Raw genomic sequence first — 57671 nt, forward strand, 5'->3', positions numbered from 1 at the left:
GAACATTGCTCAGGTATTTCTCCAAGTCGATTTCCTCCATAAATCGGTCAAAAACCAGCACAGGATCGCAGATATTCAGACAATCTGAAATAAACAGTGGCAAAATAGCCTGTTTTGTTTTAAAATAATTGATGGTTGAATTTTTCATTAGTTACGTAAAATTTTACCACAAAATGAGGATCACCGGCTCTTTCGAGCCAGTGATCCTCATTCGTTTTTATAGGGGCGTTATTTCACAGCCCCTTTTTTATTACATTTCGTTGTTTTTCCATAGGGAGACGCTGCTATGAGGTACTTAAAAAATTTGACAATCATAATGTATACCACAATGTAAAATTGTATTATTATTTCAATGATACAATATGATATTTTCATCCAGAGCAGCTGAGGGACTGGCCCCATGACGCTGCGGCAACCTACATCAAGAAAGGTGCCAATTCCAGCGGATATATCCGGCAGATGAAACCCATAGAACAAGTTTTATGGCGCCATCTGTGATGGCGTCTTTTTTATACTAATCAAACCTGCTAAGGAGGCAACATTCATGAGATTTGAAACAACATGTATTCACGGGGGTTATCAGCCGGATGCAACAGGCAGTGTAACCGTGCCGATTTATGTATCCACCGCGTTTGCGCATCCCGAGGTGGGCCAAAGCACCGGTTATGACTACAGCCGGTCTCAAAATCCAACGAGAGAACAATTGGAAAAGACATTGGCGGCGCTGGAAGAAGGCTGTGATGCATTAGCTTTTACCTCTGGAATGGCCGCTATCGCATGTGTGCTGGAATTATTCAAGCCCGGCGACCACATCATTTATTCTGCCGATTTATACGGAGGATCCATTCGCCTATTTAATGAAATTTCTCAAAAGAATGGTATTTCCTTCTCCGCTCTTGATACAGGAGATTTGCATGCCGTAAAAGCAGCTATACAAACGCAAACCAAGGCTATTTATATTGAAACTCCTTCCAATCCAACCATGCAAATCACTGACATAAAATCACTTTGTGAATTGGCTCATAAATATCACCTGCTGGTCATTGTCGATAACACGTTTCTGACACCTTATTTCCAAAAGCCCCTCACGTTAGGAGCTGACATTGTGATCCACAGCGGCACCAAATATCTTGCGGGACACAATGATGTGCTGGCAGGTTTTATTATTACGGCTCATAAAGAACAAGCAGATCGTCTCCACTTCCTGCACAAAACAATCGGAGCTTGTTTGTCTCCTTTTGATTGCTGGATTGTCAGTCGCGGCTTGAAAACATTACCTCTGCGAATGGACCGGCATGCCGCCTCGGCACTCCGTATCGCAAAATGGCTAAGCAAACAGCCCAAAATACGAAAAGTATATTACCCCGGCCTGGTATCATCTCCACGGCAAGAAATCAACAGCAAACAAACCACCGGCTTTGGCGGCATGATTTCATTTGAAGTTGATTCTGAAGATACCGCCATCCAGCTTCTGAAACAACTCAAGCTGATCCTATTTGCAGAAAGCTTAGGCGGAACTGAATCCTTAATTACCTATCCATTACTGCAAACACACTGTGATATCCCAAAAGAAGAATGTGCTGCCAAGGGAATTAATGAGCGATTATTACGTCTTTCTGTTGGCTTAGAAAATGTAAATGATTTAATTGCAGATTTAAAACAAGGGTTACGCTAAACATAGAAAAGAGTTGATATATATATGAATTTTGACACAATAACAGACCGTCACGGAACAGATTGCCTGAAATATGATTCTGCGCTTCGCCGCCATCGGCCTGCCACCGTCCAGCCTTTTTGGGTAGCCGATATGGACTTTCCCACCGCTCCTGCTATTTTAAAAGCACTTCATGCACGCATTGATCACGGTATATTTGGTTACAGTGAAGCTGATCCAGACCGTTTTTATGCTATTCTGTATAACTGGTTTCAGGAACGTCACCATTGGCGTATTCAAAAAGACTGGCTTATTCAAACACCGGGAATCGTATTTGCATTGGCCATGGCCGTGCGTGCCTATACCAGTCCAGGAGACAGTATATTAATTCAGCAGCCAGTTTACTACCCATTCAGTGAGGTGATTCAGGACAACAAGCGAAATTTAATTAATGCCCCTCTCGTTCTAAAAGACGGGCACTACACCATTGATTTTAAAATTTTCGAAAAAAAGATTATGGATCATAAAGTAAAGCTTCTCTTACTCTGCAGTCCCCATAATCCAGGCGGTCGTGTATGGACAAAAGAAGAATTAATTCAACTGGGTGATATTTGCTTATCGCATCATGTACTGATCGTCGCCGATGAAATTCATGAGGATTTTGTTTGGCCCGGTTACGTACACACGGTCTTTGCATCACTCGGTGAAAAATATGAGCAAAATTCTATTATCTGTACCTCACCAAGCAAAACATTTAACATTGCGGGCCTGCAATTATCCAATATCTTTATTCCTAACAAAAATCTACGCCGAAAATTTAAAAAAGAAATTGCCAAAGCCGGGTATAGCCAATTAAATACATTAGGTCTTATCGCCGGCGAAATCGCATATCGTGAAGGGGCACCCTGGTTGGATGAATTGAAATTATATCTATATGAGAACATCAATTATACACAAATATTTCTGCAAAAACACCTCCCTCAAATCAAATTCATCCGTCCTGAAGGTACCTATCTGGTTTGGCTTGATTTCCGTCCATTAGGATTGACAGAAGCCCAGCGTGAGGATGTATTGTTAAATCAGGCCGGTCTTTGGCTTGACAGCGGTGCCATGTTCGGTCCTGACGGTACAGGATTTGAAAGGTTGAATATCGCATGCCCACGTATTATTTTAAAAACAGCCTTAGAAAAACTAAGTACAGTCATATAATACCACGCTACAATCAACAGGTTTACTCTATTATAAATGCGGTAACATATATCTTTTCTAGATTACAAAAACAAAGTAAAACCGTACATACTTATTTAAAAAGGAGACAATTATTATGAAAACATTAACACAAAGAACATCTTCCCCCTTTCGCTACGATATCGTTGGCAGTTTTTTACGTCCAGACGCATTAAAAAAAGGGCGCGCCGATTTTGCCAAGAACAAACTTACACACCAAGAGCTGACAGAATTAGAAAATTTCTGGATCCGTGATTTGGTTGAAAAAGAAATAGCCATTGGTCTGCATGCGGTAACAGATGGTGAATTTCGGCGCAGTTATTGGCACCTGGATTTTATGTGGGGATTCTCTGGAATCGAGCATAACGTGTTAACGCAAGGCTACCTTTTCCATGGAGAAGAAACCAGAGCAGATTCCGCAAGGGTAATCAACAAAATTCGCTTTGTGGATCATCCATTTTTAAAACACTTTCGTTTCTTAAAAGAGATTGTTGGAACACGCGCCCAAACGCGACAAACCATCCCAGGACCCGCTCAGTTTTTTTCTGAATTAGTACGCGGGGAAAACGAAAAATCGTTAGATGCAGTATATCCCAATAGAGAAGATGCCTATCATGACTTAATCCAAGCGTATCATGACTTTATTCTTGCGTTATATGCCGAAGGCTGCCGTAATCTTCAATTAGACGACTGCACCTGGGGTATGCTTTGCGATATGAACTACTGGAAAAATCAATCTGGCGGAGAATCCAATATCCAGGCCTTGCAGGAAGTATATCTTCAATTAAATAACGACGCTATTGCAGATCTTCCTGATAACTTGGTTATCAATACACATGTATGCCGTGGTAATTATCATTCTACTTGGGCTACAAGCGGAGGATATGCTCCTGTAAGCAAAGTTCTATTTGGGAAAGAAAATGTAACGGGATATTATTTAGAATTCGATGATGATCGTTCCGGAGATTTTACACCATTACAAGATATTACAGATAACAAAATTGTCGTACTGGGGCTTATCACCTCTAAGCGACCCAAATTAGAGAATAAGTCAGCTATTATTTCCAGGATTAAGGAGGCTTCGCAAATCATCCCGCTGGACAGGCTATGCCTCAGTCCACAATGCGGATTTTCTTCAACAGAAGAAGGGAATATTCTAACGGAAGAAGACCAATGGAAAAAAATTGCGTTAGTCAAAACTATTGCTGAAGAAGTATGGGGATAACTAAAAAGATGACCATTGAATTTTTATTTTTTCAATGGTCATCTTTTTAGTTATCCGGAATACTCCGTATCGTCATAGCAAAGGTACTATCAGATTATCTCACAAATCATCGTGTTTCAACTGATGACAAGCAGTAGTATCATAGTACCGTTTCAGGAGTACGGATCAGCTCACAAATAACCGCCATAACGGCTCGGTCAGCCTTAGACAGATATCTTCCGGTTTTATAAGCCAAGACCACATCCCAATCATCAAGATACGCTCGCAGGGAAAAATAATGCGGCTGTACGGGAGGTTTATACGAAGCTGCCAATCCGCCAGGGACAATAGCGGCACCGACCCCTATACCAGCTAAAGTCTGCGCGGTAATCATATCCGTCGTTTCCAGAGAAATAGAGGGCGAAATAGCCAACGCCTTCGTCAAAGCAAAAAAAGAATGACGCAGTTCCTGCCCTTCTTTCATAACCACAAAAGGACGTTTCGCTAGCTGCTGATAATTAAATACTGGGTAATCAGAGTGGAGTTCTTTTTGAAAAACGGCATCGTTACCATTATCCCATTGCGGAGACAACGCTAACAGCAATTCTTCTCGAAACAGCTCAACATACGTTAAGGATGTGGCAAAAGAAGGCCTGACCACGATGGAAAAATCAGTTTTTCCTTGTAACGCAAAGGCTTCTAACTCCCATGTAGTTCCTTCTTCCAAACAAATATCAATGTGTGGATAGCGTGCGCGGATCACCGGTATTGCCTGGGCTAAGATCGTCATACTACGATAATTAGAGCTGCCGATCCGCACTATCCCGCAGATAGTCTGATCCAAATCCCGAATCCGCTGTTCCCGTATTTTACAGAGTTCTCGTATCTGTCCTTCAATTTCTAAATAAAGGCATCCTGCCTCGGTAAGCCGGATCGGCTGATGTGTCCGATCAAATAATTCGGCTCCCAAATGGCGTTCAATGCGGCGAATAAACTGACTGAGCGAAGGTTGGGTGATATACAGTTTCTCCGCGGCAGCCATAAAACTCCCTGTTTCCATAATTTTATGGATATATTCATATTCTCTTCTATCTGAATCCATAATCCATAGAACCCCTAATACTGTAAAAAATAACAGAAAACCATTACCTTATATGTAAACATTATAACACAATGTAAAGATTATAACACATGCACTATACCATGTATATTACAAAACCACTTTGACGGCAGGCCTATTCGATTATATGCTTAGAATAGAAACCAAGGAGGCTTTATCATGATTACCTATAAAAATATTCTCGTCCCCGTCGATGGGGAAGATTCTTCCAATCAAGCATTGGACCATGCCATTTCTATTTCAGAAATATCCGGTGCATCCATTACGCTGCTGAGCGTCGCTAATATGGCATATATTCTCAATGAATTCAGTCATATGGAAAACTGCAGTGAACTAGCGATGGATGCAATTACCGCGTCTGCTCAGTCCCGCAGTATGGACATTTTAAAACAAGCGGCCGCACGTATCCCGTCTTCCATTCCAGTAAAGTCCATTTTTAAGCTCGGTGCACCGGAAACATCCATTCTAGAAGAACAACAAGCTTTGCCGGCAGATCTCATTTGCATGGGCCGCGGCAGTAATCAACCCCTCCAGAATTTTCTTCTCGGCAGTGTTAGCACGTACGTTGTAACCCACGCTTCATGCCCAATTCTTTTGGCCCGCGATAAAAAGAAGGGTTCATACCATAATATCCTCGTCCCAATTGATGGTTCTGAATCATCTTTGCAAGCTTTAAAGCAAGCTGAACTTCTTGCCAAAGGGAATAATGCTTCACTCACTGTACTGTACGTCGCCAGCGTTCAGAATGGCCTAAAAAACACAAAAATACCTGACATGATACACTCTCATGAACTCCAGGCATTGTCCGCTCATATGAAAACAAAAGGTGATAACGCCTTTTTGCGCTGTAAAGAACAGCTCTCTTTAAATGTCCCTGTACAATGTCTCTATAAAATTGGTTCACCGGGATCAATCATTTTGCAAACTGCCGATACCACTCATGCTGATCTTATTATTATGGGCAGCCGTGGGCTGAGTCGCATTAAGAGTGTCCTCCTGGGCAGTGTCGGTCGCTATGTTGCATCCCATTCTGGACTGCCGGTTCTTATCATCCGTTAAGAAATAAAAAGCGTAGGTATTACTACTTATAACAGGAGATGTTCCCATTGAATAAATTTATGCATGAAGCACAAAAGGAGTCGATTGTTCTTTTAGTCAATCGCATTATTAATGAAAAAAATTCTAAAGACCGTAAAAAAACATTAAAACGGTTATCATATGTTATGGAGACTTTCTTTGGTGATTTATTTCAAAAAAAATCTTTCAGCGACGCCCGCAAACTCATCGATGAAGGTGGAAAATGGTTTCAATTTCTCAATCGCGCTTTAGACACGCTTAATCCTAATATTGTACGAACTGCCATTATGGATTTGGGATTTGAATCTGGTTTCTATGGATTGAGAAACCGCAACTTATCCATGACTAAATATCATTGTAATATTCCTTGGGCTATCCTTTTTGATCCTACCAGTGCCTGCAATTTACACTGTATTGGCTGTTGGGCCGCTGAATATGGTCATACGATGAATCTTTCTTACGATATCATGGATAAAATCGTCAACGAAGGCACTGCCGTAGGCTGTCACTTTTATCTTCTCACAGGCGGGGAACCTCTCGTTCGCAAAATGGATATCTTGAAACTTTGTAAGAGTCACGCAGACTGTGAATTTCATGCCTTCACGAATGGCACCCTTATCGACGATGTTTTTTGCCAAGAAGTAACAAAAGTCGGTAATTTAAGCTTTTCTATCAGCGTAGAAGGCTTCCGTGAAGTTAATGATAGCCGCCGTGGTACGGGTGTCTTTGACAGTGTTATGCACGCCATGGATCTTTTACGTCACTACGGCATCGTTTTCGGAACATCAATTTGTTATACTCGCAACAATATTCAAACCGTCACATCCGATACATTTCTTGATCTTCTCATCAGTAAGGGAGCTTGGTTTACTTGGTATTTTCACTACATGCCGGTCGGCAATAACGCATCCGTTGATTTATTGCCCACAAAGGAACAGCGAGCTTATATGATACGCCGCATCCGTGAAATTCGCGGGGTCAAGGGAGGCAAACCAATTTTTGCTATTGATTTTCAAAATGATGGTCAATTCATTGACGGCTGTGTCGCTGGTGGCCGCAACTACTGCCACATCAATCCTAATGGCGACGTCGAACCCTGTGTCTTTATTCATTATTCCAGTGCCAATATCAAGGAACAAAGCCTGATTTCCTGTCTGCAACAACCGTTATTCCAAGAATACGCTAAAGGGCAACCTTTTAATCATAATCATCTTCGCCCATGTCCCATGTTGGAAAATCCGCAATATCTGGCAGAAATGGTAAAGCGCAGCGGCGCTAAATCAACGGATATGCAATCCCCTGAATCAGTCGATCATCTTTGTGAAAAGTGTAAAGAATATGCTGAGCATTGGCTGCCTGTGGCAGATAAACTCTGGACAGAAATCCAAACCGAAGAAAACGAAAAAATTTCGGAACAAAAAATTTTATAATAATTTATCTCAATGGATTCAGATTTTTCTGAATCCATTTTGCAGTATAAAAAGTTGAATCCGGAAGCATTTCCCGTACCAAAAAACACGTTCTGAATATGAAATTCCCCCAGACCGCAACGATATCGAAAGCTCAGAAATGACGTTTTTTCTTGTGCATTTTCCGGCCCACTTCGCACGCCTTATAATCCACCGCCGATCGTGCCGGCCAGCGTGCCCTTCCTCCCGCACCAGCAGCTGCCGGCAGCATGAAGCATAGAGACTGTACTATCACTACCATAAGCAAAACTACCCGGCGTCCTGCCTGAAGCTCTTTTCACAATCGCAAAAACACATTTTACAATTTATCGCACTTCCGTAATATTCTTCCGTTCAATGTGCCCATCTTATCCTCCAATTTGATTCATTGTTTTCCATGTATTCGCAGAACACTGCACTTAACAGACGATACCAAACTGTACTATCTTCTATAATTAACACAGTCAAAGACTCTATTTTGAACAGTATTCGCTCATTTCCCCCAGTATCATAAAATAAAACCCGTTTTAGATGGTTCAAGCAGGAAAAGAGAAGCGCTTTCCTAAACAGCTAACTTGATCAACTCCGCATTTCTCACTGCGATCCATTACCCTAAAGGAGGAATTGCTCCTTATTCTATTACTTCGTTGTGTTCAAAATACGTAAAAGCAAATTTTGTATTTCTACAGGGACCTGCAATGAAGTTTGAAATTCCACATAGCCCTCATGAGGCACTGCGCCCTCAATCTGTAATGCATCCGCAAGATTATAACCCGCAATAGCGGTTTGGGCCAATGCCGATTTTTTTAGAGCCTGACTATAATCAACTTTTATAGTATTTCCCTGGATTTTTGTCGTTACATCATCGTTAAACGAAATAGGACCTACAAGCTTTGCCAACATCGCTACAGAAAGATGGGAAAATATCCAGCCCTTGATACCTCCATGTCCGGCTAAGTCTTTTTCTTTTACAGTATAGATCATATACGACAGATCTCCGTCATGAATAAAAGAATCAATCGTACCGGAAATATCGATACCGCCATACGCAGCTGTCTCCGCATGAATATCCAGCCGTCCATTGGCATGGGATATAACGTGTATTTCCTTCACCGTATCACTATCACTGATTTCCTGAGAAAGTATTGTGTTGATCACATCATCGGGTACATCAAATTTTCCTTGTATAATATGTTCCAGGGACTGGCTATCCCATGTGTTTTTTACGACACTCACATACGGTTCATACGGTGCCACAACCGTACCGACATCCTGCTGCAGCTCATCCCAATACGCCGCTGAGGCTGGTACAGTAAAGCTTAAAACCATAATGGCCATCATACCTGCCATTATTCTTTTCATCATATATCATCTCTTTCTAACACCCTGTAACACAGGTATTCTTTCTAAAAAGGAAACTCCTGCGATTTCCTGCAAGCAGTGTTTCGCCGCCTAAACAAATAAAATTACAGATCGATTGTACCGCTTTTACCACAACATTGCTACCTAATTACAATAAAAAATATGATCTAACCTAATGTATTGCTTCTTGTTTCAAGCGCAAGGACGGATCTCAGTACTATCTCTCCTTTTAAATTCCGATATGTATTGTGCCAGGAATATGATAATATATTATTGCATTTCCATCATACTGCCAGTCCGTACTGCCCGCATCGCATTCAATACTGCTAATACAGTTACCCCTACATCGCCAAATACGGCCTCCCACATGGTGGCCATACCAACTGCGGCAAAGATTAACAATACTATTTTTATCACCACAGCAAAAATAATATTTTGCCACACAATTGCCTGCGTCCTTTTTGCAATGCGAATCGCAGATACAATTTTAAATGGCTCATCAGTCATAAGCACGATATCTGCAGCCTCAATTGCGGCATCTGATCCCATGGCGCCCATGGCAATGCCAATATCTGCCCGCGCAAGAACCGGCGCATCATTTACTCCATCTCCAACAAATACAATTTTTCCATTTCCCTGCCTTTCTTTTTCCAACACTTCAAATATTTCAACCTTTTGCTGTGGAAGTAATTCGGTATATACAGCATCCATACCAATCTCCTTCGCAATAGCTTCTCCGGAAGCTTTTGTATCTCCTGTAAGCATTACCGTTTTTCTTACACCTAACGTCTTTAAACCCTGGATCGTTTTTCTGCTGTCAGGTTTTATTTCATCCTTGATCAAAATCGATCCTGCAAATTTTTTATCCACAGCAAGATAAATGGTAATTCCGGTCACATCATATACCGGGCGATAAGGTATCGCATACATTTTCATCAATTTGCTGTTACCTAAATAGACTGTTTTTCCATCAATCGAGGCCTTCACCCCATATCCCGCAATGTCCTCATGGGCGACAATCTGTGCCGTATCAATAGTTTTCCCAAATGCCCTTATAATCGATTCGGCAATAGGATGATTTGAATATTTTTCAGCACAAGAAGCATAATACAAAATGTCCTGTTCACTGAATCCATTCTGCGCAATAATGGAATGTACACTAAAAACACCTTTGGTTACGGTCCCCGTTTTATCCATAATGATCGTATCAATATGATTAAGACCCTCCAAATAGTTACTTCCTTTAACCAAAACTCCATTTCTGGAAGCCCCTCCAATTCCTCCAAAAAAAGTCAACGGAACGGAGATGACGAGTGCACACGGGCAAGAAACGACAAGAAAAGCCAATGCTCTGTACAGCCAGATGTTAAAAGACTCTCCTGCCCATATGAGTGGCGGAATGATTGCCAGAACAACTGCCGCAACTGTTACCACAGGAGTATAATATCTTGCAAAAGTTGTAATAAAATTTTCTGTTGGAGCCTTTTTACTGCTGGCATTTTCTACAAGGCTGAGTATCTTAGAAACGGTAGATTCGCCAAATTCTTTTGAAACCTCAACAGTAAGAAGCCCGCTTTTGTTAATTGCCCCAGACATCACTTCATCGCCGCTCTTTACATCACGCGGTAAAGATTCCCCAGTCAAAGCCGATAGGTCCAGAGACGATATTCCATTCGTAATTCTGCCATCCATAGGGATTCTCTCCCCCGGCTTCACTAAAATACTATCGCCTACCGCCACTTCTTCAGGAGATACCTTTTGGATACTATTATTTATTTTTAAATTCACAAAGTCAGGACGCAAATTCATAAGCGATGCAATATTTTTTTTAGACCGGCTGACAGCTAACCGCTGAAAGCCTTCTCCGATTTGGTAAAACAGCATAACAGCAACCCCTTCAGGGTATTCACCAATAGCAAAAGCCCCTATGGTAGCAATGGCCATAAGAAAATTTTCATCAAAAATATGCCCTTTTGAAATATTGCGTAAAGCTCTCAGAATAACCTCTCCACCTATAAGTAAGTAACTGATCAAAAAGACAGAAAAACTAACAGCTTGCGTAAACTGCAAACTCATGTTAATCACATAAAGAATCGTGCCTGCAGCCAAAAAGCTTTTCTTAAGAAATACTTTTTGACAACATTTTTTATTATCATTTTTCAAAGGATCTGTCGTATAAGAAATTTGAATATCAGGCTCCACTTCTTGGATAATCTCAGAGGCTTGACGCAAAATTCCCGGTAACTGATGCTCGTTATCCGTCTCAATCGTCATTTTTTGAGAAATAGTATCGACGCTGACATACTTTACGCCATTTAGCTTTTTTATTCTTGATTCAATTTTTCCCGCACAAACAGTACAGCACAAACCTTGCAGATATATTTCTTTTTTCCCTTCTGCCAATTGCATTTTCTCTCTTATAACAACATTTGCATCATTACACTTGATAATCTCCCTAATTTGTCCCATGATACTCGTTGTATCCGCATCTATCTTGAAGGATATACAAAGTGTTTGCGTAATAAAGTCGAGATCGGCTGATACAATTCCATGGAGCGCCTTTATGCTTTTTTCAATTTTTGCAGCACAATTTCCGCAGCATATCCCTTCCAAAATATATTCTTTATGAATTACCTTTTCCATAAAATCCACTTCCTTCATACTATTTCTCATTTTTATGTTTGCTTTCCCATTTCTTAATACAGTTTACAGCGTGTGATGCAGATATATTGTTGCGCAATTGTTCAACAATAAAATCAATATGTCACGGAAAACTGACAGGCCTCACTCCTTCTCATACACATGCGCCAGACCTTGATCAAAAATAGCCTTAACATGCCTATCTGCCAGTGAATAATAGATAACGCGCCCGTCTCGGCGATATTTTACCATTTTTGCTTGTTTTAAGATTCTCAATTGATGTGAAATAGAAGACTTTGTCATTCCAAGAAGCACGGATATATCACACACGCACATTTCCGCATGTAATAATGCCCCAATAATCTTAACACGGGTAGAATCACAAAATATTTTGAAAATATCGGCAATATCTATATATGTATCATCGTCAAGCATTTGCTTCCGTACTTTTATAACAACCTCCTCATGAATTGTATTACAGTCACATCTGTAAATATCAGTTCCATCCTTTTCCATGTCACCATCCTCCTATCCTGCTAGATATTATATTTCATTTTTTATTTTCCTGTCAATAACATATTGTTTTATCACAAATTTAAAGAAACAGCTGCGGAAGTAGTCACATTATTTATATAATAAAAACCTTCGCGTGATGCAATATTATTTTACACCACCCGAAGGCTTACGCAAAGCAAAGGACACTCCTTCCAACAAATATCTTACTGTTGTTTAAATCTTCTTTTGGATACTCCTTGGACTCAACAAACAACAGCCTCTTTCTATGTCACCTAAGAAGTAAAATGGTATTAAACCATCAGGGGATCAGCAGCTGTATTATATTACAGATCCAGTGATTTTTGCAATCTCACATAACTTTCATACCGCTCCCTCGCATCGTGTTCCGTATCGGCAAAAAGTGCTTCCGCTATTTCCGGAAAGGTTTTTTTCAAGGACGAATATCTCACTTCACCCATAAGAAACTCCCTAAAGTTTGCTGTCGGTTTAGCGGAATCCAATTTAAAAGGATTCTGTCCTTTTTTTCTCAGTTCCGGATTATATCTATATAAATTCCAGTACCCGCATTCTACCGCACGTTTTTCTTCCAGCTGGCTTTGTCCCTGACCTGCCTTGAGACCGTGAGAAATGCAAGGTGAGTAGCCGATAATCAGTGACGGACCCGGATATGCTTCCGCTTCCGTAATCGCTTTCAAAAGTTGATTTTTATCAGCACCCATAGCCACCTGCGCCACATACACGTAGCCATACGTCATCGCCATCATGCCTAAATCTTTTTTCTTATTCCTTTTGCCGGCTGCCGCAAATTGTGCCACTGCTGCCGTCGGCGTAGCTTTAGAAGCCTGACCGCCGGTATTAGAATACACCTCTGTATCACATACAAAAACATTAATATCTTGATTTTGAGACAATACATGATCCAATCCGCCATAGCCGATATCATAAGACCATCCATCGCCTCCGAAAATCCAATGGGAACGTTTTACCAGATACTGTCTTTGTCTATATACCTCTTCTAAAATCGAAATGCCCTTTTTTTCTTTTTCAAGCAATGCCACCACTGCGTCTGCCCTTTCCCGCGTGCCTTCACTTACCATCATATGATCCTGCCAATCCTGCAATACGCTTTGGAGTGCAGGACTGGCCGCTGCCATGGCCTCTGCCACATATCCTTTAAGAAGCTCGCGTCCACTGCGTACGCCTAAGAACATTCCATAGCCATATTCGGCAGCATCTTCAAACAAAGAATCTGCCCAGGAGGGTCCATGCCCTTTTTCGTTGACAGCATATCCTATTCCCGGTGCACTGGCAGCCCAAACATGTGAGCATCCATGTGAATTGGCAATCATCATCCGATCACCATATAACTGCGTCAATAATTTAGCATAAGGTGTTTCTCCGCACCCCGCACAAGCACCTGTAAATTCACATAATGGCTGCTCAAACTGACTGCCTTTGACTGTTGTCTTTTTCATCGGATTGGACTTCTTCGGCAAATGAATACTATAATCCCAGACCTGTGCCTTATATTCTTCATCATCAAACGGTTGCATCGTAAGCGCTTGCTTGGGACAAACATACGTACAGCTGCCACACCCCAGACAATCCATTACGGACGTAACTATACTATATTTCATACCTGCAATGCCGGCCGCATCCGTCACCGCAATTCCAGCGGGAGCCTGTTCAGCTTCAGTCGGCGTCATCAAAAAAGGCCGAATAGCGGCATGCGGGCAAACAAAGGCGCATTGATTACACTGAATACAAGCATTGGGATTCCAACTGGGCACAAAAATAGCCACTCCCCGCTTTTCTTCCTTAGCCGTCCCCGTAGGATAGGTCCCATCTTCCCGGCCATCAAACGCACTAACCGGCAGCGTATCTCCCAGCATGCGATTCATAGGATCCGCAAATTTCTTGTAATATTCAGAATGTGCCGCACCTGATACCGGCACATCTTGCGCTATTTTCCACTCTTTCGGAACATCAATTTTGACAATAGCTTGTATGCCCTGATCAATCGCCGCATTGTTCATGTCGACAATTTTCTGTCCTTTTTTGCCATAGGCAGTCATGACAGATTCTTTTAGTTTTGTAATTGCCAAATCTAAGGGAATAATATTGGCTAATTTGAAGAACGCCGCCTGCATAATCATATTAATGCGACTTCCCAAACCAATTTTCCGGCCAATTTCCACGCCATTTATGATATAAAATTGCACCTTATTTTCAGCTATGACCCGTTTCAACGAAGCCGGTAATTTTTCCTCTAACTCGTCGGGCGTCCATGTACAATTTAAAAGGAATATGCCGCCAGGCTTTATTCCCTGCAGCAGTTCAAATTGATGCACATAGGATTGGCGATGGCAGGCAATAAAATCCGCTGTATGAATAAGATACGGCATTTTGATCGGCGAAGATCCAAACCGCAAGTGCGATATGGTAACACCACCTGATTTTTTAGAATCATAGGCAAAATAAGCCTGTGCATACATATCCGTATTATCACCAATAATTTTGATGGCGCTTTTATTGGCTCCCACCGTACCATCTGACCCAAATCCCCAGAATTTGCAAGACTTTAAATTTTTACCGCCAACATATATTGTGCTGGTTCGAGGTAAAGACGAAAGGCATACGTCGTCAGTAATACATAACGTAAAATTTTTTTTCGGTTTTTCTGCCTGTAAATTATCAAAGCAAGCAACAATATCTGCCGGCAGAATGTCCTTGGATCCCAGTCCATAGCGGCCGCCATAAACTTCCGGCGCATCTTTGATAGTGGCAAACGTTGCCGTAACGCTTTGATATAAAGGTTCTCCATTCGAACCCGGTTCCTTTGTCCGTTCAAGAACCCCGATACGTTTAACCGTTTCAGGCAGCATCGCCAAAAAATGTTTTTCCGACCAGGGACGAAACAAATGCACGTTAATACAGCCTACTTTTTGTCCTTGTGCTGCTAAATATTTAACAACTTCTTCTGTTGTTTCAGCACCAGATCCCAACGCCACAACAACAAATTCAGCATCAGGCGCGCCTGTATAATTAAACAAGTGATATTCGCGACCTGTTATTGCTGTTATTTTTCTCATGTAACCTTCTACAATATCCGGTACTTTTTCATAGAATTTATTAATCGACTCACGATGCTGCATATAGATTTCTGCCGAATCAACGGCACCTCTCAGCACCGGCTTATCCGGATTCAACGAACGATCCCGAAATGCCTGCACCGCATCTGGATCCAAAAACTGTTTTAAATCTTCTTCTTCTAATACTTCTATTTTTTGTATTTCATGGGAAGTACGGAAGCCATCAAAAAAATTAATAAACGGAATACGGCTGGAAATAGCAGCACCATGAGCTACAGCAGACAAATCCATAATTTCCTGTACACTGGATTCTGCCAACATTGCCACCCCGCTTGTACGAGTAGTCATTACATCATTATTTTCTCCCATAATGCTCAGTGCATTCGATGCGACAGTACGGGAGGCCACGTGAAATACACCGGGCAATAACTCGCCGGCAATCTTAAATAATTCGGGCAGCATTAACATCAATCCCTGCGAAGCCGTAAAGGTCGTGGTTAAAGCGCCGGCTGCCAACGCCCCATGCATAGCCCCGGCAGCACCTCCTTCAGACTGCATTTCTGAAACCTTGACCGTATGCCCAAACAGATTTTTACGTCCATGAGCCGCCCATTCATCAACCTGTTCTGCCATGGGAGAAGACGGCGTAATCGGATAAATCGTAGCAACTTCGGTAAATGCATATGCTACATGCGCAGCCGCGGTGTTACCGTCCATCGTTTTAAATCTTTTTTTGTATTTACTCATAAAAATCCCTCCTTACATACAAAAATCCTTAAGTGTATAATAGTATCATAATATGATACATTGTATTATATTATGATACTATTATACCGTTTGTTTTTGTATATTACAACCAAAAGAAAAATTTGACGGTCATATGTGCTTGTATTGTATATTACTTTACTTCTGCATATGTATTAAAAAACCGAAAATCATTTTAACAAGCCCGATCAGGCTTATTGAAATGATTTTCGGTTGTATCGCATTTAAGAATCCTGGAAACACTATTTCCAGGTATTTTATCGTTTATATCCTATTTTATCTGAAATTTCCTGTGTGACAGTGACCAGCGCGCTGCCCATTTCCGCTCTGACAGACGCATTCATTCTTGAAGTAGGACCCGATATACTAATAGCTGCATATGCCTTCCCTTTAAAATTGAATATCGGCGCCGCTACACAAATAAGACCCGGCTCTAATTCTTCAATATCCTCCGCATATCCTTGTTCTTTTGCCTGCTTTATATACTGAACTAAATCCGTTTCATTACTGATTGTATTATTTGTATATCCAGCAAACGACACTCCACGCAAAATGGCTGACACCTCCTCAGCGGAAAGACCGGAAAGAATTGCCTTTCCTACTGCGGTAGCATAAAGAGGAAGCCGCGTCCCCGCTCCCGTGCTGATACGCATCGAATGCGGACTTTCCACTTTATCCATATAAACAACATCCGCACCATCTCTTAGAACAAAATTGACAGTCTCTTTAAACGCAGACACCAATTCATCCAAATACGGAAACACAATTTTTCTTAAATCCACATGGACGGTCATTCCAATTCTGTACAATTCCATTCCCAGTCTATATTTAAGAGTATCCGCATCCTGTTCCAAAAAGCCGTGCAGCTGCAGCGTCGTAACCATATTAAACGTCGTGCTTTTATTTAATACGGTTTTACGGCTTATTTCAGTAATGCCTAATTCTTTTTCATTTTCAAAACACTTTAGTATTGCAATGGCTTTAACTACTGATTGTATAATAGTTTTGCTCATATATTAATTCCTCCACACACATTTTATGTATCAACACCACCATATGCCAAATACGCTGCTCAATATAACAAGTATCTTCTCCTGCACTTTTTCCGGCCCTTTCCTCCTCGCCTCGCGCAGCCCCGCACTCCCTTTTCGATATCTCTGATTATTATAATCTATTTTTTTCAACCAAGATACCCGTAAAACAAACTCTGAAAATCTTATAGCAGTACAAAAGACAGCCCATCTGAGCCGATGCGCTGTCTTTTCTTAGTACGTATTCAAATTTTTTTATGTACATTATAAATGCTGTGGAATGCCGGGGCCAACAGGCCATCCCATGCAGTACCAAAAAATAAACAAGAGATACCACATAACCAAAAATCCCATCGCATATGGCATCATAAGAGCTAAATATGTGCCAATGCCGCTATCCTTTTTATAGCGGCGAATAATTTCCAAAAATAATGGCAAAAACGGATTGACGAGAGCTACCGTATTCAACGCGCCATCACCGGCACGAAACGCGACTTGAATAAATGCAGGATGATATCCAAGGAGCATAAACATAGGCACAAAGACGGTAGACAGCAGTGCCCATACCGCCGATCCACTGGACGTGAAAACACCAAGAAGTTGTCCAAAAATCATAAAGCACAACAAGGCCGGAAGACCGGTCATCCCAATATTTTGCAGGAAATATGCCCCCTTCATAGCAATCATAACGGCCATATTAGTCCAAGCAAATGCCGCAATAAACTGGGCAATAAAGAAAGCCATCACTAAAAACCCAGCCAGGCTTTTAACAGCTTCCGTCATACAATGCACCATATCATCTGCATTCTTAATTTTTTTCACAGAAATCCCATACGTTAAGCCTACCGTCAGTAAAAAGCCGCATAACAAAGGGACTACGCCGCGCAGCAAAGGTGAACCAAGAAGCGAATGCGTCTGCGGATTGCGCAGCAATCCGTTATCAGGAAATATCATTGCAATAACAACAAAAACATATATACCCGCAGCAATCAGCGCGTGATGCAGCGCATTTTTTTCTTCTGACGAAATATCTTCTAATACAAGATTGCCATGGGCATGCGCAGGATCATATATTCCCATGCGAGGTTCAACAAACTTTTCGGTAATGAAGGTCGTTACCGCCGCCAAATAAAAAACAGCAAAAGACATAAAATACCAATTATCAACAGGTGTAACGGTCATTGTGGGATCCACAATATGTGCCGCCTGCGTTGTAATTCCGGACAAAAGCACATCGGTCGTAACAATAAGGATGTTTGCCGTAAAGCCCGAATAAATCGCTGCTAAGGAACAGGCAAATCCCACTAAAGGATGACGGCCCAAGGAATAAAACAGCAACGCCGCCAGCGGCGGCATGATGACGATAGCCGCGTCTGACGCAATATGACTCATCAAACTGATGAATACGACAGCAAAGGTTACATAACGGCCAGGAATATTATGCATAGAATGCCGTATCAGCGTCTGTAAAAAACCTGTTTCTGATGCAACTCCCAATCCAAACGTAAGAACAATGATCATTCCCAGAGGCGGAAAGGAAATATAATTTTTAATCATATTGGTCAATATCCAGTCAAGCCCTTCTGCACTTATCAGGCTCTTGATTTGAATAATTTCACTAGTCTTAGGATTCATAGCCGACACACCGGCAATATGACAAATATACGAAAGAACCGCCAATACAAGGAAAAAAATAAGAAACAAAATTGCCGGATTAGGCAGTTTATTGCCCATCCGTTCCAATCCCTTCAAAAACGCGCCACGCGTGTCGTCAGTTGAAATCACTGTATCTGTAAAATGATTCATATAGCTCCACTTCCTTATAAAAAATATTAATTTTTTAAGACAACTCCTTCGAGGATAAAGGCAATCTTTTAATATGTCAAGAATATTTTATAAATTTTCTATAATATAAAAGTATTATTTATGCAAATAACTGTATGCGTATATAATAATGTATGTTTTGCAAACACATCTTCTTTCACTATGCAGCTTTTTCTTCCTGATCAGGCAGCATGTTCAGCAGCGAATACTGCCGCTGTCATTTTCACACAAAAAAAGCAGCGGCTCTGCATGTCAGTATTACCTCACTGACCTTGCAGAACCGCTGTTAATTATTCATATGGTTTACTGTCTTATCTGACTTCGTCTTTTCCTGCTGTATTATCATGCGGAAGAATCAGTTCTACATCTGCATGCGGACGTGGAATGACATGCACAGAAACAAGTTCGCCCACGCGCTGTGCGGCGGCAGCTCCGGCATCTGTAGCAGCCTTGACAGCGCCCACATCACCGCGAACCATGACGGTCACCAGACCGCCGCCAACTAAAATTTTGCCGATCAAATACACGTTTGCCGCCTTTACCATAGCATCGGCTGCTTCAATAGACCCTACTAATCCTTTTGTTTCGATCAATCCCAAAGCTTCTGTTGTACTCATGTTTGTGTCCTCCTAAAATATAATTTTTATTTACCAATTGTGATTTTAGAGCTATTATCTAAATTCATGGCATTGGCTTCTTCTGTATCAATATGACATTCCAGCGCAGAGGTCAGTGTCACTCGTATGACAACATTTCCCAGCCAGCCACCGCGCGGTCCACCTGCCTGAACAGATACAACTTGTCCGTCAACCACGCCAAATTGCTGCGCATCCTCCGGCAGCATATGAATATGTCGTTTGGCAATAATAACACCCCGCGGTAAATATATGCTTCTTTCAGGCCCTACCAGCGTAATGCCCGGAGTGCCGTCTAGATCACCTGACATCTTCAATGGCGCTTTGATTCCCAGTTTAAAGCAATCTGCCCGTAATATTTCAACCTGTGATTCTTTGCGAACCGGCCCCAAGACACGTACTTTTTCTATCGCTCCATGCGGCCCCGCCAGCGTTACCGTCTCTTTACATGCAAATTGTCCTGGCTGAGATATATCTTTCGTTTTTGTCAGCATATACCCTGTGCCAAACAGCGCAAACAAATCATACTCTGACAAATGTACATGCCTATTGGATACCCCTACGGGAATAGCTCCAGACTGCAGGCGCATATTGTGTTCTTTTACAGCGTCCATTAATAAAGTAACCATAGTATCATATTTCCCCATTAAAACTCACCCTTTTGCTTCAGCAGCTGCAGCACTTCGTTGACTACAGCCATTAGCTGCTCGTCTCCGGTATCTCCTGACGGTACACCTCCGACCACTCCTGCCGGTGCCGGTACTGCACAAGGGCCGGCCGGTCTGACCTCATGAATTCCATATGCAACGCGTTTGATATTCATCAAATGAAGCGGAGTCACATTATCTGCGGTCGCACTGCCGCCCCAAGTGCCGCATCCCAGCGTAAATGATGGTGCCAAACCAGTACTGATACCTACACCGCCATGTGTTGCCGGCGTATTGACAATAATACGAAATACCGGTTTTTCATAGAAACGCCGGACTATCTCCGGATCATCTGTATGAATTGACATCGTATGTCCCATGCCGCAATTTTTCAACAGGCGAATACACAATTCACAAGCTTCATGCCAATCCTTCACTGTATAAAATCCCAGGACAGTCGTCAGTTTTTCATAAGAGAGAGGATACCCTTCACCAACTCCGTCCTGTTCGCCGATCAGTACCTTGGTATTAGCTGGAATAACAATACCCGCTGCATCAGCAATAACTTGAGGTGCCCGTCCCACGAACTGCGCATTCATATTGTGTCCATTTTTAAATAAAAGGCTGCAAACTTTGCCGGTTTCTTCTTTATTCATAAAATACCCGCCAAGACGTCTGAATTCTTCAATAACCTGTGCTCGATTGCCTTCCTCAACAATGACAGATTGTTCAGAAGCGCAAATCGTGCCATAGTCAAAGGTTTTGCTGATCATAATATCTTCAACAGATTTTTTAACATCGGCGGTGTGCTCAATATAGGATGGTCCATTGCCGGGCCCCACCCCTAATGCCGGTTTACCGCAGCTGTATGCGGCCTTCACCATGGCCGAGCCCCCCGTAGCAATAATCATTTTTACTTCCTCACTATGCATCAGCTCATTTGTCGCTGCCATAGACGGATGCGTAATGCACTCAATAGTATGCGCCGGAGCACCAGCAGTTTCTGCTGCTTCCGCCATAAGTCGTGCCGCCTCAGAAGTACATTTCAATGCCGCCGGATGCGGTGAAAAAACGATAGTATTCCGCGATTTCAGTGCTATCATAGCATTATAAATAACCGTCGATGTAGGGTTTGTAGAAGGAATAATTCCCAAAACAACGCCTACCGGTTCACCTATTTCTGTAATGCGATTCGCCTTGTCTTCCCGGATAACTCCAATCGTTTTCATATCTTTGATGTACTCATAGACATTTTCAGAAGCAACCTGATTTTTTACTGTTTTGTCTTCCACCTTGCCAAAGCCAGTTTCTTCAACGGCCATTCTCGCCAGCGTCGCTGCATTTTCCTCCGCTACCCGTACCATGTTCTGCAAAATTTTATCCACCTGCTCATTGGTAAACCTGCAAAACTGTTCTTCGGCCTCATTGGCTTGCCGCACCACATTTCTGGCTTCTTGCATAGTTTGTAAATCATAATCAAAATTTCCCAAGAATATCTTCCCCTTTCATGCTATGTATTTATAAAGCACATCTCTATTCCTCAGCCACATCATCTCTACGGTAATATGCTATGATAAGCTGAATAAGCGTTCCTTTACTTACCCTGTATAACTCTCTGCCGGTAAGGCCAAGTCCCGAATATTCCCGTATCAGATGCCGCAAAACAGATACTGTCATCTTTTTCAACAGATTCGACACTATGTCGATACCATATTGGATAACCAATTCATCTATATTAATTTTTTGAAGCGACATGATCTGGTTTTTATCAAAGGAAGGAATATGGAAACGCTCTGATTTCGTGCTGTCTGCCATCGCTGTTTCCGGATAGTGTATCCGCTGGCTTTTCTCTTCTATACCGCTTTCTGCTGCATTGCGGCTGCAAAGACTTTTTATGTCTTCGGACAAAATAATCATCTCAATATCTGCATGCGGTCTTGGAATAATATGCTGCGAAACAAGCGTTTTCCGCCCAAATATCCCTACTGCCGCCGCGCCAGCTTCAACAGCTGCCTGTACTGCTCCCACGTCTCCGGTTATACAGATAGTCACCAGTCCACCGCCAGTTAATGTTTGACTGAGCAACGTAGTCCGTGCCGCTTTAAGCATGACATCCGCGCATTCAATAGCAGGAACCAAGCCGTTCGTCTCAATCATGCCAAGCGCATCCATTCTCTATCACGTCCTTTCTATGTTATTTCCCGCCAGTAATATAGCGGTTATAAAATAATTTTGCATATCCTGCTGTACTCCAAAGAACATCTGCATTTTCGGGAATGAAAATAACGTCTCCCTGACGAGCGGTATATGTGCTGCCATTGATTGCAATCGTAAGTTGTCCCTCCATAACGATATCTGTTTCTTCATATCCTATCAGCGTTCGTTTAAAGTCGGAATGATCTACTATCAAAAATCCCGAACGTATCCGCGACTTTTGCGGATGAATGACTTCCTGACAGGTAACATTGACATTACGCTGCGTTGCATCAAAAGCATGATACCTAACAGAATCACCCCGTACTACCTTTAACCCGCTTTTCCCTTCTACGGCCGCGTCATAGGGTGTTTCCGTAAGCAGCCCCTGAGATTGCAATACCTGCCTGACAAGTTGCAGAATCAATTCTTTATTATTTTCTTGTTGGGGTTCTATCTGAACAAAAGCAGCTGCATCTGAACTACTGTTTTGTAAGTTGCTTTCGTCTTTTACAACAAAGTGAAGACCTTTTTCTTTAGCTAAATCCTGTGCTGCCGCGGTGATCAAGGTTCCCGGTTTGATATATATTTTTACAGTTCCTGACAAAATAGCGGCTTTTACTTGACCCACACATATCAAATCCTTCACGCTATCACCTCCCGTTCTGCCGGACACCACAACCTACATCAATGCGTCCCATAATTTTTCTGCCGGTGAGGGAATTACCTCCAAATCAACAAGCAGTCCTTTTTTCTGTATATAATTCTTTCCCGCTTCTGCCGCTGCATCTACGGCAGCAACATCGCCGGTAAAAGTAAAAAATGCTTTTCCACCTAATCCGCTGCCTAATCGCAGTTCCATTCCCTGAATATTTGCCGCCTTTAGCGCTACATCAGCTGAAATAATCATAGATGCTAAAGAAAATGATTCTATAATACCCAATGCTGCCCGTTCTTCTGGAATTGTTGTAGAAGAAATTGCGGGGAAAATACCTGGATGAACATTAGGAATAACAAAGCTGTCAATTAGATATTCTCCTGCAGCTTCAACGCCTGCATTGACAGAACTTTCTACAGCAGAAACATTTCCTTGTATCAATACAATGTACTTACCCGGACATACTGCCGTAGTGCAAATTGCTTCTACAGCAGCAGTCTTGATCATCAGATCGGCTGCGTAGATTCCTCTGGCTATACTGTTGAGTTCAATCATACCAATTGCATTATACATACGCTCCCACCTTTATTTTGATAATCTGTTCTGTAATATTGGCAACAGTTCCATTCATACTGGCATGAACAGCCGCACCCAGACTGCCTTCCTTGATTTCTCCGATAAGCTGCCCTTCTGTTACCACGTCTCCTACCTTTACAACCGGCTGCGCAGGTGCTCCCACATGCTGCTGCAGGGAAATGCCAATTTCCTGCGGATCAAAATGTATCTCAGTCAAAGGAGCCGCTCCATCAAAAGGCGTAAGCCCCAATCTGGCAATAAGTCTTTTGCTAGGCACCAATCGGTAGGAACGGGATTCCCGCGGTGTGTAGGTTTCTTTAAAGGGTGTATATTTCACGCCCTTTTCTCTTAATTTCCCTTTACACCAAACATTCACGGCGCGGGGACTGAGCTGCGCCTGACAGGAAAACATTTCACACAAATTACATTGACTGCATAACTGAGCTATTTTCATACTTTCCGCATCATTGGGTGTATATTTGATGACCCGCATCATTTTATGAGGTTGCATATTATGTCCCAATAAATAACGGGGACACATGTCTGTACACATCCGGCATTGTTCACAGGAAGTCCGCCCCACAATCCGTGCCTGATCAAAGGTCATCATCTTTTTACGGATCAGGTAATGTTCCTTTTTTAAAATAATAAAACCTTTATTTTTTTTCGTCACATATCCGTCATACGCATCCATTACGCTTCCCATCATAGGTCCGCCATTAATGACCCCGTACTCATCCAAATTTTTAATACCACTCAGCAAAAGCACGTCCTTTACCGGAACTCCTACCGGAACTTTTACAGTAATCGGCCGGGGAATGTCTCCATTCAAAGTAATGTAGGTTTCCGTCACACTTTTCCCCACTGCCGCATGGGCTACATTCAAGGCCGTTTCCGCATTAATAACAACACACCCTACAGCCAACGGAATAGCGCATTCCGGAACAACACGTCCCGTTAGTTCATAGACCAATACTTGTTCATCTCCGGCCGGATAAATATCCGGTAATATACCAACCTTCACATAATCTTCAAGGTGTAACAACCGAATATGATCCTTTAAAATGCGGATCACATCCTCATGCTTGCCTTTAATACCGATAATCGCTTTACCTGCCTGCACCTGCCGGCCTGCTGCGGCAAGACCCTGAATAATGTCATCCGGATATAACGCCATCAGTTGTTGGTCCACTCGCAGAAGCGGCTCACATTCGGCACCATTAAGCAATATATAATCAGCACTTGCATCCAGCTTGACATGTGTCGGAAAACCGGCTCCGCCGGCACCAATAACCCCGGCAGCGCGAACCTGATTTAGTAAATCCAAAAGTATTCACCTCTCCATAAATTAAAATGTACATTCTGCATCAATAATTCCGATAATAACGGCATCAATTGGTACATTATCCTGATCAAATATCTGCCGGGCGGCACTCCCTTGACTGACAATAACCCGTTCTCCAATGCCGGCATTGATCAAATCAGCCGCAATAAGCAGTCTGCCTGCATCTGTCCCGCCCAACACCTCCACAAGCATAAATTTAATACCAACGAGACGGTCCACCTTTCGCGTCGACCAAATACTATCGATTACCTTTGCTGCTATCATACTGTCACCTACTTTTATAATCTGTACCGTGTTGTCGAATCACATTTAATGATAACCGCATCAATTGGCATCTTATCATGCGCAAACGCCTGCCAGTCTGAATTTTCCTGGCGGATAATAACGCGTTCTCCAACATGGACCCGCCCCATATCGGCGGCAATAACCAATCGGCCCGCATCTGTCCCGCCAAGAATTTTCGCAAGCACAAACTGAATCCCCGTAAGACAGTTCAGCCTTTTTGCCACCTCAATACTAGCAATTACTTTTGCTGCTATCATGCTGATCTACCTACTTTTTTCAAGCTGTATATATTTTAAATTCGATTTATACTGAACCTGCTTATTCTCCCTGTTTGCAGCTCAATGCAATGCCAAGCGGAGTCACAAACATCGGATTTTGAGGTTTCATCGTGGGAAGCCGGGTCTGTTTGGCTATAATTTTTTCCATTCCCTGCAAGCAGCAGGTGCCGCCAACCAAATAGATTTCTTTAACATCATAGGCACGAATATGCCGCAAGATAATAGATGCAACTTTTTCAATGACAGGCTGTAAGACAGGCAATATCTCTTTATGATTTTCAGGATTTCGTTTATATATTTCCGCTTCATCAAATGGCATCTTATACGCCCCGGAAATAACCAGCGAAAAATGAGTGCCTCCCGTAGGTTCATCAGCAACATATACTACGTTACCATCCTTGAGAACCGCAATTCCTGTCGTCCCGCCGCCTACATCGACAATGGCTCCATCCCTGATTTTTAAAACGGCATTGGCTGCCGTCGGTTCATCCAGCACATTCGTAACCTCAAATCCCGCTCCCTCCACTACATTTTTAATGGCTCCTGAATCCAGTTCAAAGGTTCCCGGCGGCAAGGCTGCTGCCGCATAAACCAGCTCTGTTCCTAATTGCTTTTCTATTTTCTGTTTCATTTTACGTACAATATGAATTGCCCCGATATAATCAACCACCATACCGTCTTTTACAACATTGGCAAACTCATATGCGCCGGCAACAGGACGAAAATGTTCATCCAATACTGCCATAACAATATATGCCGTTCCCAGATCGACACCTGTATAATATACTGCCGATGGCGCAGTGATTGGTTTTTGGGTAACGGTCTCAAAATTTTCAATCAGCGTATTACAATAGGAAAATTCTGAATTTGCAAGTTTCATATCAGACCTCTCAAACATTTTTCCATCATGATACAAAGGATATCATCCAAACTTTGAAATAATTCAGATACCTCATCGCACCACGTTTTAACACTATGTTCATGATATTTCACCTCCAACAGCAGCGGTTCGGCATTTCTAATGGCGGTCTGCACATGGTAAAGCCAAAGAATATTTTTTCTTTCTTTTTCATCTTTCGGCATGCTTTCCCAACACCATTCACAAGCAGTCCCGGCAGCACGTGCATGAAGTTCTGCTGCGGTACATCCCCAAAAAGTGACATGAGGCGCGCTTTTTTTTTGCTGACACAACTTGCAAGCTTGATGGATCCATTTGCTTAATGCTACAAGTTCTTCAGAAAAAGTAAATTCTGTATTACCATAAAATTGGGATGCCGCTAACAAAACCAGTGATTCTGTATGTTCCATATAACGAAGCAGTTTCAACAGAAGCCAATCTGTGGGAGGATTGATTTCCGTCGCTTTCTCAGCGGTATCCGCTGTACATCTCCTGTCTGAAGCAGATCCTTTTTTCTTGCCTGCCCGGCATGCTTCAAAAGAAATACGCCGATCAATCAAAAACTGTCTGGCACCGGGCGTAAGCCTTGTATCTGCCTGCGGGGAATACATGGTAAATTCGTTCTTTTTATAGAGTTTCCGCAGATCCATCTCGGTTATAAATCTCAAGCTATCACCTCCTTTAAAACGTTTTTATTCACTTCCTTTCGCATGGGATTTTAAGTATGTTTCTAATGAAGTCAGTCCCGTTCCCGTTTTCATAGAAATGCGGAAAACAGGCGCCGTTACACCACTGCGTTGTAACTGCTGTACACATTTTAAACAATTCTCCTGATGTGTATCGCATTTTGTGATAACTCCGATGACAGGACAATGAAAAATTCTCACAAATCCCGGTGAATAAACCTCTTCCGGGCGCGATTGATCCACCAGCACCAGGACATGGGATGCTGCTTGTGCCGTGGCAATAAGATATTTATACATTCTCGCATTTTCCAAATAAGCTCCCGGCGTATCAATAGTCCGGCATCCATAAATCACATCCTGCGTATTTTTTATTGCCGCATCAGTCCGATTCAACCAATTCGCCAATGTGGATTTTCCTGACTGGCGTGCGCCTACAAGCATGATTCTTTTTTTCATGTTTTTGTTATTTTTGCCGGCGTAAAGCCAAGTAAATGCTCCAGTGTCGTATTGATTTCTTTCATCGCGGTTTCCACGCTGGCAATATCTCCTGAAATAACCAACGACCCGGTGAACCGGTCTAAAAAACCAATTTCCACATCAGCTGCCTTTGTTGCAATATCGGCAGCTATAATTGCTGTTTCACATGGGGTCAGCGTAACGACGCCAATAGCTCCTCGACCGTCAATTCCCAGTCGATCATATATATCTGGAAGTGGTGAAGCAATGACATGTGTCAATGTAACTTGCTTTCCCGGCACGGATTCTTGAATGATACGGGTCTTGTTCTCTAATTGTTCTGTATCTCTCATGGTGTCACCCCGTATCGTGGATTGTCAATTCTGCACCTTCGTAACAACCCTATATACATCTATTTAAATAGCACTTCGATACATGGCAATAATATCTTCTTTAGTTGGAGTCCTTGGATTCGTCGGCGTACACCTGTCCAGCAACGCCTGTTCCGCCATTTTATCAACGGCATTAATAAAGGCTGATTCTTCAACACCGGCCGCACAAATACCGCTGGGAATTTCAAGATGATTTTTCAATGTGCGTATGGCCTGTAAAAAATTAACGTAGCCTTCTCGCACCGTTCTGGAAGGAAGGCCAATAACCTTAGCCAAATTTGCATATTTTCCTACAGCATAAATATCCGACTTTCCTTTAATATCCGCATTGTATTCAATGACGGTATCCATAAGCAGCGCGTTAGAACGCCCATGAGAAAGGTGGAAGGTTCCCCCGAAAGCATGCGCCATACTATGCGTAATACCTAAATTAGCATTTGTAAAAGCCATACCCGCCATGCAGGATGCGGACTGGACACGTTCCCGTGCCGTTGTATCTTCCGCATTTTTAAAAAAGTCATATAAGTTGGAAAAAATAATTTGCACCGCTTTTTCAGCCAGCGCATCTGTGTAATCCGTTGCGGCCTTGGAAACATATGCTTCAATAGCATGTACCAGCGCATCCAGTCCTGTGTCAGCAATAATATGGGGCGGCAGCTTTTTTGTGCACGCCGAATCCAGTATAGCTACATCGGGCAGCATCATCTGATCAATTAATGCTGTCTTTTTACCATTAATAGCAATAACTGAAAAATTTGTTACCTCTGATCCTGTACCGCTCGTCGATGGAATGGCAATAAATAACGGCTGCTGATATTCTTTACCAGCAACAACAGCGGCTTGATGAAGAAAATACATCATCGCCTTCACTGTATCCATTGCCGACCCTCCGCCAAAGGCAATAATAATAGGCGCCGAATGTTCTGCATATTTTTTCAAAACATTCATGACTGATGCAATATCTGGTTCCGGCTTGACCGCTGTAAAGGTATCACAGGGTATGCCGCCAGCCTCCAGATATGTCACGGCATCTTTTAAATATCCCAACGAATCAATAACCGGATCTGCAAGAATAAATGCGCGAGACCCGTGAATTTCTTTCAAAAATGCCATAGATCCTTCACTAAAATAAATTTTAGGCTTAATTCCAAATGTTTTCATGCTTTACATCACCTCAGTATGTTGACCCAATATTTCCGTTTCTACATTTCTTTACCCTCACTACGGGTGCCGGCAGCAATACATTATGTAAAAACATCGCCCCTCTCATTTATCTTTGACTTTCTTACCGGAAGTCAAAGCTGCCTGCCAGTAATTTCCCTGCACCGTACTTTTCGTTCTAAACATTAGCTATTCTTTTATAGAATAGTTAAGATGCCTTTTTGATGATGCCTAAATTGTAACATGTTCAAATTTTTTTTTATTGAAAAAACGATATATATCCTTAGTACTTTTTGAACTAATGACAATTTACATAAAATGTTACTTTTTAGCACAAAAATGACATTTTTCTATTATTAATATTACTTTTTTGAAATAAAATATTTTTTTTGAAATTTCTCAAATACTTAGTATAATAAAATCATAAGATTACCAATATTCAAAATTAAAATCACTATTTTCTATAGCTATGGCCCACCATATTTTGAAGAAGGAGGAACTTTAATGACTAGTCAACATCTGTTGAGAGATATTCGGTTAAAAAAAATTAATAACAGCATAAAGGATCTTAATAGTTTACTTTCTCTTTCAAAAATACCACTGCATCTCGTATCTTCTGATGGCGTCATATTAACGGAATTAAGTCCCCCTCCCGATTTTTGCAAATGCATCTGCCAAAAATCTGAGGGCGTATTATGCGAAGACTATACCTGCTATTCCGGAACCCAAAATGACATTCGATTCAATTGCCGTTTTGGGTTGCAGAATTTCATCTTTCCTATCAAGATCGAACAAGACTTTCAGCTTTATCTCGTCGGAGGACAAGTTTATAACCGCCAAGCGATATATAAAAAATATATGATCAATGTAGACTCGCTGGCCCGTGAAAAGAATCAATCCCGCGAACTTATCGCCAAACTAGTTGGCAGCATAAAAAATATGGAGGAGGATCAAATCTCTTTTTGCGAACAAATAGTAAAATATATTACTCTAAATATTTCTGAATCACTCAAAAGCACAAACATCAAAATTGCACAGCTTTCTTTTGAAAAAAATATGCTGGAACAAAAAGTCAAAGACCTTCAAATGAAGAACAGCTTTCTAGTCGTAAACCCCCACTTTGTATTCAATACATTGAATACAATTGCTAGAATAGCCTATTTTGAAAAATCATATAAAACGGAAGAATTAATTTATTGCTTATCCGACTTACTTCGATATAATCTAAAACAAAATGATAAGTTGCACACGCTTCAAAAGGAAATTGAAAATATAAAAAAATATTTATACATTCAAAAAATCCGTTTTAAAAATCGTTTGAATTATGAAATTAACATTCCACCAAAATTAGAAACATATCGCATCCCCAATATGATTCTGCAGCCAATTATCGAAAATGCTTTGATTCATGGCATAATGCCCAAACATGAAGGAGGAAGTATCCGAATCACGGCAAAGGAGGGAATCGACTACGTCACAATTAAAGTAATTGACAACGGTCAGGGATTTCCTGCCGAAACGTTATCTCTTCTGACCCACTCAGACCAGCTCAGCGAACCCTCCCTTTCCTGCAGTAAAAACATTGGACTATGCAGTACAGATAGGCGAATTAAACACTTTTTTGGAGAAACATATGGCATTTATATTGAAAAGTCAGACTCCAGCGGCAGCATCGTTGGAATCACCCTTCCTAACAGCACCTGATGCGAGGCGATCGTGATGCACACAATTCTAATTGTAGAAGATGAATTACTAGAACAGCAATTTTTAAAGGAAATTATCACCGAAGAACTGCAGAACACAGATAAAATTATAACGTGTACCACCGGTACAGAATCAATTCAATGTACAAAAACGTATTATCCTGATATCATCTTTATGGACATACTGCTTCCTGAATTAGATGGTCTGGACGCGCTGAATCAAATACGAAAAATACATTCTGATGTATCAGTCGTCATTTTGTCAGGATATTCTGATTTTTCATACGCTCAAAAAGCCATTCATCTTCATGTCCAAGAATACCTACTGAAACCGATCCGGCCCATCGAAATACGTCAAACAATCCGTCGCCTTCTCTCGCAACACACGAGCATGGAGATTTCCAGGGTACCCATCGCGCAAGAATCACAATCTGTCAGTTTAACACATTCGAAATATACCAATAGTATCGAAAAGGTATTGCAATATATCCATGAAAATTTCAAAAAAAAATTGTCACTGAAAGATGTGTCCGCGCATGTATACATGAATCCGCAATATTTAAGCCGCCTTTTTAAAAAGGAAGTGGGAGTAAGCTGCGTGGATTATATCAACCACCTTAAAATCATGTATGCCTGTGATTTATTAAGCGGCACAGATGAGCCTATCTGCCATGTTTCCTGTATATGTGGTTTTTCTGATCAATCCTATTTTAATCGTGTATTTATTAACCAAAAGCACATTACGCCAAAGGAATTTCGCAGAAATTGCAAAGTCGAACAAGCCGAAATCTTATAAAACAGCATTATACATACATTTTTTTGTAAAAAACGTCCCTTGCGTAGATAACGCAAGGGACGCTCCATTTTCATTCTAATATGTTATTCTTTCGTCAGAAACGGATAGACTATGCTGCAGTCCCCGGTTTACCACGGGACGCCAAGACCTTAGACTATCTTTTTTCTCTCCGCCGATATTTTTTGAATCCCCAAGTAGGCAATCACTACAGTACCCACCATATACGCTGCTGTAATATAAAAAGTCAAATGATACGAATGAATCAACAATTCCCGTGGCGCATCTATAACCGCATAGCCCCAGGAAATAAGAAATAATGCAAACAAAGAACTCATAACCGCAGCCCCTGTAATTTGCCCCAGCGTCCGGCCCAGCGCCAATAAGGCCGAAATAACACCGCGTTGATTTGACTGGGCATTTCCCATAACCATGATATTATTAGGCGTTTGAAAAAATGTCAATCCCGTATTAATTAACGCCAGACGCCAGCAAAAATCAAAAATCGTCTGCGACGCGCCTAACGTTGTCATCGCAATATTTCCGGCTACCATGAGCAGAATACCGGCAATCATAATTTTCCTCGCTGCTATATATTTTGTCAGCGCACCGGCCACATACCCTAATGTTCCCGTAAAAACCGGCCCTACAGACAACGCCATTCCTATTTGCAGTTCTGAAAACCCGTTGACGCCGGCAAGAAAAAAGGCCGCCAGCAATTGCACACACATCATATTCGCATATACAAGAACACTGGTCAACAGGCTGGAGGATAAAAGACGGTCTTGAAAGACATGTAATTGAATAAGCGGGTATCCAATCCGGCGTTCGCGCCGAATAAAGAAGAAAAGCGCCAGAAACGTCCCGACGCACAATGCATATACAGGGCGGGAAAAAAAGCCGTACGTTTCACTTTCTGTCATTGCGCAAATATAACAAATCAGGGTAATTGCCAGCAAAATAGTACCATAGACATCAAATTCCACCTTTTTTGCTGGCTTTGTTTCTGGCAGATAGAGCCAAATACCCAAAATAGATACTATTCCCAGCGGGACATTAATATAAAAAATAGAGGCCCAGCCAAAATGTTCAATAAAAACACCGCCCAGCGTAGGTCCTACGGCAAAACCAAAAGATATCATTGATGTTAAAACCGTCATAACTGCTGTAATATGGAATACCGGCACAGCATCCTGCGCAATAGCAAAGCTTAATGCCATAAGAACCGCAGCTCCCAGTCCCTGCATGATGCGAAATACAATCAGGACATGAACATTCCAGGCAAGGCCGCATAACGCAGACGATATAATAAACACGAACAGGCCGCCCATATAAATTTGTTTTTTTCCAAATAAATCCCCTAATCGTCCTACACCAACAATAGCCGATGCTAAAGACAGCAAGTAACCTAAAATAACCCACTGCGAAGCGGCAAACGTCGTATCAAAAACATGGACCAGCAATGGCAGGGCAACGTTGACGATACTGGTATCCAACGTCGACATAAAAATAGCAACAGCTAAACTGGCAGTAATACAAATAAGTGGTTTCATGGTTATCTCTCCTAATTAGCCGCATGAGCAATAAAATATAGACGATCATACTATTTACCGTCATCTGCAGTTAAATATGCAGCCATTTACACAGCCTCTATTTTCCTTGCAGACTTATACATACAGAACAGGCTCCGCATATCCGTGCACATCGCAACATAAAAACACGCCGGAAATAAAATATTTCTGACGTGCTCTTTTTACAAGCTATGTCATTACCAGAAAATTAGACTCTGCCGACTACAGCAGACCGCACAGCATTTACGCCGCCTGCCGGCCCGAATGACACTGCCAGCATATGCGGCCTATTATACTACATGCGGCTGGCCTGTTGAAGCGCTGGTGCCTCCATCAACAGGAAGTACGACGCCTGTAATATACGCCGCATCAGGCGAAGCCAAAAACAATACTGCCGGAGCAATATCTGACGGCTTTCCCGGCCGTCCCAAAGGAATACGATTGACAAATTGAGAAAGCAATTCCGGTTTATCAGCCACCCCTGCCGTCATATCCGTCACCGTAAAGGCAGGCGCGACCGCATTCACGCGAATTCCTTTTTCTCCCCAATCCAACGCCAGCGACCGGATAAATCCGGTAACAGCATGCTTCGTCGCATTATAAGCCGCCTGTTTCCAGTCTCCATTCAGTCCGGACACGGATGAAACAGCAATTAAGGTGCCTCCTGATGCCGCCAAGGCAGGAAAAGCCGCCTTAGCAAGATAGAATAATGCGTCAATATTGACTGACCGCATCCGTTCCCACCCCGGCTGATCCAGTGCCGTCACATCGCCGCCTTCAAAAATACCAGCGTTGCTAACGACCACATCCAAGCGGCCAAAATGTGCCAGAACCGCTTTTACAATTTGTGCCGGGGCCTCCGGTTCAGAAATATCCTTGGAGATCGTTAAGGAACGTTCCCCCGAATATGCCGCTACCGTCTCCCGCAAAGCCTCCATACGCCGTCCGACAACAGCGACGGACGCATGATTATCCAAAAAGGCCTGCGCAATAGCCCTCCCCATACCGCTGCCCCCTCCGGTCACCAGGACAATTTTATCATTATATGAATATAAATTTTGAGTCATATGCGTCTTACCCCTCCTTTACTATAGACCATTTCTCCTGAACCATTTCCAGTACCTGCCCGGCTCCTTCTTTCAGAACCGCGGACATAAAATCACCTTTTTTGAAATCTACCGGACAATATATGCACTCACAATTTCCCCATAATAGGCCGTATGAAAATCCCTGTTTGACCCGGAAAACGTACTTTCCACATCCTGTGGATAAAAGGCTTTCTTATTTTCCTCCGTAATAGCCCCTGCATCCTGTTTTTGTGTATACATGACGCGGCATTCGAGAGTCAATGGCAGTTCCTTAATAGCCGGAACAGAAATAATCTCAGGAGACTCTAAGGTCAACTGCAATTCTTTAATTTTATCTACATCACGTCCTGATTTCGTACCGCAGAAGCCGACTATCTTTTTATTAAAAGGCCCTTGCGGGATATTCACTGTAAATTCAGGATTCGCTTCCAGCTGATGCCGGGTAAATCGATTTTCTCTGATGAAAGTAATAAATGTCGGTTTCTGCCACACAATTCCCAGCATCCCCCAACCGATAGTCATGGAATTTACATGATCATTTACCTTCGTAGTCAGCAAAACTCCCGTCCCAAGAGCTTTCATAATAGTATTAGCATAATCAAATACTTCAATTTTTTCCTTCATCTGTTATTCCTCCTTATAAAATCCATTTATTATCACAATACAGCCATTGGCAGCAGGATACCGCTAGACAACCACTGCCGCGCCCTGCACCCTTGACCGGTTTGATACATATAGACAAAGAAAACAAATAGTGATATATTTCTATATTATATGATAAACGTTGCTAGATATTTTTCCTAATTGTTTTTATATATACCAGTTATAGCTGCAGTGCATACCCTTGGGAAGTGATAGTATGATCAGTCTTGAACAAATACGATATTTTTTGGAGATTGTCCGCTGCGGAAGTTTAAATAAAGCGGCTGACCATCTTTATATTTCACAGCCCTCTCTCTCAAAACAGCTGCAGCACCTGGAAAAGGAGTTATCCTGCACGCTGCTTATCAGAAGACATAACGGCATAGCACCCACCTCACAAGGAACGCTTTTATATGAACAAATGAGCGGCGTTTTGGATGAATTCGACCGGACCATCGATGGTGTCAGACATTTTAAAGAAACACACACCCTGCATATTGGCGGATTGGGAAATCTTATAACGTATTTTCTTCCCCGATATATGGAGAATTTAAAAGCAGGCGGACATAATAATGTGACTATTGATACCTGCTTCTCCAACAGAGAACTTGTGACCGGAATTGAAAACGGCAAATTGGATGTGGCACTCCTTTCCAATGCCGAACCTCAACCTAATATTGCCATAATTCCCCTCATGACAGAACCACTTTACGCCGTATTTCCTATATCGCATCCTCTATATCAGAAAAGCAATATAAATTTTCTGGATATTGTTATGCAGGAAAGGTTAGTCCTGTATAAAGACCCCTGCACAATCCGGGATTCCATACGCAAGCAATGCCACCGCATGAAAGTTACGCCCAATATTATCATGGAGCTGGACTTGACAGAATCCCTTCTGAGCTATGTGAGCCGCGGAGACGGCATAACGCTTCTGCCTGCCATTGTGGCAACAGCCATTCAGATGCCTTCCATTGCCGTACGAAAAATCAACCGCATCCCAATTTATCGGGAAATTTCAGTTGCTATGAAAAAAGAAAATATCACTGCATATCTGCCGATGTTTTCGGAATCGCTGTGAAAACTTTAATTTTTCACCATTTTTTGATGCTTTCTTTACAAAGATGCTCCTCATATAAATTTTAAACCGCACTCTCTTCCTATGCCGTAACGATCTATAGACATAAAAAGGACATACCCCAATCACCAGCAAAATTGCCGGCACAAGGTATGTCCTTATCTATTTTATTTACCTTTAATCAACTGTTGATGCTTTTTAAGCAGATCCACAGTCAGCGGTTCTTTATATTGTTTCGGATACGCCGGTTCCTGCGCTTTATCGACGGTTTCGCCTTCATATAACGCCATAGGATAATTCTTCAAGACTTCGGGACGAGCTTTTTTAATAATGCATGCCGCTATTTTCATAGCCAATTCTTTCTTTTTGCTATCCTGCTTGTCAATCACAGCCACACCTTCCGTCAGGAAAAAATTCCCTTCCACTGGATCGACAATCTGAATAGGAAGACCCTTTTTCTGTTCCAGCAAAGCCTGATGGCGCAGCCCGAACCCAATAGCAACTTCACCGGCTTTTACTTTTTTGAGCGGACCGGAGCCGGATTTTTCCATATGAGGTCCGGCATTGTCGTCTAATGCCTCCATAATTTTGCTGCCCTCTTCTTCTCCGTAGGCATCAAATACAGCTTGCGCCAGCAGCCAGGCCGTAGACGATCCCATAATATCCCGCAAGGCGATTTTATCCTTATAAATAGGTTTCGCCAGATCCTTAATCGAAGCCGGTATGGGCAGATTTTCTTTTTGCAGTACTTCCGTATTGACAAAAATCGAACCAAACTGCCCCGTATTCGGGCGATAATACGGGAGTATTCTTTGATCGTTTGGGCATCAAAAGTTAGATCTGCAAACATGTGATTTTTTGCTGTGCCGAGTCAATATAGTACATGCTCATTGTAACTACATCCACTTCAATATTTTTCCCCTCTGCAACCAGTTTGCCGCCTAATTCAGAGGTTCCGAAGGACTGCAGCAGATATTTTTCTTCGTAGCCGTTATTATCCAGTGCATGCTTGATCGCATCTTGTACCTCCGGATCGGCATAAGCATCAAAACCAAAGATTGCGCCGGCCGTGCCGGAAAGCTCACGCCCGCCGCAATCCATGGCAAACGGCCACACCAACCCATTGATGGCATACAAGAAAAAGCCTCCGATACATAAAAATATACTAAGTCCGGTCACCGTTTCCGATACCATGAACCCGATGATAGACAGTCCGCCCATGACGGAACAGACCAGTACCGCCAGCAAACGGTGATGGCGGCAATAGGTATCACTGACTGCCGGAATGATCAAGCTGCCTAAGCTCATGGCAACAGACAACATCAAATTCTGTATAATCCCATCTTGCAGATCCAGGCCCATCACATCCGTAAAATATACGGGAATCCAATTTAAAAGGCCATACCGGCCGACACTGCTCCGCGCAATAACCACCAACCATATATCGAACTGCCATTGACGGCCCAAATACAAATACGGGTACAGCCGGCTCCGCCCATGCAACGCTTTGGCAATTTGAGACTCTGACCGGACGTTAACGGCATCATCATCCTGATACGGCGGCAGGCCTACCGATTGCGGACTAACTTTGACAGTCAGCCAGTACACCCCCGCTACAAGCAGCGGTAAAATAACAGGATATCGAAAAGCAGCACGCCATCCTTCAGCCGGAGCCAGCGAAAAAGACAAAATTACAATCTCCATACATATCGCCTGCCCAAAAGCGGCAAACCCGTTAGACAGACCAGCAGCAAAGCCCCGATGCCTGCTGGGCCACCATTTGGCCAGCATCGACATTCCCGACGGCCATGCCATCGCTTGAAAATACCCGTTCAATCCCCAAAGCACCAGGATCACCATAAATGAATCCTGAAAACTGATCAGCAAATTTGCCGCAACAGAACAAATAACGGCGCCGATAATAAACCGGTTGGGCCCCATCAGCTCACCCAGCCTGCCATTGATGAGATGCCCGATCCCATAGGTCCAGAAAAATACAGAGGATAAAATACCCAGCTAAGATGCGCTCCAGTTCTAAGCCGTAATCATGAGAAAAATAGCCGAACGCAAATTCAGCCGCCCGCAGTACAAAAAACAATACAAAATAGAAAAAAAAACAATAGCCCGCCATGCATAGTTGCGAAAGATGAGGTATTGTGCCTCCGTATACCCCAATATTTTTTGTTCCATGTAGCTCCTCTCTTCTGCATTTTGTAATGATACTTTTCATAAAATCAAAAAATCTCTAAAAATATAGGGGCAACTTCCTTGTCGCCGCTGTTCTTTTTAGAGATTTCTTGCACGCAATATTTTACCTTATCATGACACGCACTCTATGTTTATTCGATAGCTAATTGCATATAACAGCAAAATATTTCATTTATTTTATAGAAAAAATATAGCACTGCCCTACAGCAATATCAACAAAAGGTTAGGTAATTTTACACTTTATTTTAAACAAAGAAATAAAAAATCACTGTTTCTTTTTTTTGCAATTATTTTGCATATATTTCAAAAAAAAACTGCCAGCACATTTACTGCAGGCAGTTTTTTTTCATATATATTTCCTCATTTATTTGACGGCGCGGTCTCATACCGCAAAAGGCATCATTTCTAATCCAGCTTACGGTCATACAAATGACTCTTTGTCAAAAATTCTTCCACTGTGGAAAAACCTAACTCCTTAAGCATGCCGATGACATACGGATTTTCCATAGGCGTTTCAAACTCAGATGTATCACTATAGGCCTGCACATGCTTCTTTCCGTCTTCTTTCTTGATAATGGCCCGCGGGCCGCCTACGCAGCCGCCAACACAACCCATGCCCTCAAAAAAGTTGCCATCTCGCTTACCAGCCAAGATATCATTGATCATGGCCTTGCACCCGGGAACGCCATCAGCCTTGCGTGTCTGAACCGTTATTTTGCGATGCGGATCCAGTTTTTCCACAGTACGGGTAACAGCTGCCGCCACGCCGCCGGCAAAAGCATAGCGTATACCCGCAGTAGACGCGTGAGGAACATTATCTTCTTCCATCTTGTTTAAGTCAATATTGGTTACCGAAAACAGATCCCGCAATTCCTGATACGTAATCGCATAATCAATAGCTCCCACCAGATCCGGTTCCTTGCGTTCTGCTTTTTTCGCCAGACAGGGCCCGATAAAAACTGTCTTGGCATTGGGATGAAGCGCTTTGACCGTACGTCCACCGGCTATCATGGGAGATACAGATCCGGGCACATTCGGAAGCAGCTGATGATACAGCTTTTTAATCATAGCGATCCACATGGGACAACAACAGCTGGTCAGCTGAAAATCCGTTTCACTATTGATATTTTTATCAAATTCCAAAGCTTCCTTCAGCGTCAGTATATCGGCAAATACAGCGACTTCAATCATGCCCGTAAAGCCCAATTTTTTCAAAGCCGTCCGCAGCTTTCCAACCGTCACATCATCACCAAACTGTCCGGAAAAAGCCGGTGCAATCAAGGCATATATAGGTCCATCGTAATCGTGCAGCTCCTGCACAACAGGAATAATATCCTTTTTAGTTTTCAGCGCATCCAGCTTGCAGGCATCAACACAAGCCTGACAGCCTACACATTTAGCATCATCAATAATCATGCCCTTTTCCGGATCCATTTGAATCGCATCCCAGTCACATGCCGCAGCGGCAGCGCAGGGTTCTTTGCTGTCAGTCGTACACACACACGGTTTAACCCGCCAGATAAGCGGCGCATCATCTGGCTGCGCCAGACAGGCAATCATGCGCGGATCCACTTTTTCCGGTACAATTTTCTCTTTATTTGCTACTGCCTGCCGCAGCAGCTGATAATACAACTCATCCAACGAAGCCATAAAAAGAACCTCCTTCATCGACAAAAAACAATGATAACCCAAATTACTGACTTAAATATAAACGTTTTCTAATTTTCTGTCAATGAATTGGTTCTTCCAGTATAATAAAACGATTTATTTTTCCGGGGTTTTTATTTATTCTTTTAATCCCGCATATGCAATGAATACATCCCGTTATTACGCGCCTTGCATTACGATAACGGGATGTACTATTTTTACAGCGAATTGGCAATGGAACTATCAATATAATCTTTTATATTGATATCTTTTTTAATAATGCCGATGGTCTTCATAAATTGGGCCGTTGCTTCCAAGCCTGCAATATCTTCTTCCGTAATTTTTACAGGATATTCATATTCATCAAGAATTTTCACCATTTGCTCCGGCGTGCAATGATAATGAGCCGCCAGGCCCGGTGCTACTTCCTCCTGATGCGTCTTGATGTATTTTGCCGCTTTGGCATATTCTTGAAGGAAAATCTTCACAACCTCCTGATTATCAGTTACATATTTTTCCGTTACAAAAATCGGTCCGCCGCCATTGGGGCAGCCCGTCTGATCCACTAAAAATTTTCCTGCCTTCTTATCCAATAAAAAAGTAACGTTAGGTTCCCAAAACGCGACAGCATCTACCTGTTTTTGAAGCAGCGCAGTTTCGGCATCACCGGCTGTCAGGTTTACGATCTGCACATCGTTCAAGGACATCCCATTCTTTTCCAGAATGGAGTACAGCATGTGATGCGCACTCGATCCGACAGTAATGCCTATTTTTTTACTTTTCAATTGCTTGGGATCCGTAATACCGGAATCATTGCCAACAATAATCGCCTGTATTTTATCCCCCTTGCCGCCCTGCGCGATAATTTTATTTTTTTGTCCGGCTGCCAGCGGCGTAATAGTAGGTACATCACCGCCGATTCCGATATCCTGCTGCCCCGCCGCAAAGGATTCATTCAAAGACGGACCGGCATCAAATTCTGTCCATTGCACCTTGATCCCCTTGCTCTCCAACGCTTTTTCCAGACTCCCCTTGTCCTTCATATACCACAACGGCGCCCATGTCGCCGACGGCTGGATGGCGACTCGAAGTACTTTATCCGCGCTGGTCTGATCACTCGTTCCACAGCCTGCTACCAAAGCCATAAGGCAAGTGCCGAGTACCATTCCGCTTATTATTTTTTTCCACATATTGGATTTCCCCCTCGCATCAATTCAACGTATTACTGAAAAAATTATCAAAAAGTATTTTTTTAACTCTACAAATTCTTTGGAGTTTCTATCCCGCGGCCGCGGTAGATCAACCCGAATAATTTTTTCTCCCGTCGGGAATTTAGGTGACAGCATAATAATTTTATCCGCTAAATATACCGCTTCTTCGATATCATGTGTCACCATAAGCATGGTCGATTTTTTACCTTCCTTGATTCGGTACATCTCTTTCTGCAGAGCAATCTTCGTAAAAGCATCCAGCGCACTGAACGGTTCATCCAGCAATAACAGCTTGGGATTGTTGACAAGCGCTCTGGCAATATTAGCTCTTTGGGCCATCCCTCCGGATAATTGCTTTGGGTATGATCTTTCAAAGCCGCTCAAGCCCACTAAATCAATATATGATTGGACAATTTCATATTTTTCTTTTTTACCTGTATGCTGCAGGGAATAGCCGATATTTTCTGCCACTGTCAGCCAGGGGAACAAGCGATGCTTCTGAAAAATCACGCCCCGTTCCCGGCTTGTTCCGCAAACAGTTTTTCCATCTACAAATATTTCGCCTTCATATTCTTCGTCCAAGCCGGAAATAAGCCGCAGTATCGTGCTTTTTCCACAGCCGCTGCCGCCGATAAGGCAAACAAATTCGCCCTCTTCAATCGTAAAATTGATGTTCTTTAAAACCTGCAGCTTACGATCCCCTTGCCCAAAGGATTTGCAAAGATGATTGACCTGTACATAGCTATTCATACTAAATCCCCCCTATGCGGACACCCCTATCCCTCATATCTTGTAATTTTACGCTCTACCTGCTTCAATGCCACATCCATGCATTTACCGATGACGCCAATAGAAAGCATCCCGACAATCACAACATCACTCATCGAAAATTGCCGGGCATTCATGATCATATACCCGATCCCGCTCGAAGACGCTACCAATTCCGCCGCGACCACACAAGCCCAGCAGGCCGCCAGGGCCACTCGCATACCGGTAAATATATTAGGTAATGCAGCTGGAATAATCAACGTCGCAATCATGCGAAAGCGAGGTATTTCCAAAACCTTGGCAACCTCAATCAGCTTGTAATCTACTTGTCGTATACCGTCAATAACATTGATTAGTACAACAAAGAAGCCTCCCAAAAAAATGATGAAAACCTTGGAGATTTCTCCAATGCCAAACCATAAAATGGCCAGCGGAATCCATCCTATCGGCGGAATCGGCCGGAGGATTTGAATAACCAGATCCAGCATTTTATTCATTTTTTTCGAAAGGCCTATCACTATTCCCAGTATGATTCCCAGCCCGCAGGCCAAAAAATATCCCTCCAGCACCCGAATAATACTGATCAGCAGCTGTTGCTGCAGCGACCCGTCCTTCAGCATCGAAACAGTAGTCGCCGCAATGGTTGCCGGTGCCGGCAGCGTAATGGGATTGATATAGCCCATCGTCTCCAAGCCGGACCACAACAGCACAATACTCACTGTGAAAATAATATATTCCATACAGGATACTATTTTTCGACCTATTAGCATAGCAGCCCTCTTTATCATTTCAAAATACGTTGCGCTAAGTTTTTTATCGTCAACACACACGGTGCTGCTCCTTTCGTTCATCATGGTATTTTCCCCCTTTATCACATACCTCTACAAATGTTCCCGCTGATACAAAGAGCAACCCTCCTTTATGGTTTCCATTACTTGTATATCTTGTATAGCAATGGGTTGTACCTTCAATGGATTCTGATCTAAAATAACCAAGTCAGCCAATTTCCCTTCTTCCAGCGTTCCTTTATTCTTTTCCTCTCCATACGCATATGCGGCATGGCAGGTAATTCCTTTTAAAGCATCATACACGCCAATACGCCATTCCGGCCCGATAGAAACACCGTTCTTCGTGATGCGGTTGACTGCCGCCCATACACTGTGCAGCATATCCGCGGATACGACCGGCGTATCCCGATGGAAATTATAAATGAGCCCCCGTTCCAGTGCTTCCCTGACCGGACTGATCCGGCTGCCGCGAGCCACTCCCAGATTTTTTAAATGTACATCTCCCCAGTAATACGTGTGCCCCACAAAAAATGATGGAATCATATGCAGCGGAACCATTGCCTCCAGCTGATCCTTCCGTACAGTCTGGCAATGTACCATTACCGGCCGCAAGCGCATCTTATCCGGATGTCGCGACAGAGCCAGCGCTTTTTGGTAGCATCGTATATATTGGTCAGCGGCGGCATCCCCATTGCAATGAGACAATACCTGACGGCCATGATCAATCGCTGTAAGCAGATATTCCGTAAGCTGTTTATCGCTCATAGCCGCATAGCCACAATATGATGTTTCTCCTTCATACGGCTGTGACAGCCACGCCGTCTTTCCCTGCGGCGAGCCATCCAGAAAATTTTTGCAGCCGCCGATTTTCAAGCGGTGCCGGTATCCTTTTGCATATGATGGATTTTTTTCTATCATATCTTCGGGATTTTCATCAGACCTGATATAGCAAACAATATCAATATCGAACTTCCCTTGTTCGGCCAGCCTTTTCAGAATCTCAAAGCTCTGCCGATTCGTTGCTCCATCCTGCGCCGTAGTAATGCCGTATGATAAATAATACTGCTGAGCCTCAGCAAGCAATATCTCCCAATCCGCGGCCGTCCGGGAATCAATGACGGTATAGCAATACGCCATGGCATTGAGTTCCTCCGTATACCCGTTGGGTTCTCCCGCCGCCGTCACTCTGCCAAATTTTGCTCCCTCCGGATCGGGAGTATTATCATGAATCCCTGCCAGCTCCATCATCCGGGAATTCCCTACGCCCATGTGGCTGGACGCATGCCGTATATATATGGGAATCTGCCGGGATACAGCATCCAGCACATATTTATCCGGATGCCTCCCTTCCCGCAGGGCATTGTGATCATATCCAACTCCGACAACAACTCCGTCTTCCCCTATATGCCGCGTCTTCATATGCTCCTGTAAGACCTGCACGATATCCTGAAATGACTGGCAGCCGCTTAAATCAGCATATTGAAAAAACTCGGCTTTCTCCATAATATGACTGTGCGGGTCAATAAACGCCGGCATCAGGGTCTTGCCGTTCAAATCGACGTATCGGGTATCTGCCTGCGCACGCATTTCAGCTTCGGACAGCGAACCTATGTAAGAGATAATGCGTCCCTCCGTGACCAGCGCTTCCGGGTTCGTTTCCATGCCGGTCATCGTAATCAAATCTCCGTTAAAATAAATGGTTTGTACCATATAACCCTCCTCCATATACACAAAAAAACAGACACGCTTGGCTATTGCCGACATCATTGTCTGTTTATGTTCACATATTTTATTGAATGCTTCCTGTCAGAGATTGATACAACTCATGCAGTATATCATCTGTCACTGTTACGGGATTATTTCCCATATTAGGATGATGGCTCAGAACAACCAGTTCATCCATCTGCTCCGATGTCAAATGAAAATCTTTTAAATCACGCCGCAGCCGCACTTTTTGTTTAAGCTCTCCAATACCGTCGGCCAACGCCGCGGCATCTTTAAACCCCAATCTACGAGCCAGCTCCTTTATTCTTCCATCCTCGGCGGCACCATTGATCCTGACAAAATAATCCAGCGTCAGGCCACAGGCTTCGCCGTGAGGAATCCCATATAAATTAGTCAAGGGAAAACTGCAGGCATGAGAAGAGGTCGTCTTCGGCAAGGTAAAGGCCAGCCCGGCAATAACCGAGGCTTCGCACATTTTCTCCCGGGCCTCTGCATCCTCAGGATCTTCCCAAGCCCGCAGCAGATAGCGGAACACCAGGTCAGCGGCATAGACAGCACAGGCATCACAAACGGGCTGGTGGTGAATACTCCAATATCCCTCTATGGCATGAGATAATACATCAATGCCGCAGCATGCCGTAAGATACGGCGGCATATCATAGGTCAGACAGGGATCAATGACGGCATAGTCCGGAAAAAAATTATCCGACACGATAGGCACCTTTTTCTTCAATTCGTGATCTGACAGGACTGCTACAGAAGTCACTTCACTGCCGGTTCCGGCAGTTGTCGGTACGGCAATGAACGGCAGATGGCGATGCGGCAGCGCTTTTCCCGTGCCATGATAGGAACGGATGGATTCATCTGTCATACAAACGGATGCCGCAGCCTTGGCCAGATCCATCGCACTGCCACCGCCGATGGCAATGACAAATCCATTGCCGCCGCGGCGAATTTCATCGGCACAGGCATCAACATCGGCTACATCCGGATTGGGAGATATATGAGAAAACACCTCCGTAATACGTCCCTCACTCTGGGACATAATGCGTTCCGTCAGCCCATTTTTTACAACGTGCGGCGTTGCAATAATGATGCCCCGCTGCCAGCCTTCCTGCCGCGCCAGCGGAACAATACGGTCAACCGCCTTATTTCCGAATTCTACAGTAACAGGCTGTTCATACTTCCACATACCAGTTTCCCCCTATTTACAATACGTTTCGTCCACCCATGTCAATACGTCGTCCAAAACAGGCAGGTATTCCTTCAGTTCCTCTTTCGTAATGGTCAGAGGCGGGCAGATATTGATATTGTTTTCCCGTCCAAAGGTAGAAAAACCTCGGTTTTTCAATTCTGACATAATAGACGGCATGATCGGATTTTTGACACCGTACGAGACCATGGGAATTCGTTTTTCCTTATCCTTTACGATTTCCAGAGCTGAAAATAATCCGATGCATCGCGCTTCGCCTACGCAAACGTGTTTTTCAACCATGCGGTTCAGGAAATCACGCAAAATAGCTTCCATTTTTTTGACATGATCACAAATATGGTGCTCCGTATAATAGGTTACAGCTGCCACCCCGGCTGCACAGGCCAGCGTATGCCCGCTGTAGGTCAGGCCGCACTGCAGTACATGGTCCTTGAAATAGTCCGCCACCTTGGCGTTGACGATGACGCCGCCCAGCGGCAGATATCCACAGGTCACCCCCTTGGCAAAGGTGATCATATCCGGTTTCATATCAAAATTCTGCCAGCCAAACATCTTGCCAGTCCGGCAAAATCCTGCCATGACTTCATCGCAGATCATGAGGATACCGTATGTATCGCACAGTGCACGAACCCCTTCCATATAGCCCTTCGGCGGCAGGATGACACCATTGGCCCCGACAATACTTTCCATGATGAGGGCCGCAATATGGTCGGTCCCTTCAAAATGCATCTGCTTTTCCAGTGCTTTCAGGAAATAGGCCGTGCAAGCTTCGTCATCGACGCCTCTCGTGTAGCCGTCCTGATACATATGCGGATTCATGAAATGAACAAACCCGTTGGCACCGCCTATTTCCGAAGCAAAACGCCGCCAGTCGCCGGAGGCATTGCCGGCCCCTAAGGTAGCGCCATGATAACTCAAATACGCACTGAAAACCTTCGTGCGCCCAGTGACCATACGAGCCATTTTGATAGCATTTTCATTGGAATCGGCACCGCCGTTGCAGAAAAACACGCGCCGGTACACGTCTGCCCCGGCGGCCTCCACCAGCAGCTTGGCCAGCGTCGATTTGGCCTCTGTCGCATAAGCCGGGGCCATAAAGCACATAGACTTCATTTGCCTGCTAATGGCCTCTAAAATATCCGGGTTGCTGTGTCCTAAATTAGTACATACCAACAGGGAAGACATATCGGCATATTTTTTTCCGTCATAATCCCAAAAATAAATGCCCTCTGCCTTCTGTACCGGCAAAGAAGGCCTTCCCTGCATGGCCCACGGCTGCATGACATATTCTTCATGTAATTTTTCTGTTTCTGCACCAGTCAACATTCCCATAAATAACTCCTCCTCATATATAAGCAAACGCCGTCAAAACATATTCTGTTTTGGCGGCGCTGCCAATTCATTAAAATTATTTCCATGAATGTATTATACGTTTTATTCTTTAACGTATATATGGGCTGATGCATAATATTTTTATATTCAGGCACATACTACAATATTTCTTTAATCAGCAGCGCTAATTGTATGGAAAATCGCGTGGAAAACAATGATAAGTCGCAATTCAGAATTTCTTCTGCCTTATGAAGCTTGTAATTGACCGTATTGCGGTGAATATACAGCAATTCAGCCGTTTTATTGATACTGCCGTTGGACTCCAGATACGTTTTCAACACATCCGTCAGCTGTCCCTTGTGAAGCTGATCATAATCATCCAATTTGCCCAGGATCTCCTGATAATAGGCTTTCAAAACCGTACTGTGATGCTGATTCAGCAATATTTTATACGGCCCCAGCTCATCGTACGATTCCACCATTTCCTTGCGGCGCATTTGCAGCCGGCGTATCTTGTTCGTTTGTCCGTAGCATTCATGTATTTTTTCCAGACCGCCCACATTCCCACTGATACTGATATAAAGGCGGCAGCTAGGCGGCACATGCACCGCCCAGGCACTGCTGGCAAACGCCACGGAGGACTTCATGTACGCATCCGGCCAATCACATAGCAGCAACAGCAGCGTCCCCTCCAGCACAAACGGAAAATAGCTGTGCCGGTCATTAAGAGACACATGGGTCTGCAGCTTGATTTTGTTTATGGCTTTTATAGCATCTTCGTCAGAAATACGAGGGCTTTTCTGCAAATAAATGGAAATCAGCCGGTAATGACTTTGCCTCGAAAACCCATGCTGTTCCAATACGGGGCAATACAATTCCGTCGACTGCGGTGTATACACCGCAAACTTCAAGGCGCTTTCCAGCTCCATCGTACTGCGCTCTGCCTCTGTAATTTTTTTACCGAAAATATGCATGATCCGCGCCATATATACACTCCATGGCACTTCAAACAAGGGCATGTCCTTTTCGTTGCAAAAGGAAATAACGTCCTCTCCGATCCGTTCTATATAAGGGCCGATATTGACGACTACCGCCGAGCCGCCATTTTTATATATTTCCCGTACCAAATCCAGCAAGGTTTCAGACGTCGAATTTTTCAATCCGATTCCCGTAATAAACGAAATTTCTTCCCCCTCTAAAAAAGATGATATTTCCAGGCTTTCCACCATATGCATCCAGCGGATATTCCGGTTCATTCCCGCTTGACCGGCAATCAGCTTCATTTCCGTGTGATTGACATACCCGTATAATTCCCGCAGCAGTACCGCCATGGATACCCCTCCTTCCCTCGATTATATAAAGAGCAATACGCCTGATAGCACCAGCAATATATACGACAGCTTCATAAACAGGCCCTGGTTGATCCTGTCATGAATGACCGCCCCCATATAAGTCGCCGCAAGTAAGGGAATTACACTGGCCAGCGTAAGAAAAATGACCTGCTGGTCATACAAGCCATTCATATAGTCCTTACCCATGAGGACTATATTTAAAATAAACCAGACAGACGCGATGGTCGCGCGAAACACATTTTTATCCTTAAAGGTTGCGGCTGCATACATCACCAGCAGGGCGCCGCCGGAAACAAACATCCCGTGTACGACTCCCGCTCCTATCAGGATAGCATACGAACGGCCCTTAGAGAAAGAAGCAATCGGCTTAAAACATAAATTTTTCACTCCGATCAGAACGATAAAGCCGCCATATACCGGCAGCAGAAAATTCAGCGGGCATAGGGTATACAGATATATGCCCCCTACCATTCCCACCAGCATTCCCAGAATAATTTTCATCAATTCGCGTGTATTGACATAGCGGAATGAATACAATACGATCATGCAGCTGGACAATACTGCCAGGATATTCAATATAGCCTTGGCCTTATCGGGACCGATCAGCAACATAGACGGCGGCATGGCCAATAAGGTGCCGGCAAAGCCCGTAATCCCCTGAATGACATTGGCACCAAAAAGAACAAGCATAAAAATGATTTCACGCGTATAGGTCATGACATTGCTCCCCTTTCCTCCGCCGCTATAAAAAACAGCAATGAAACCAGTATGGATCTTCATTGCTGCGGCAAACACGTGCGCCGACACATATACGGCATCGAATATATTGACAAACTAATTTATATTATATAAACATTATTATTACTTCGCAATACGCTGCAGCACAATATTATATGTGCTGCAATATAGCCCTGTCCCACAATATCTCAAAGTAAAACGAACGGCCAATCTTGCACTATATCATTGCTTACGCATCTCTTACAAAAAATCAAATATGTTCTTACATTCCTCATGTAAACTACCGATGATACTATAATAAAATTATATTGATATGCTTGATTTTAAGATTATATATGTTCTGTCGTCATCGTTGAAATGGATTCATAAGAGGCGGCGCCGTAAAAAATTTTATACACAGCGATTTTAGCGGCATCTATCCGGAAAACATGATGCCGGAAGCCGGAGAAGCTGGTGCCAATGCCATTGAACTGGCTGTGCAGCTAACAAAAGATGGTGACTCGTCATCTTTCACAATGAACGAACAGACTGCACGCTAATGGCTCCGGCAATGTCCGTGAGTATACACTGGCCGATCCTGCGTACCTTAGACGCATCTTACCCTCATACCGTCAAATGTCAACCCAATTCTGATATTTGACGGGTACCACATCCCGTGGGGTTACCAAATCATTATCCCTGCCCATTGGACTTTCTGCCGCTATGACGGGATCCATCAGCCACAGTGCGACAGCCCAGGGCAGGCCGGTATACCCGGCACGGTGAGGCATTCTTGCTGCTGTATAGTTCATAAGACTTCTCCACTTCCACATAGTATCGCTATTCGTTACCAGTAATCATTTTCTGTTATATTAAATGCAGCCAAATCCTTCTATTCCATTCGGACATAAAAATGATCCGTTTGGACATTTTTTCAAAATAGCACAGAGAGAATATACTATTTATGCTGTTTTTTATTTGTTTTGAGAAGATGATTTTTTGTGATTACTGTGCTTTTAGTGCATGCATGAGAACGGGCGCTATTCATTCCCTCTGCGGCTGCCAGGATGAATGGTTCATTTATGGCAAGGTATCTACTTTCTCCCTTCTATATCTGCAATATAAAAAAGATGCTTGGCCTCAACGCCAAAAAACGTGTTGGCAAAGCATCTTTTGCTGGAAAATCAACCTATGGAACTGACTCTTCCCATCAGGCGATCGTATTTTTTTCTGTGGCAAATTTCTTTCCGTCCTTCATGACAAAGACGCAGGAAGATAGCGCATAGGGATCGGTCAGCACATCTTTATCCCAAGCGGAAATATCAGCCCGCTTTCCTGGTTCCAGCGTACCTATCTGATCCTCCAATTGTAATATCCCGGCATTTGTTTTCGTAGCTGCCTGCAAGGTCCGGTACGGATCCATGCCGCTTCTCAGCCATGCGGCATATTCCGTCCAGCTTTCATAATTATGATATACCGCCACCAAATCCGTGCCATACCCCAATTTGATATTGCTTTCCCGGATCACCTTACGCCCGTCAGTCAGCGCTTCCCGATAAAACTCAAGCTTCTTTCTGAATTCAGGCTGCTTCTGCGCCATTTTTTCCGGATTATAGTTGACGACTTCATCATAAGGTGAAAACGTAGGCACGAGATATGTGTCGCTTTTTTCAAATAAGCGCGCCGTTTTTTCATCCATGAAGGATCCATGCTCCATTCCTGTAATGCCAAAGGAAAGAAGCTTCTGCATCAATGCCGCCGTATACACGTGCGCGGTAACCGTCGTTTTCAATTCCTTTGCCGTATCGATGATAGCCTTCATTTCCGCATCATTGAGCTGCTGCTCTACCGGCGTATCATTGGGGGTAAAGAACCCGCCCGTTGCCATGATTTTGATGAAATCCACGCCGAACTTATGCTGATTGCGCACGGCATTGATAAAATATTCCGCACCGCTGCCAATGCCCCCTTTCTGCACCTGCAGCATTTCTGCCAGCCGGGGATTTCCTGCAAAGGACTGCGTGAAATCGGCATGACTTCCCGGCGTCCCCAGCGGTTCTCCCGTGGCAGCGATCCGGCTGCCGCTCATATATCCCATATTAATTGCTTTTTTTACGGCCTGCACGGGATAGCCGCTGCTAGTAATATTCCCTAAATGCCGAACTGTCGTAAAACCTCTGGCCAACGTCTTCTGCGCGCACCGCAGCACAGCCAGGGCCGCCATTTCGTCCGAATAGGAAAATACTTCTTCACGAATGGTTTTCCAATCAAAAAAATCCATATGCATGTGGGCATCAATCATTCCCGGCGTAACAGTATATGCCGGCAGATCAATGACCTCTGCATCCCGGGGATATACTGCAGATCTTCCTATGTCTTCAATCACTTGATCTTTTACTACGATTTTATAGTTGGCCTTCAATTCATCATGAATGCCATCATACAGTTTACCGCAAACAATAACTTTCACAGAACTCATGCCATAACCTCCCATTTCCATTGACCGAAACCATCTGTATTATTCCATTTTCAAGGTTGTTACTCCCTGGATATCGAAGGAATCACCCGACATTTTTGTAAAGTCACCATGAAACCATGTATTGCTCAATTTAGACAAGGTCCCATCGTCCTGCATTTCCTTGATCGTCTTATTGACCTTTTCAATAATTTCCTTATTTTCTGGTTTTTTCAGGAAAGGAAAGGCAATAGGAATCGTTCTATGGGGATCATAAACGTTGATATCCATGTTCAAATGATTTTTGGAAACAACACCGGTAATGACATCCACCATAGCCGCGTCATAGGAGCCGTTGACTACGGCAAGAATCAGTGTGCTCAAGCCGTCCAGACAGACAATTTCCATATTCAGATTATATTTATCGTTAAGATCCTGCAATACCTTCATGTAATTGGACCCGGCCTCCACACATACCTTTTTATTGCGGAACCACTCGATACTGTCGAATTTATCCGCTCCCTTCGTCACCAGCACATAACCTGCCCAGGCATAGGGGTCGGCAAAATCATACTTTTCCGCCCGTTCCTTTGTTTTGGCGCAATAGGCATTTGTCGTGATCTGCCCGTTATCCATCAGTCCCCACAAGGCAGAAAATTCAGCAACCTTAAATTCCAGTTCCCAATTATTTCGTTTGGCAATTTCATTCCAGACATCAATATCAAAGCCCTGCAGACCGGCATTTTTTTCACTGCCCGAGTCCGCGATTTCATCCCAGCCGGGATACGCGCCGGTAACGCCTACGACAATTTTCGTTTTTCCGGAAGCGCCCCCTTCCTCTTCGCCTGAGCAGCCCGATACAGCCAACATCATCACTATCAGACAAGTCATCATGACGCATTTCAGTACCGTTCCTATCTTTTTCATACAGTACGCCCCCTCTTAGCATGTATATTATATGGATCCAAGCTGCCGTGCCCTGACCGGCAGGTGTTCAGCCGGCCCGGCGGACCCGTGTCAGAAATTGCTTAGTCCGTTCTTGCTGCGGATTATTGAATATGTCTTCAGGCGTTCCCTGTTCTACGATATAGCCATCTGCCATAAAGACTACTTCATCGGCTACCTCCCGGGCAAACTGCATTTCATGCGTTACGACAGCCATCGTCATGCCTGCTTCTGCCACGCTTTTCATGACTTCCAGCACATCATCCACCAATTCCGGATCCAGCGCTGCCGTCGGTTCATCGAATAAAATAACCCGTGGTTCCATCGCCATAGCCCGGGCGATGCCGACCCGCTGCTGCTGGCCGCCGGACTGCTGCGAGGGATAAAAATCCATCCGGTCGCCAAGACCGACCTTCTGCAAATACATTTCGGCAATATCCGTTGCTTCATTTTTCTTTATTTTTTTGACGATAACCAAGCCTTCCATTACATTTTCCAGAGCCGATTTATTTTTGAAAAGATTGTAATTCTGAAAGACCATCGTACAATTTTCACGCAGCAGCTTGAGTTGTCTTTTACTATATTTATCTCGATTGACGATGATGTCGTCGAGCTGCACGATACCGCTCGTAGGCGGCTCCAAATAATTTCCGCAGCGAAGAAGTGTTGTTTTGCCGCTTCCTGACGGCCCCAGAATAACAACAACCTTCCCGGTCGGAACTTCCAGTGAAACGGATTTCAACACTTCATTATCGCCAAACACCTTGCGTATGTTTTCAAACTTCAGCATGGGGACCCCTCCTTTACAAGCTATGCGTATTTTTGATTCAAATGGTTTTCAATATATTTCTGAATGATTGTAAAAATAATATTCAGCCCCCAATAGATACATAATACGGCCAGATATATTTCCATAAAGCGCAGATTACGGGAGCTCAGCATTTTAGCCTTCAGCATCATTTCCGTAATTCCCACCATGGAGGCCAGTGAGGTGCCCTTAAAGACCTCCAGAAAATTATTGGACAAAGGCGGGATCATATAATGCACCGCCTGGGGCAGAATAATGCGCCGCATCCCCTGAAAGTATGTCATGCCAATAGACAGGCAGCCTTCCAGCTGTCCCTTGTCCACGGATTGTATCGCACCGCGAATAGTTTCGGCCATATATGCCGAATACGCCAGGCTCAAACAGATAATGGCGTGCCAGATCGGTGTCATGCTCCTTGTCAGCGGCAGGTTGGGAAACAAGCCGTACACAAAGAAAAAAAGCTGTACCAGAAGCGGCGTCCCTCTGAAAAAGGAAAGCCATATCTTCAGAAACGCTGATACGGCTTTATTTTTACTCATGGATAGAAAGGCAATCGCCAAAGCCATCATAAATCCAATGATAAAGGTGGCAAATGTCAAAAAAAGCGTAACTCCCATACAGCTTGCAATGGGGCTGAATGCCCCTTCAAATATTTTCATATTAAATTCATACATAGACCGGTTCCCCCTCTGCACGGTATCAATTATCTTAACGTCACCAGAGCTTTTTATCCGTCATGTGCATAGTAGTTCATCATCTTCTCCCTCTGTTTTCAAAAAAAGCCTGATTAAATGGATCATTTAATCAGGCTTCGTCGGCTTTTATGCGTTGGTCTTATCTATATTTATTTTGTTTGATTTGTATTATATATAATTATTTATTTAAAATCAATTTATTTTCTTATAATTTTCTTAAATTTATATTTAATATTTATTTATAACAATATTTTTTAAATTTTATATCTGGCGTATTATTACATTTTTCACGTATGAAAAATCTTTTTATTTTCCTGCTTCGAACAGCACAAAACGCCCCATACAAAGGAACAGGGCGTTGTTGTGCACTTTTTATTGTTTTTCTATGAGCAAATAGAAATAACCATTATTTTTCGGCAAGTTTTTTATATGTTTCCAGACGCTGCTGCATATCCTTCGCCGTTTTGTCGAAGAACGCATCCGCTTTATCTGGGAATACCGTTTTCAATGATGCATAACGGACTTCACCGAGGAGGAAATCTTTGATATTTTCTACGGGATCTTTAGAATCCATCGTAAATGGATTTTTTCCTTCTTCCTTCAAAACCGGATTATACCGGTACAGATGCCAGTATCCTGCATCCACAGCTTTTTTCGCTTCCAGCTGACTGCTGGACATACCAGCCTTAATGCCGTGATTGATACACGGCGCATAACCGATGATCAGGCTCGGGCCGTCATAGGCTTCGGCTTCTCTGATTGCTTTCAGGCATTGTGCTTTGTCGGCACCGAGAGCAACCTGAGCAACATACACGTAGCCATAGGTCATGGCAATCCGGCCCAAGTCTTTTTTCTTTGTTTTTTTGCCGCCGGCAGCAAATTTGGCAATAGCCGACGTAGGGGTAGCCTTGGAGGACTGTCCGCCTGTGTTGGAATATACTTCCGTATCGAAGACAAAGACGTTGACATTTTCACCCTGCGCCAACACGTGATCAAGACCGCCGAAGCCGATATCATACGCCCAGCCATCACCGCCGAAGATCCACTGACTCCGTTTGACTAACGTATCGCGGCGTTCATATATTTTTTGGCAGGCCGGACACGTATCCTTTGCGGCTGCCACAATAGCTGTCACCTTATCGGCCCGTTCACGGCTGCCTTCTGCTTCATCTTTTTTATCCAGCCATTCCTGCAAAACAGCCTTGGCTTGTGCCGGCGTATGAGGGCCATCCACTGCTTCCTGAATATCCATAGCCATTTTGTCACGCATTTGCTGCGCTGCCAGGAACATGCCCAGCCCAAATTCGGCATTATCTTCAAACAATGAATTCGCCCAGCCCGGACCATGACCGGCTTGGTTTGTCGTATATGGCATAGATGGCACACTGCCGGACCACACAGAGGAGCAGCCGGTGGCGTTAGCTACCATCATGCGATCCCCAAAGAGCTGCGTTACCAATTTAGCATACGGTGTTTCCCCGCAGCCTGCGCAAGCACCGGAAAATTCCAGCAGCGGCTGTTCAAACTGACTGCCCTTTACGGTAAATTTATCCAGCGGATTGTTTTTTTGCGAAACATTGTGTACTGCATATTCCCAGAGTGCCGCTTTTTCTTCCTGCGTAGCAAAAGGCTTCATGACCAAGGCCTTGTTTTTCGCCGGGCAGACCTGAGCGCAGCTGCCGCAGCCCAGACAATCGCGCACGCTGACAGCCATTGTAAAGGACAGTCCCTTGGCGCCGACAGCCGGTTTGACCTGCAGTCCCTGCGGTGCCTTCTGCACTTCTTCGTCATGGAGCAGAACCGGACGAATGGCGGCATGAGGGCATACCAGCGAGCACTGATTACACTGCACACAATTTTCGGCCTGCCATTCCGGCACCTGGATCGCTACACCGCGTTTTTCATAGGCTGCTGTTCCCTGCGGAAACGCTCCGTCTTCCAAGCCCAGGAAAGAGCTGACTGGCAGCGAATCACCGGCCTGTGCGTTGATCGGTTCGAGAATCTTAGAAACAAATTCCGGTACTTCCGTTTGACTGACTACTTCATCAACGGCCTGTACCCAGGCCGCCGGCACGTCAATTTTGACACTGCCGGATACGCCGGCATCGATAGCCGCATTATTCATATCGACGATCTTTTGTCCTTTTTTGCCATATGAGGTAACAACGGCATCCTTCAAATACCGGACGGCGTCTTCAACGGGGATAATATCCGCAATCTTGAAGAAGGCTGCCTGCATAATCATATTGAAGCGTCCGCCCAAACCTATTTTCTGAGCAATATTGACGGCATCGATCGTATAAAAATGGATATCATTGGCAGCCAGGTATCGTTTCATCGCTGCCGGCAGATTTTTATCCAGTTCTTCCGGACTCCACAAGGTATTAAGGAGAAAGCTGCCGCCTTTTTTCAAACCTGACAGCACATCATATTTATATACGTAAGATTGCTGCGAACAGGAAACAAACGCTGCTTTGTTGATGAGATAGGAGGATTTGATCGGGCTTTTGCCAAAGCGCAGGTGAGATACGGTAATACCGCCGGATTTTTTAGAGTCATAGGCAAAATACGCTTGGGCATGCATATCCGTATGATTGCCGATGATCTTAACTGCACTCTTATTGGCTCCCACCGTGCCGTCAGAGCCCAGGCCCCAGAACTTGCAGGCCGTCGTGCCTTCCGGTGTGGTGTCGATATCTTCTCCGACAGGCAGCGATGTATGAGTAACATCGTCTACAATGCCAATCGTAAAATGATCCTTTGGCCGGGCTTGCTTCAAGTTTTCAAAAACGGCCGCAATATGCGCCGGTGTCGTATCCTTGCCGCCGAGACCGGCCCGTCCGCCGACGATAAGCGGCTGCTGCGCCTTGCCGGCATATACGCCTCTGACATCGAGGTACAGCGGTTCAGCAACGGAGCCCTGTTCTTTGGTACGGTCCAGGACAGCTATTTTCCGTACGGTTTCCGGAATATATTTAAAGAAATATTTTTCGGAGAAGGGACGGTATAAGTGGACGGAAAGCAACCCTACTTTTTCACCATGCTGGTTGAGGAAGTCGACAGTTTCTTCAGCCGCATCACATAGAGAACCCATGGCAATGATCATGCGATCCGCATCAGGTGCCCCATAGTATGTAAACGGATGATATTCCCGGCCGGTGAGCTGAGAAATTTTGCTCATGTACTCTTCCACCACGTCGGGAAGTGCTTCATAATATGCATTCTGCACTTCCTGCTGCTGGAAATATACATCGGCATTTTCCAGCGAGCCCTTGGTACTCGGGTGATCCGGATTGGTACCACGGTCACGGAATGCTTTAACGGCATCCATATCCGTAAGCGCTGCTAGATCACCATAATCAAGAGCTTCAATCTTTTGAATTTCGTGAGAGGTCCGGAAGCCGTCAAAGAAATTGAGAAAGGGAACGCGCCCCTTGATGGCCGCTAAATGAGCAACAGCCGACAAATCCATGACTTCCTGTACGCTGGATTCCGCCAGCATAGCAAAGCCAGTCTGCCGACAGGCCATAACGTCACGCTGGTCACCGAAAATACACAGCGTATTGGTTCCCAGTGCCCGGGCAGCTACATGAAAAACGCCCGGCAGCAGTTCACCGGCAATTTTATACATGTTTGGAATCATAAGCAGAAGCCCCTGCGATGCCGTGTAGGTAGTTGTCAATGCCCCTGTAATAAGAGAGCCGTGTACAGCGCCGGCAGCGCCTCCTTCGGCCTGCATTTCCTGAATGCGGACGACCTGTC

51 protein-coding genes and 1 riboswitch (1 of these 52 running past the window's edge) are annotated in these 57671 nt (G+C 43.7%); of the genes, 8 read left to right on the top strand and 43 right to left on the bottom strand.

Annotation, left to right across the window (positions count from 1 at the left end):
- Positions 1–368 precede the first annotated feature (368 nt).
- A riboswitch (SAM riboswitch) is annotated at positions 369–466 on the top strand.
- Between the two features lie 78 nt (positions 467–544).
- The 3 genes from AB840_RS05500 (at position 545) to AB840_RS05510 (ending at position 4106) form a co-directional block, all read left to right on the top strand.
- Positions 545–1675 carry a trans-sulfuration enzyme family protein gene (locus AB840_RS05500; RefSeq protein ID WP_048513833.1) on the top strand — a complete coding sequence of 377 codons (1131 nt, stop codon included), beginning with the start codon at positions 545–547 and terminating at the stop codon, positions 1673–1675.
- A 24-nt stretch (positions 1676–1699) separates the two neighbouring features.
- A complete protein-coding gene (locus AB840_RS05505) occupies positions 1700–2863 on the top strand; it encodes a MalY/PatB family protein (RefSeq protein WP_048513834.1) in 1164 nt (387 codons plus the stop codon).
- 115 nt (positions 2864–2978) lie between these two features.
- Positions 2979–4106, top strand: coding sequence for a 5-methyltetrahydropteroyltriglutamate--homocysteine S-methyltransferase (locus AB840_RS05510; protein WP_048513835.1), 1128 nt, complete (start codon positions 2979–2981; stop codon positions 4104–4106).
- A gap of 139 nt (positions 4107–4245) precedes the next feature.
- Here the strand turns inward: AB840_RS05510 and AB840_RS05515 are convergent, their stop codons facing one another.
- Positions 4246–5187, bottom strand: a complete 942-nt coding sequence (locus tag AB840_RS05515) for a LysR family transcriptional regulator (RefSeq protein WP_048513836.1) — start codon at positions 5185–5187, stop codon at positions 4246–4248.
- Positions 5188–5364: 177 nt separating this feature from the next.
- Between AB840_RS05515 and AB840_RS05520 the strand changes: the two genes are divergently transcribed.
- Positions 5365–6264, top strand: coding sequence for a universal stress protein (locus AB840_RS05520; protein WP_048513837.1), 900 nt, complete (start codon positions 5365–5367; stop codon positions 6262–6264).
- A 47-nt stretch (positions 6265–6311) separates the two neighbouring features.
- Positions 6312–7712 carry a radical SAM protein gene (locus AB840_RS05525; RefSeq protein WP_048513838.1) on the top strand — a complete coding sequence of 467 codons (1401 nt, stop codon included), beginning with the start codon at positions 6312–6314 and terminating at the stop codon, positions 7710–7712.
- Between the two features lie 182 nt (positions 7713–7894).
- On the opposite strand, the gene AB840_RS17060 is transcribed toward AB840_RS05525, so the two are convergent.
- The 21 genes from AB840_RS17060 to AB840_RS05625 all read right to left on the bottom strand — a co-directional run bounded on the left by AB840_RS17060 (position 7895) and on the right by AB840_RS05625 (position 29170).
- Positions 7895–8032: a hypothetical protein gene (locus AB840_RS17060; protein ID WP_159445801.1), complete on the bottom strand. Its 138-nt coding sequence runs from the start codon at positions 8030–8032 to the stop codon at positions 7895–7897.
- Between the two features lie 337 nt (positions 8033–8369).
- Entirely contained in the window at positions 8370–9095 is a 726-nt protein-coding gene (locus AB840_RS05530; protein ID WP_048513839.1) for a hypothetical protein, read from the bottom strand.
- 267 nt (positions 9096–9362) lie between these two features.
- Positions 9363–11735, bottom strand: a complete 2373-nt coding sequence (locus AB840_RS05535; protein WP_048513877.1) for a heavy metal translocating P-type ATPase — start codon at positions 11733–11735, stop codon at positions 9363–9365.
- Positions 11736–11876: 141 nt separating this feature from the next.
- Positions 11877–12248, bottom strand: coding sequence for an ArsR/SmtB family transcription factor (locus tag AB840_RS05540; RefSeq protein ID WP_048513840.1), 372 nt, complete (start codon positions 12246–12248; stop codon positions 11877–11879).
- Between the two features lie 323 nt (positions 12249–12571).
- On the bottom strand, positions 12572–16087 hold the full coding sequence (gene nifJ / locus AB840_RS05545; protein WP_048513841.1) for a pyruvate:ferredoxin (flavodoxin) oxidoreductase: 3516 nt from the start codon (positions 16085–16087) through the stop codon (positions 12572–12574).
- A gap of 275 nt (positions 16088–16362) precedes the next feature.
- The gene (locus AB840_RS05550) at positions 16363–17118 is read right to left on the bottom strand and encodes an IclR family transcriptional regulator (protein ID WP_048513842.1); all 756 of its coding nucleotides are present in this window, start codon (positions 17116–17118) and stop codon (positions 16363–16365) included.
- A gap of 282 nt (positions 17119–17400) precedes the next feature.
- The gene (locus AB840_RS05555) at positions 17401–18942 is read right to left on the bottom strand and encodes an AbgT family transporter (RefSeq protein ID WP_048513843.1); all 1542 of its coding nucleotides are present in this window, start codon (positions 18940–18942) and stop codon (positions 17401–17403) included.
- Positions 18943–19271: 329 nt separating this feature from the next.
- Positions 19272–19577, bottom strand: a complete 306-nt coding sequence (eutM, locus tag AB840_RS05560; RefSeq protein WP_048513844.1) for an ethanolamine utilization microcompartment protein EutM — start codon at positions 19575–19577, stop codon at positions 19272–19274.
- 26 nt (positions 19578–19603) lie between these two features.
- Positions 19604–20224 carry a phosphate propanoyltransferase gene (locus tag AB840_RS05565; RefSeq protein WP_234984876.1) on the bottom strand — a complete coding sequence of 207 codons (621 nt, stop codon included), beginning with the start codon at positions 20222–20224 and terminating at the stop codon, positions 19604–19606.
- 17 nt (positions 20225–20241) lie between these two features.
- Positions 20242–21732 (bottom strand): acetaldehyde dehydrogenase (acetylating), encoded by a 1491-nt coding sequence (locus tag AB840_RS05570; protein ID WP_078791720.1) that lies wholly within the window; start codon positions 21730–21732, stop codon positions 20242–20244.
- A 43-nt stretch (positions 21733–21775) separates the two neighbouring features.
- The gene (locus AB840_RS18250; protein ID WP_048513846.1) at positions 21776–22414 is read right to left on the bottom strand and encodes a BMC domain-containing protein; all 639 of its coding nucleotides are present in this window, start codon (positions 22412–22414) and stop codon (positions 21776–21778) included.
- Positions 22415–22436: 22 nt separating this feature from the next.
- Positions 22437–23084 (bottom strand): cupin domain-containing protein, encoded by a 648-nt coding sequence (locus tag AB840_RS05580; protein WP_048513847.1) that lies wholly within the window; start codon positions 23082–23084, stop codon positions 22437–22439.
- A gap of 33 nt (positions 23085–23117) precedes the next feature.
- Positions 23118–23666, bottom strand: a complete 549-nt coding sequence (locus tag AB840_RS05585) for a BMC domain-containing protein (RefSeq protein WP_048513848.1) — start codon at positions 23664–23666, stop codon at positions 23118–23120.
- On the bottom strand, positions 23659–24996 hold the full coding sequence (locus AB840_RS05590) for a 4Fe-4S dicluster domain-containing protein (RefSeq protein WP_048513849.1): 1338 nt from the start codon (positions 24994–24996) through the stop codon (positions 23659–23661). The genes AB840_RS05585 and AB840_RS05590 overlap by 8 nt, the downstream gene beginning before the upstream one ends.
- 21 nt (positions 24997–25017) lie before the next feature.
- Positions 25018–25278 carry a EutN/CcmL family microcompartment protein gene (locus tag AB840_RS05595; protein WP_048513850.1) on the bottom strand — a complete coding sequence of 87 codons (261 nt, stop codon included), beginning with the start codon at positions 25276–25278 and terminating at the stop codon, positions 25018–25020.
- Positions 25279–25292: 14 nt separating this feature from the next.
- Positions 25293–25556: a EutN/CcmL family microcompartment protein gene (locus AB840_RS05600; protein ID WP_048513851.1), complete on the bottom strand. Its 264-nt coding sequence runs from the start codon at positions 25554–25556 to the stop codon at positions 25293–25295.
- Between the two features lie 61 nt (positions 25557–25617).
- The gene (gene eutJ, locus AB840_RS05605) at positions 25618–26457 is read right to left on the bottom strand and encodes an ethanolamine utilization protein EutJ (RefSeq protein ID WP_200809942.1); all 840 of its coding nucleotides are present in this window, start codon (positions 26455–26457) and stop codon (positions 25618–25620) included.
- Positions 26454–27143, bottom strand: coding sequence for a hypothetical protein (locus AB840_RS05610; RefSeq protein WP_143745067.1), 690 nt, complete (start codon positions 27141–27143; stop codon positions 26454–26456). The genes eutJ and AB840_RS05610 overlap by 4 nt, the downstream gene beginning before the upstream one ends.
- A gap of 24 nt (positions 27144–27167) precedes the next feature.
- Positions 27168–27617 carry a EutP/PduV family microcompartment system protein gene (locus AB840_RS05615; protein ID WP_048513853.1) on the bottom strand — a complete coding sequence of 150 codons (450 nt, stop codon included), beginning with the start codon at positions 27615–27617 and terminating at the stop codon, positions 27168–27170.
- Positions 27614–27970 carry an ethanolamine utilization microcompartment protein EutS gene (gene eutS / locus AB840_RS05620; protein ID WP_048513854.1) on the bottom strand — a complete coding sequence of 119 codons (357 nt, stop codon included), beginning with the start codon at positions 27968–27970 and terminating at the stop codon, positions 27614–27616. Before eutS ends, AB840_RS05615 begins: the two co-directional genes overlap by 4 nt.
- Positions 27971–28033: 63 nt before the next feature.
- On the bottom strand, positions 28034–29170 hold the full coding sequence (locus tag AB840_RS05625; protein WP_048513855.1) for a 1-propanol dehydrogenase PduQ: 1137 nt from the start codon (positions 29168–29170) through the stop codon (positions 28034–28036).
- A gap of 504 nt (positions 29171–29674) precedes the next feature.
- On the opposite strand from AB840_RS05625, the gene AB840_RS05630 reads away from it, so the two are divergent.
- Positions 29675–30874: a histidine kinase gene (locus AB840_RS05630; RefSeq protein ID WP_078791718.1), complete on the top strand. Its 1200-nt coding sequence runs from the start codon at positions 29675–29677 to the stop codon at positions 30872–30874.
- Positions 30875–30889: 15 nt separating this feature from the next.
- Positions 30890–31669, top strand: a complete 780-nt coding sequence (locus AB840_RS05635) for a response regulator transcription factor (protein ID WP_048513856.1) — start codon at positions 30890–30892, stop codon at positions 31667–31669.
- Positions 31670–31818: 149 nt separating this feature from the next.
- Here the strand turns inward: AB840_RS05635 and AB840_RS05640 are convergent, their stop codons facing one another.
- The 3 genes from AB840_RS05640 to AB840_RS05650 form a co-directional block, all read right to left on the bottom strand.
- On the bottom strand, positions 31819–33219 hold the full coding sequence (locus tag AB840_RS05640; protein WP_048513857.1) for an MFS transporter: 1401 nt from the start codon (positions 33217–33219) through the stop codon (positions 31819–31821).
- Between the two features lie 308 nt (positions 33220–33527).
- Positions 33528–34304 carry a meso-2,3-butanediol dehydrogenase gene (gene budC / locus AB840_RS05645; protein ID WP_048513858.1) on the bottom strand — a complete coding sequence of 259 codons (777 nt, stop codon included), beginning with the start codon at positions 34302–34304 and terminating at the stop codon, positions 33528–33530.
- Between the two features lie 108 nt (positions 34305–34412).
- Entirely contained in the window at positions 34413–34949 is a 537-nt protein-coding gene (locus tag AB840_RS05650; RefSeq protein WP_048513859.1) for a flavin reductase family protein, read from the bottom strand.
- A 235-nt stretch (positions 34950–35184) separates the two neighbouring features.
- Between AB840_RS05650 and AB840_RS05655 the strand changes: the two genes are divergently transcribed.
- Complete coding sequence (locus AB840_RS05655; protein WP_048513860.1) at positions 35185–36048, top strand: LysR family transcriptional regulator; 864 nt, start codon at positions 35185–35187, stop codon at positions 36046–36048.
- 164 nt (positions 36049–36212) lie between these two features.
- Here AB840_RS05655 and AB840_RS17545 read toward each other — a convergent pair whose 3' ends face one another.
- The 18 genes from AB840_RS17545 to nifJ (AB840_RS05735) all read right to left on the bottom strand — a co-directional run.
- Positions 36213–36854 carry an ABC transporter substrate-binding protein gene (locus AB840_RS17545; protein WP_200809946.1) on the bottom strand — a complete coding sequence of 214 codons (642 nt, stop codon included), beginning with the start codon at positions 36852–36854 and terminating at the stop codon, positions 36213–36215.
- A 25-nt stretch (positions 36855–36879) separates the two neighbouring features.
- Entirely contained in the window at positions 36880–38061 is a 1182-nt protein-coding gene (locus tag AB840_RS17550) for an MFS transporter (protein ID WP_200809945.1), read from the bottom strand.
- A gap of 18 nt (positions 38062–38079) precedes the next feature.
- A complete protein-coding gene (locus AB840_RS17065; RefSeq protein WP_159445800.1) occupies positions 38080–38235 on the bottom strand; it encodes a hypothetical protein in 156 nt (51 codons plus the stop codon).
- A 423-nt stretch (positions 38236–38658) separates the two neighbouring features.
- The gene (locus AB840_RS05665) at positions 38659–39903 is read right to left on the bottom strand and encodes a [Fe-Fe] hydrogenase large subunit C-terminal domain-containing protein (RefSeq protein WP_048513861.1); all 1245 of its coding nucleotides are present in this window, start codon (positions 39901–39903) and stop codon (positions 38659–38661) included.
- Positions 39904–40118: 215 nt separating this feature from the next.
- Positions 40119–41090 (bottom strand): ABC transporter substrate-binding protein, encoded by a 972-nt coding sequence (locus AB840_RS05670; protein ID WP_048513862.1) that lies wholly within the window; start codon positions 41088–41090, stop codon positions 40119–40121.
- Positions 41091–41114: 24 nt separating this feature from the next.
- Positions 41115–41861: an ABC transporter ATP-binding protein gene (locus tag AB840_RS05675; RefSeq protein ID WP_048513863.1), complete on the bottom strand. Its 747-nt coding sequence runs from the start codon at positions 41859–41861 to the stop codon at positions 41115–41117.
- 26 nt (positions 41862–41887) lie between these two features.
- Positions 41888–42733: an ABC transporter permease gene (locus tag AB840_RS05680; RefSeq protein ID WP_200809940.1), complete on the bottom strand. Its 846-nt coding sequence runs from the start codon at positions 42731–42733 to the stop codon at positions 41888–41890.
- Between the two features lie 27 nt (positions 42734–42760).
- Positions 42761–44377, bottom strand: a complete 1617-nt coding sequence (locus AB840_RS05685) for an amidohydrolase (RefSeq protein WP_048513864.1) — start codon at positions 44375–44377, stop codon at positions 42761–42763.
- 79 nt (positions 44378–44456) lie between these two features.
- The gene (locus tag AB840_RS05690) at positions 44457–45584 is read right to left on the bottom strand and encodes an iron-containing alcohol dehydrogenase family protein (protein WP_048513865.1); all 1128 of its coding nucleotides are present in this window, start codon (positions 45582–45584) and stop codon (positions 44457–44459) included.
- Between the two features lie 12 nt (positions 45585–45596).
- Positions 45597–46937 (bottom strand): aminotransferase class III-fold pyridoxal phosphate-dependent enzyme, encoded by a 1341-nt coding sequence (locus AB840_RS05695; protein ID WP_048513866.1) that lies wholly within the window; start codon positions 46935–46937, stop codon positions 45597–45599.
- A gap of 158 nt (positions 46938–47095) precedes the next feature.
- On the bottom strand, positions 47096–48268 hold the full coding sequence (locus AB840_RS05700) for a PucR family transcriptional regulator (RefSeq protein WP_048513867.1): 1173 nt from the start codon (positions 48266–48268) through the stop codon (positions 47096–47098).
- A gap of 21 nt (positions 48269–48289) precedes the next feature.
- Positions 48290–49006 (bottom strand): sulfite exporter TauE/SafE family protein, encoded by a 717-nt coding sequence (locus AB840_RS05705; protein ID WP_072061768.1) that lies wholly within the window; start codon positions 49004–49006, stop codon positions 48290–48292.
- Between the two features lie 632 nt (positions 49007–49638).
- Entirely contained in the window at positions 49639–49818 is a 180-nt protein-coding gene (locus AB840_RS05710; protein ID WP_048513868.1) for a hypothetical protein, read from the bottom strand.
- Positions 49819–50216: 398 nt separating this feature from the next.
- Positions 50217–51485 (bottom strand): amidohydrolase family protein, encoded by a 1269-nt coding sequence (locus tag AB840_RS05715; RefSeq protein WP_048513869.1) that lies wholly within the window; start codon positions 51483–51485, stop codon positions 50217–50219.
- A gap of 39 nt (positions 51486–51524) precedes the next feature.
- The gene (locus AB840_RS05720; protein WP_048513870.1) at positions 51525–52388 is read right to left on the bottom strand and encodes a transporter substrate-binding domain-containing protein; all 864 of its coding nucleotides are present in this window, start codon (positions 52386–52388) and stop codon (positions 51525–51527) included.
- A gap of 67 nt (positions 52389–52455) precedes the next feature.
- Positions 52456–53196 (bottom strand): amino acid ABC transporter ATP-binding protein, encoded by a 741-nt coding sequence (locus AB840_RS05725; RefSeq protein WP_048513871.1) that lies wholly within the window; start codon positions 53194–53196, stop codon positions 52456–52458.
- 20 nt (positions 53197–53216) lie between these two features.
- Positions 53217–53888, bottom strand: a complete 672-nt coding sequence (locus AB840_RS05730; RefSeq protein ID WP_048513872.1) for an amino acid ABC transporter permease — start codon at positions 53886–53888, stop codon at positions 53217–53219.
- A gap of 427 nt (positions 53889–54315) precedes the next feature.
- On the bottom strand, positions 54316–57671 hold the 3' portion of the coding sequence (gene nifJ / locus AB840_RS05735) for a pyruvate:ferredoxin (flavodoxin) oxidoreductase (RefSeq protein WP_048513873.1). It continues 160 nt past the right edge of the window; the window shows 3356 of its 3516 coding nt (coding positions 161–3516); its start codon lies off the right edge, out of view — the gene reads right to left on this strand; it ends in the stop codon at positions 54316–54318.

Origin of the sequence: Megasphaera cerevisiae DSM 20462, from assembly GCF_001045675.1 — a bacterium.
In the GTDB taxonomy this organism is placed as follows: Bacteria; Bacillota; Negativicutes; order Veillonellales; family Megasphaeraceae; genus Megasphaera; species Megasphaera cerevisiae.

Excerpts from the sequence above, each read along its gene's own strand:
- AB840_RS05500 (WP_048513833.1), top strand. The coding sequence starts at position 545 with ATGAGATTTGAAACAACATGTATTCACGGGGGTTATCAGCCGGATGCA.
- AB840_RS05505 (WP_048513834.1), top strand. The coding sequence starts at position 1,700 with ATGAATTTTGACACAATAACAGACCGTCACGGAACAGATTGCCTGAAA.
- AB840_RS05510 (WP_048513835.1), top strand. The coding sequence starts at position 2,979 with ATGAAAACATTAACACAAAGAACATCTTCCCCCTTTCGCTACGATATC.
- AB840_RS05515 (WP_048513836.1), bottom strand. The coding sequence starts at position 5,187 with ATGGATTCAGATAGAAGAGAATATGAATATATCCATAAAATTATGGAA.
- AB840_RS05520 (WP_048513837.1), top strand. The coding sequence starts at position 5,365 with ATGATTACCTATAAAAATATTCTCGTCCCCGTCGATGGGGAAGATTCT.
- AB840_RS05530 (WP_048513839.1), bottom strand. The coding sequence starts at position 9,095 with ATGATGAAAAGAATAATGGCAGGTATGATGGCCATTATGGTTTTAAGC.
- AB840_RS05535 (WP_048513877.1), bottom strand. The coding sequence starts at position 11,735 with ATGGAAAAGGTAATTCATAAAGAATATATTTTGGAAGGGATATGCTGC.
- AB840_RS05540 (WP_048513840.1), bottom strand. The coding sequence starts at position 12,248 with ATGGAAAAGGATGGAACTGATATTTACAGATGTGACTGTAATACAATT.
- nifJ (WP_048513841.1), bottom strand. The coding sequence starts at position 16,087 with ATGAGTAAATACAAAAAAAGATTTAAAACGATGGACGGTAACACCGCG.
- AB840_RS05550 (WP_048513842.1), bottom strand. The coding sequence starts at position 17,118 with ATGAGCAAAACTATTATACAATCAGTAGTTAAAGCCATTGCAATACTA.
- AB840_RS05555 (WP_048513843.1), bottom strand. The coding sequence starts at position 18,942 with ATGAATCATTTTACAGATACAGTGATTTCAACTGACGACACGCGTGGC.
- eutM (WP_048513844.1), bottom strand. The coding sequence starts at position 19,577 with ATGAGTACAACAGAAGCTTTGGGATTGATCGAAACAAAAGGATTAGTA.
- AB840_RS05565 (WP_234984876.1), bottom strand. The coding sequence starts at position 20,224 with ATGGTTACTTTATTAATGGACGCTGTAAAAGAACACAATATGCGCCTG.
- AB840_RS18250 (WP_048513846.1), bottom strand. The coding sequence starts at position 22,414 with ATGGATGCGCTTGGCATGATTGAGACGAACGGCTTGGTTCCTGCTATT.
- AB840_RS05585 (WP_048513848.1), bottom strand. The coding sequence starts at position 23,666 with ATGTATAATGCAATTGGTATGATTGAACTCAACAGTATAGCCAGAGGA.
- AB840_RS05595 (WP_048513850.1), bottom strand. The coding sequence starts at position 25,278 with ATGATAGCAGCAAAGGTAATCGATAGTATTTGGTCGACGCGAAAGGTG.
- AB840_RS05600 (WP_048513851.1), bottom strand. The coding sequence starts at position 25,556 with ATGATAGCAGCAAAAGTAATTGCTAGTATTGAGGTGGCAAAAAGGCTG.
- eutJ (WP_200809942.1), bottom strand. The coding sequence starts at position 26,457 with ATGAAACTTGCAAATTCAGAATTTTCCTATTGTAATACGCTGATTGAA.
- AB840_RS05615 (WP_048513853.1), bottom strand. The coding sequence starts at position 27,617 with ATGAAAAAAAGAATCATGCTTGTAGGCGCACGCCAGTCAGGAAAATCC.
- eutS (WP_048513854.1), bottom strand. The coding sequence starts at position 27,970 with ATGAGAGATACAGAACAATTAGAGAACAAGACCCGTATCATTCAAGAA.
- AB840_RS05625 (WP_048513855.1), bottom strand. The coding sequence starts at position 29,170 with ATGAAAACATTTGGAATTAAGCCTAAAATTTATTTTAGTGAAGGATCT.
- AB840_RS05630 (WP_078791718.1), top strand. The coding sequence starts at position 29,675 with ATGACTAGTCAACATCTGTTGAGAGATATTCGGTTAAAAAAAATTAAT.
- AB840_RS05635 (WP_048513856.1), top strand. The coding sequence starts at position 30,890 with ATGCACACAATTCTAATTGTAGAAGATGAATTACTAGAACAGCAATTT.
- AB840_RS05640 (WP_048513857.1), bottom strand. The coding sequence starts at position 33,219 with ATGAAACCACTTATTTGTATTACTGCCAGTTTAGCTGTTGCTATTTTT.
- budC (WP_048513858.1), bottom strand. The coding sequence starts at position 34,304 with ATGACTCAAAATTTATATTCATATAATGATAAAATTGTCCTGGTGACC.
- AB840_RS05650 (WP_048513859.1), bottom strand. The coding sequence starts at position 34,949 with ATGAAGGAAAAAATTGAAGTATTTGATTATGCTAATACTATTATGAAA.
- AB840_RS05655 (WP_048513860.1), top strand. The coding sequence starts at position 35,185 with ATGATCAGTCTTGAACAAATACGATATTTTTTGGAGATTGTCCGCTGC.
- AB840_RS17065 (WP_159445800.1), bottom strand. The coding sequence starts at position 38,235 with ATGGAACAAAAAATATTGGGGTATACGGAGGCACAATACCTCATCTTT.
- AB840_RS05665 (WP_048513861.1), bottom strand. The coding sequence starts at position 39,903 with ATGGCTTCGTTGGATGAGTTGTATTATCAGCTGCTGCGGCAGGCAGTA.
- AB840_RS05670 (WP_048513862.1), bottom strand. The coding sequence starts at position 41,090 with ATGTGGAAAAAAATAATAAGCGGAATGGTACTCGGCACTTGCCTTATG.
- AB840_RS05675 (WP_048513863.1), bottom strand. The coding sequence starts at position 41,861 with ATGAATAGCTATGTACAGGTCAATCATCTTTGCAAATCCTTTGGGCAA.
- AB840_RS05680 (WP_200809940.1), bottom strand. The coding sequence starts at position 42,733 with ATGATGAACGAAAGGAGCAGCACCGTGTGTGTTGACGATAAAAAACTT.
- AB840_RS05685 (WP_048513864.1), bottom strand. The coding sequence starts at position 44,377 with ATGGTACAAACCATTTATTTTAACGGAGATTTGATTACGATGACCGGC.
- AB840_RS05690 (WP_048513865.1), bottom strand. The coding sequence starts at position 45,584 with ATGTGGAAGTATGAACAGCCTGTTACTGTAGAATTCGGAAATAAGGCG.
- AB840_RS05695 (WP_048513866.1), bottom strand. The coding sequence starts at position 46,937 with ATGGGAATGTTGACTGGTGCAGAAACAGAAAAATTACATGAAGAATAT.
- AB840_RS05700 (WP_048513867.1), bottom strand. The coding sequence starts at position 48,268 with ATGGCGGTACTGCTGCGGGAATTATACGGGTATGTCAATCACACGGAA.
- AB840_RS05705 (WP_072061768.1), bottom strand. The coding sequence starts at position 49,006 with ATGACCTATACGCGTGAAATCATTTTTATGCTTGTTCTTTTTGGTGCC.
- AB840_RS05710 (WP_048513868.1), bottom strand. The coding sequence starts at position 49,818 with ATGAACTATACAGCAGCAAGAATGCCTCACCGTGCCGGGTATACCGGC.
- AB840_RS05715 (WP_048513869.1), bottom strand. The coding sequence starts at position 51,485 with ATGAGTTCTGTGAAAGTTATTGTTTGCGGTAAACTGTATGATGGCATT.
- AB840_RS05720 (WP_048513870.1), bottom strand. The coding sequence starts at position 52,388 with ATGAAAAAGATAGGAACGGTACTGAAATGCGTCATGATGACTTGTCTG.
- AB840_RS05725 (WP_048513871.1), bottom strand. The coding sequence starts at position 53,196 with ATGCTGAAGTTTGAAAACATACGCAAGGTGTTTGGCGATAATGAAGTG.
- AB840_RS05730 (WP_048513872.1), bottom strand. The coding sequence starts at position 53,888 with ATGTATGAATTTAATATGAAAATATTTGAAGGGGCATTCAGCCCCATT.